The sequence below is a fragment of the Pseudoalteromonas sp. OFAV1 genome, from assembly GCF_021532595.1.
Taxonomy (GTDB): domain Bacteria; phylum Pseudomonadota; class Gammaproteobacteria; order Enterobacterales; family Alteromonadaceae; genus Pseudoalteromonas; species Pseudoalteromonas lipolytica_C.
This window is the reverse complement of the sequence record NZ_JAKGBG010000002.1, coordinates 57,672-115,342: the sequence shown is the minus strand read 5'-3', so window position 1 is coordinate 115,342 and position 57,671 is coordinate 57,672. Positions and strand designations below refer to the sequence as shown.

General features: G+C 40.2%; 46 protein-coding genes and 3 pseudogenes (2 of these 49 cut by a window edge). 23 read left to right on the top strand and 26 right to left on the bottom strand.

Annotated features, from left to right (window positions below; all coding sequences use genetic code 11):
- Positions 1-331, bottom strand: the 5' portion of a protein-coding gene (locus L1267_RS01655) for a hypothetical protein (RefSeq protein ID WP_138556555.1). 575 nt of this gene lie to the left of the window's left edge; 331 of the gene's 906 nt are visible here — the first part of the coding sequence; the start codon lies at positions 329-331; its stop codon lies off the left edge, out of view.
- A 219-nt stretch (positions 332-550) separates the two neighbouring features.
- On the opposite strand from L1267_RS01655, the gene L1267_RS01650 reads away from it, so the two are divergent.
- Both L1267_RS01650 and L1267_RS01645 read left to right on the top strand, forming a co-directional pair.
- Positions 551-1,414: a S1/P1 nuclease gene (locus tag L1267_RS01650; RefSeq protein WP_235381934.1), complete on the top strand. Its 864-nt coding sequence runs from the start codon at positions 551-553 to the stop codon at positions 1,412-1,414.
- A gap of 34 nt (positions 1,415-1,448) precedes the next feature.
- Positions 1,449-4,565 (top strand): TonB-dependent receptor, encoded by a 3,117-nt coding sequence (locus L1267_RS01645; protein ID WP_138556557.1) that lies wholly within the window; start codon positions 1,449-1,451, stop codon positions 4,563-4,565.
- 313 nt (positions 4,566-4,878) lie between these two features.
- On the opposite strand, the gene L1267_RS01640 is transcribed toward L1267_RS01645, so the two are convergent.
- The 5 genes from L1267_RS01640 to L1267_RS01620 all read right to left on the bottom strand — a co-directional run bounded on the left by L1267_RS01640 (position 4,879) and on the right by L1267_RS01620 (position 9,804).
- Positions 4,879-5,889: an ABC transporter ATP-binding protein gene (locus L1267_RS01640; protein WP_199526886.1), complete on the bottom strand. Its 1,011-nt coding sequence runs from the start codon at positions 5,887-5,889 to the stop codon at positions 4,879-4,881.
- Positions 5,890-5,900: 11 nt separating this feature from the next.
- The gene (locus L1267_RS01635; RefSeq protein WP_199526887.1) at positions 5,901-7,400 is read right to left on the bottom strand and encodes an ABC transporter permease; all 1,500 of its coding nucleotides are present in this window, start codon (positions 7,398-7,400) and stop codon (positions 5,901-5,903) included.
- Complete coding sequence (locus L1267_RS01630) at positions 7,400-8,440, bottom strand: extracellular solute-binding protein (protein ID WP_135926578.1); 1,041 nt, start codon at positions 8,438-8,440, stop codon at positions 7,400-7,402. The genes L1267_RS01635 and L1267_RS01630 overlap by 1 nt, the downstream gene beginning before the upstream one ends.
- The gene (locus tag L1267_RS01625; protein WP_235381932.1) at positions 8,440-9,252 is read right to left on the bottom strand and encodes a hypothetical protein; all 813 of its coding nucleotides are present in this window, start codon (positions 9,250-9,252) and stop codon (positions 8,440-8,442) included. Before L1267_RS01625 ends, L1267_RS01630 begins: the two co-directional genes overlap by 1 nt.
- A gap of 96 nt (positions 9,253-9,348) precedes the next feature.
- Positions 9,349-9,804, bottom strand: a complete 456-nt coding sequence (locus L1267_RS01620) for a MarR family winged helix-turn-helix transcriptional regulator (RefSeq protein ID WP_138556561.1) — start codon at positions 9,802-9,804, stop codon at positions 9,349-9,351.
- 103 nt (positions 9,805-9,907) lie between these two features.
- Here L1267_RS01620 and hmgA point away from each other — a divergent pair, with 103 nt between their 5' ends.
- Together hmgA and maiA are read left to right on the top strand one after the other, a co-directional pair.
- On the top strand, positions 9,908-11,212 hold the full coding sequence (gene hmgA / locus L1267_RS01615; RefSeq protein WP_105180292.1) for a homogentisate 1,2-dioxygenase: 1,305 nt from the start codon (positions 9,908-9,910) through the stop codon (positions 11,210-11,212).
- Positions 11,212-11,841, top strand: a complete 630-nt coding sequence (gene maiA, locus L1267_RS01610; RefSeq protein WP_235381930.1) for a maleylacetoacetate isomerase — start codon at positions 11,212-11,214, stop codon at positions 11,839-11,841. Before hmgA ends, maiA begins: the two co-directional genes overlap by 1 nt.
- Positions 11,842-11,898: 57 nt before the next feature.
- Here the strand turns inward: maiA and L1267_RS01605 are convergent, their stop codons facing one another.
- On the bottom strand, positions 11,899-12,129 hold the full coding sequence (locus tag L1267_RS01605) for a TIGR02647 family protein (RefSeq protein WP_105180290.1): 231 nt from the start codon (positions 12,127-12,129) through the stop codon (positions 11,899-11,901).
- A 95-nt stretch (positions 12,130-12,224) separates the two neighbouring features.
- Here L1267_RS01605 and L1267_RS01600 point away from each other — a divergent pair, with 95 nt between their 5' ends.
- Positions 12,225-12,524 carry a DUF1496 domain-containing protein gene (locus L1267_RS01600; RefSeq protein WP_135926573.1) on the top strand — a complete coding sequence of 100 codons (300 nt, stop codon included), beginning with the start codon at positions 12,225-12,227 and terminating at the stop codon, positions 12,522-12,524.
- 57 nt (positions 12,525-12,581) lie between these two features.
- Positions 12,582-12,848, top strand: coding sequence for a VF530 family DNA-binding protein (locus L1267_RS01595; RefSeq protein WP_235381928.1), 267 nt, complete (start codon positions 12,582-12,584; stop codon positions 12,846-12,848).
- A 3-nt stretch (positions 12,849-12,851) separates the two neighbouring features.
- On the opposite strand, the gene L1267_RS01590 is transcribed toward L1267_RS01595, so the two are convergent.
- Entirely contained in the window at positions 12,852-14,471 is a 1,620-nt protein-coding gene (locus L1267_RS01590) for a diacylglycerol kinase family protein (protein WP_138556566.1), read from the bottom strand.
- Between the two features lie 331 nt (positions 14,472-14,802).
- On the opposite strand from L1267_RS01590, the pseudogene L1267_RS01585 reads away from it, so the two are divergent.
- The 6 genes and pseudogenes from L1267_RS01585 (at position 14,803) to L1267_RS01560 (ending at position 20,399) form a co-directional block, all read left to right on the top strand.
- Positions 14,803-15,332: pseudogene (locus tag L1267_RS01585) on the top strand (sigma-70 family RNA polymerase sigma factor).
- Positions 15,329-16,015: an anti-sigma factor gene (locus tag L1267_RS01580; RefSeq protein ID WP_105180285.1), complete on the top strand. Its 687-nt coding sequence runs from the start codon at positions 15,329-15,331 to the stop codon at positions 16,013-16,015. The pseudogene L1267_RS01585 and the gene L1267_RS01580 overlap by 4 nt, the downstream one beginning before the upstream one ends.
- A 120-nt stretch (positions 16,016-16,135) precedes the next feature.
- On the top strand, positions 16,136-17,728 hold the full coding sequence (locus tag L1267_RS01575) for a DUF4331 domain-containing protein (protein ID WP_235381926.1): 1,593 nt from the start codon (positions 16,136-16,138) through the stop codon (positions 17,726-17,728).
- A gap of 14 nt (positions 17,729-17,742) precedes the next feature.
- On the top strand, positions 17,743-18,261 hold the full coding sequence (locus L1267_RS01570; RefSeq protein WP_235382013.1) for an Ig-like domain-containing protein: 519 nt from the start codon (positions 17,743-17,745) through the stop codon (positions 18,259-18,261).
- A 39-nt stretch (positions 18,262-18,300) separates the two neighbouring features.
- On the top strand, positions 18,301-19,293 hold the full coding sequence (locus L1267_RS01565) for a tetratricopeptide repeat protein (protein ID WP_135926569.1): 993 nt from the start codon (positions 18,301-18,303) through the stop codon (positions 19,291-19,293).
- Between the two features lie 8 nt (positions 19,294-19,301).
- The gene (locus tag L1267_RS01560; RefSeq protein WP_235381924.1) at positions 19,302-20,399 is read left to right on the top strand and encodes a HupE/UreJ family protein; all 1,098 of its coding nucleotides are present in this window, start codon (positions 19,302-19,304) and stop codon (positions 20,397-20,399) included.
- An 8-nt stretch (positions 20,400-20,407) separates the two neighbouring features.
- Here the strand turns inward: L1267_RS01560 and L1267_RS01555 are convergent, their stop codons facing one another.
- From L1267_RS01555 to L1267_RS01525, 7 genes are all read right to left on the bottom strand, one after another.
- Positions 20,408-21,025, bottom strand: coding sequence for a TetR/AcrR family transcriptional regulator (locus L1267_RS01555; protein WP_235381922.1), 618 nt, complete (start codon positions 21,023-21,025; stop codon positions 20,408-20,410).
- Positions 21,026-21,152: 127 nt separating this feature from the next.
- Positions 21,153-22,556, bottom strand: a complete 1,404-nt coding sequence (locus L1267_RS01550) for an efflux transporter outer membrane subunit (RefSeq protein WP_235381920.1) — start codon at positions 22,554-22,556, stop codon at positions 21,153-21,155.
- The gene (locus L1267_RS01545) at positions 22,556-25,687 is read right to left on the bottom strand and encodes an efflux RND transporter permease subunit (RefSeq protein WP_235381918.1); all 3,132 of its coding nucleotides are present in this window, start codon (positions 25,685-25,687) and stop codon (positions 22,556-22,558) included. Before L1267_RS01545 ends, L1267_RS01550 begins: the two co-directional genes overlap by 1 nt.
- A 12-nt stretch (positions 25,688-25,699) precedes the next feature.
- Positions 25,700-26,863 carry an efflux RND transporter periplasmic adaptor subunit gene (locus tag L1267_RS01540; protein ID WP_235381917.1) on the bottom strand — a complete coding sequence of 388 codons (1,164 nt, stop codon included), beginning with the start codon at positions 26,861-26,863 and terminating at the stop codon, positions 25,700-25,702.
- Between the two features lie 195 nt (positions 26,864-27,058).
- Positions 27,059-28,147 carry a 6-phosphofructokinase gene (locus tag L1267_RS01535; RefSeq protein ID WP_135926563.1) on the bottom strand — a complete coding sequence of 363 codons (1,089 nt, stop codon included), beginning with the start codon at positions 28,145-28,147 and terminating at the stop codon, positions 27,059-27,061.
- Positions 28,148-28,218: 71 nt separating this feature from the next.
- Positions 28,219-28,632, bottom strand: a complete 414-nt coding sequence (locus tag L1267_RS01530) for a hypothetical protein (protein ID WP_235381916.1) — start codon at positions 28,630-28,632, stop codon at positions 28,219-28,221.
- 87 nt (positions 28,633-28,719) lie between these two features.
- Positions 28,720-30,414, bottom strand: a complete 1,695-nt coding sequence (locus tag L1267_RS01525) for a cyanophycinase (RefSeq protein ID WP_235381915.1) — start codon at positions 30,412-30,414, stop codon at positions 28,720-28,722.
- Between the two features lie 342 nt (positions 30,415-30,756).
- On the opposite strand from L1267_RS01525, the gene L1267_RS01520 reads away from it, so the two are divergent.
- From L1267_RS01520 to iadA, 3 genes are all read left to right on the top strand, one after another.
- Positions 30,757-33,684, top strand: a complete 2,928-nt coding sequence (locus tag L1267_RS01520) for a TonB-dependent receptor domain-containing protein (protein WP_235381914.1) — start codon at positions 30,757-30,759, stop codon at positions 33,682-33,684.
- 148 nt (positions 33,685-33,832) lie between these two features.
- The gene (gene yfcC / locus L1267_RS01515) at positions 33,833-35,242 is read left to right on the top strand and encodes a putative basic amino acid antiporter YfcC (protein ID WP_235381913.1); all 1,410 of its coding nucleotides are present in this window, start codon (positions 33,833-33,835) and stop codon (positions 35,240-35,242) included.
- A gap of 11 nt (positions 35,243-35,253) precedes the next feature.
- Positions 35,254-36,420 carry a beta-aspartyl-peptidase gene (gene iadA, locus L1267_RS01510; protein ID WP_135926558.1) on the top strand — a complete coding sequence of 389 codons (1,167 nt, stop codon included), beginning with the start codon at positions 35,254-35,256 and terminating at the stop codon, positions 36,418-36,420.
- Positions 36,421-36,437: 17 nt separating this feature from the next.
- Here the strand turns inward: iadA and L1267_RS01505 are convergent, their stop codons facing one another.
- From L1267_RS01505 to L1267_RS01490, 4 genes are all read right to left on the bottom strand, one after another.
- A complete protein-coding gene (locus L1267_RS01505; protein ID WP_135926557.1) occupies positions 36,438-37,727 on the bottom strand; it encodes a hemolysin family protein in 1,290 nt (429 codons plus the stop codon).
- A 130-nt stretch (positions 37,728-37,857) separates the two neighbouring features.
- Complete coding sequence (locus L1267_RS01500) at positions 37,858-38,556, bottom strand: substrate-binding periplasmic protein (protein ID WP_235381912.1); 699 nt, start codon at positions 38,554-38,556, stop codon at positions 37,858-37,860.
- Between the two features lie 127 nt (positions 38,557-38,683).
- A complete protein-coding gene (locus tag L1267_RS01495) occupies positions 38,684-39,793 on the bottom strand; it encodes an arginase family protein (RefSeq protein WP_235381910.1) in 1,110 nt (369 codons plus the stop codon).
- 288 nt (positions 39,794-40,081) lie between these two features.
- On the bottom strand, positions 40,082-40,861 hold the full coding sequence (locus L1267_RS01490; protein WP_199526905.1) for a DUF2189 domain-containing protein: 780 nt from the start codon (positions 40,859-40,861) through the stop codon (positions 40,082-40,084).
- A 145-nt stretch (positions 40,862-41,006) separates the two neighbouring features.
- Between L1267_RS01490 and udp the strand changes: the two genes are divergently transcribed.
- Positions 41,007-41,762 carry a uridine phosphorylase gene (gene udp / locus L1267_RS01485; protein ID WP_235381909.1) on the top strand — a complete coding sequence of 252 codons (756 nt, stop codon included), beginning with the start codon at positions 41,007-41,009 and terminating at the stop codon, positions 41,760-41,762.
- Here udp and cdd read toward each other — a convergent pair.
- Both cdd and L1267_RS01475 read right to left on the bottom strand, forming a co-directional pair.
- Complete coding sequence (gene cdd / locus L1267_RS01480; protein WP_235381908.1) at positions 41,759-42,691, bottom strand: cytidine deaminase; 933 nt, start codon at positions 42,689-42,691, stop codon at positions 41,759-41,761. The genes udp and cdd overlap by 4 nt on opposite strands.
- A 165-nt stretch (positions 42,692-42,856) precedes the next feature.
- Complete coding sequence (locus L1267_RS01475; RefSeq protein WP_135926551.1) at positions 42,857-43,225, bottom strand: hypothetical protein; 369 nt, start codon at positions 43,223-43,225, stop codon at positions 42,857-42,859.
- Between the two features lie 339 nt (positions 43,226-43,564).
- Here L1267_RS01475 and L1267_RS01470 point away from each other — a divergent pair, with 339 nt between their 5' ends.
- A complete protein-coding gene (locus tag L1267_RS01470) occupies positions 43,565-45,601 on the top strand; it encodes a tetratricopeptide repeat-containing sensor histidine kinase (RefSeq protein ID WP_235381907.1) in 2,037 nt (678 codons plus the stop codon).
- Here L1267_RS01470 and ppc read toward each other — a convergent pair.
- Positions 45,598-48,243 carry a phosphoenolpyruvate carboxylase gene (gene ppc / locus L1267_RS01465; RefSeq protein WP_235381906.1) on the bottom strand — a complete coding sequence of 882 codons (2,646 nt, stop codon included), beginning with the start codon at positions 48,241-48,243 and terminating at the stop codon, positions 45,598-45,600. The two genes, L1267_RS01470 and ppc, sit on opposite strands and share 4 nt — an antisense overlap.
- A 423-nt stretch (positions 48,244-48,666) precedes the next feature.
- Here ppc and L1267_RS01460 point away from each other — a divergent pair, with 423 nt between their 5' ends.
- Positions 48,667-49,413, top strand: coding sequence for an SDR family NAD(P)-dependent oxidoreductase (locus L1267_RS01460; protein WP_235381904.1), 747 nt, complete (start codon positions 48,667-48,669; stop codon positions 49,411-49,413).
- A 10-nt stretch (positions 49,414-49,423) separates the two neighbouring features.
- Positions 49,424-50,032 carry a flavin reductase family protein gene (locus L1267_RS01455; RefSeq protein WP_235381902.1) on the top strand — a complete coding sequence of 203 codons (609 nt, stop codon included), beginning with the start codon at positions 49,424-49,426 and terminating at the stop codon, positions 50,030-50,032.
- 3 nt (positions 50,033-50,035) lie between these two features.
- Here L1267_RS01455 and L1267_RS01450 read toward each other — a convergent pair whose 3' ends face one another.
- The gene (locus tag L1267_RS01450) at positions 50,036-51,115 is read right to left on the bottom strand and encodes a M24 family metallopeptidase (protein WP_235381901.1); all 1,080 of its coding nucleotides are present in this window, start codon (positions 51,113-51,115) and stop codon (positions 50,036-50,038) included.
- Between the two features lie 129 nt (positions 51,116-51,244).
- Here L1267_RS01450 and L1267_RS01445 point away from each other — a divergent pair, with 129 nt between their 5' ends.
- Positions 51,245-52,465 carry a M24 family metallopeptidase gene (locus tag L1267_RS01445; protein WP_235381900.1) on the top strand — a complete coding sequence of 407 codons (1,221 nt, stop codon included), beginning with the start codon at positions 51,245-51,247 and terminating at the stop codon, positions 52,463-52,465.
- A 160-nt stretch (positions 52,466-52,625) separates the two neighbouring features.
- A complete protein-coding gene (locus L1267_RS01440) occupies positions 52,626-54,032 on the top strand; it encodes a YfcC family protein (protein ID WP_235381899.1) in 1,407 nt (468 codons plus the stop codon).
- A gap of 227 nt (positions 54,033-54,259) precedes the next feature.
- Here L1267_RS01440 and L1267_RS01435 read toward each other — a convergent pair whose 3' ends face one another.
- From L1267_RS01435 to L1267_RS01425, 3 genes and pseudogenes are all read right to left on the bottom strand, one after another.
- On the bottom strand, positions 54,260-54,589 hold the full coding sequence (locus tag L1267_RS01435) for a HigA family addiction module antitoxin (RefSeq protein ID WP_235381898.1): 330 nt from the start codon (positions 54,587-54,589) through the stop codon (positions 54,260-54,262).
- Positions 54,590-54,599: 10 nt separating this feature from the next.
- The gene (locus L1267_RS01430; RefSeq protein WP_235381897.1) at positions 54,600-54,887 is read right to left on the bottom strand and encodes a type II toxin-antitoxin system RelE/ParE family toxin; all 288 of its coding nucleotides are present in this window, start codon (positions 54,885-54,887) and stop codon (positions 54,600-54,602) included.
- Between the two features lie 308 nt (positions 54,888-55,195).
- Positions 55,196-55,946 (bottom strand): annotated as a pseudogene (locus L1267_RS01425) (integron integrase).
- 448 nt (positions 55,947-56,394) lie between these two features.
- Here L1267_RS01425 and L1267_RS01415 point away from each other — a divergent pair.
- A complete protein-coding gene (locus tag L1267_RS01415) occupies positions 56,395-57,228 on the top strand; it encodes a tyrosine-type recombinase/integrase (protein WP_235381891.1) in 834 nt (277 codons plus the stop codon).
- Positions 57,225-57,671, top strand: a pseudogene (locus tag L1267_RS01410) (IS91 family transposase); it runs 644 nt beyond the window's last position. Before L1267_RS01415 ends, L1267_RS01410 begins: the two are co-directional and overlap by 4 nt.

The window sequence follows — 57,671 nt, the reverse complement described above, 5'->3', positions numbered from 1 at the left end:
CTGCTAATCCTTTACCCAAAAACTCAACTGTATCAGATGTCTTGTAACCCCAATAAGAGGTAACCTTGCCATATTGCTTACTGATAGTGTCGTCTTGACATAATGAAAACGCGACATCTTCAGCTAGCCGTTTACCAGATGAATATACGACAAGTTCATTAAGATTAACCTCAGATTTAGTATCACATTGAAAAGAAGTTTCAATAAACGTATCGATATCAGATATAGGCTTATTTGCTTGTAAAATTCCCACAAAACAAAACAAGCCAAACGACAGAAACAAAAATGTAACAATCAAAGATTTTTTTATTAGTATTGTTCTTAAATTCAATTTTTATAGCCAACAACGCACCCTTGCCTCTATTTGAACAATTATTCTTACTTATTACAACAGGTAATTTTACCTGAAATAAATAACTCATTGTTTTTAAACATATATGAACAAGAAATTATGAATCTTATTGAGTCCTTTCTATTTGTTTTAAAATTCAGGAGAATTAGCACCAAGTAATCGTGCTTCAGGGCACATTCATTTTTGGACACTGAGTCAATGTTACAAAAAACAATAAAGATGTTGCTGTTATCGACACCTGTTATTTCAGCGGTGTTAAGTACTCCGGCTAATGCATGGGGACAAAATGGTCATCGTATTGTTGGTGAAATTGCATCTAAGCATATTACTGACACCACGAGGCAAGCATTAATTCCTTTACTTGATGGCGAGTCACTCCCTCAAATTGCCACTTGGGCCGATGAAATGCGCTCTGCCCCTGAGCAATTTTGGCAAAAAAAGTCATCTCGCTGGCATTACATCAATTTCAAAGAGGGTGATGCTGATCCCCATTTCGACTCTCATGCCCAACACAATAAAGACACAGTGTCTGACATCCTTGAAGGGATGGAATATTCAATTTCAGTTTTACAAAACCAAAAAGCATCACTTGCAGAAAAACAGTTTGCTTTACGCTTTTTAGTTCATCTTGTTGGTGATAGTCACCAACCATTCCATGCAGGTCGCAGTGAAGATCGTGGCGGCAACAATATTTCTGTCACATTCTTCGGGCAAGATACCAATTTACATAGCCTATGGGACTCAAAACTCATTGAAAATGAAAATTTGTCCTATACTGAATTTGCGCAATTTATAAATACAACAAATCAAGCGTTGATAATGGACTACCTTACCAGTTCACCAAGCGATTGGTTAATCGAATCACATAATATTGCAAATTCAATCTATAAAGAAAATGAAACAAACGTTAGTTATAGTTATATCTATAAAAACTTACCAATTGTTAAAACTCGCCTACAGCAAGGCGGGATAAGATTGGCCGGTTTATTAAATAGTTTATTTGATAAATCAGCAAAACCGTTAGTAAAGGCACTTAAGATGCCAACTGACAGCAAACTATAAATGAAACATAACCTCTAACACGGGAAATAACATAATGAAAATCCAACTCCGCAAAACAGCTCTATCACTTGCTATTGCAGCATGTGTTGGTGTGAGTGGTGCAGCGTTAGCAAATGAAACAACATCTGCTATCAAGGGTCAAATCAAAGGTCCTAGCGGCAACCCTGCTGCTGGCACTAAGATTACTATCGTTCACTTACCTTCAGGTTCAACTAAAGAAACTGAAACGAACGATGCGGGTTACTTCACAGCTAAAGGCCTACGCGTAGGTGGTCCTTACCGCGTTGTTGTAGATTCTGACGTATTTGCAGATCAAACTTTCAACAATATTAACCTACAAGTTGGTGCTGACTACCCTGTTAATGTTACGTTAGAGCCGCAATCAGACATCGAACAAATCGTTGTTACAGGTCGCCCTATCAGCCGTATGTCTGGTGGTACAGGTCCTGCTGCGACTTTCACACTTGAAGATTTAGAAAACCAACCAGCTATCAACCGTGACTTAAAAGATATCATTCGTATCGACCCACGTGTAACAATCGATGATAGCCGTGGTTCAATCAACTGTGGTGGTGGTAACCCACGTTTCAACAGCTTAACGCTAGACGGCGTTCGTATGAACGATAACTTCGGTCTAAGCTCAAACGGTTACCCAACAATCGGTGCTCCTTTCTCTTTCGATTCAATCGAGCAGGTTGCCGTTGAACTAGCGCCTTTTGATGTTCAATACGGTGGTTTCACATCGTGTAACATTAACGCAGTTACTAAATCTGGTGGTAACGAAGTACACGGTGGTGTTTTCTTCGATTACACAAATGATTCAATGAAAGGCGATAAAATTGAAGGCGAAGACTACGATAACGGTGATTACACTGAAAAACGTTACGGCTTCAACGTTGGTTTACCACTAATCAAAGATAACCTTTTCTTATTCACATCTTATGAGAAAGTTGAAGGTGTTAAACAGTACGAATACGGCGGTTTAAATACAGGTAGTGTTTCAGCTGCAGACGTAGCTCGTGTACAACAAATCGCTCAAGATGTTTACGGTTATGACGCAGGTGGCATGCCATCAAGCGCACCAGTTGAAGATGAAAAAATCTTAGTTAAGTTAGACTGGAACATCAACGACGATCACCGTGCAAACATAATCTATAACTATAATGATGCTTTCACGCTATCTCAATCAGATGCATACAGCGATACAGTAGCTTTAGAAAACCATTTCTTCAAGCAAGGTGCTGAGTTTACATCAATCATCGGTTCACTTTACTCAGATTGGTCAGACAACTTCTCTACTGAAGTTCGTATTGGTAAATCAGAGCTAGATGCAACAGTACAGTCTTTAGATGCGGCAAGTAGCTTTGGTGAAATGCAAATTGATGCTGCTGGTGGCGGTACTATCTACATCGGTCCAGATGACTCTCGTCAATCAAACGACCTAGACTATGAAACAACAACTGTAAAAGTTGCTGGTACATATTACCTTGATCAACATACGATTACTGGTGGTTATGAGTACGAAAAGCTAGACGTATTTAACCAATTCGTACAGCACACTCAAGGTGAGTGGCGTTTTGATTCTGTAGATGATTTTGAAGCAGGCCAAGCTTCAGCTATCTACTACAACAACGCTGCAGGTACTAACAACCCTACTGATGCGGCAGCAAGCTTCTCATACGCTCAACACACTTTCTATGTGCAAGATGAATACAGCTTCACAGATTTAGACGCAACATTAACATTTGGTCTTCGTTACGACAAATACACAAGTGACGACAAACCTAACTACAATGAAAACTTTACTAACCGTTATGGTTTTAGTAACCAAGCAACATTCGATGGCATCGACTTAATTCAACCACGTGTAGGTTTTGAATGGTACGCAACGGATGCATTAGAAGTACGCGCTGGTGTTGGCTTATTCTCTGGTGGTAACCCGAACGTATGGTTATCTAACTCATACTCTAACGATGGTATTACAAACATTGGTACTTACCGTGAAGATGTTGACTTATTCAATACACCGACAGTGAATGGTGGTACACCAGGTTACGAAGTGCCACAAGAAATGTATGACCAAGTTGCTAATACAACAATTGGTGCGGGTGACTCTTCAGTAAATGCTGTTGACCCAGACTTTGAAATGCCATCAGAGTGGAAATACTCAGTAGGTGCAACATACACAACTGAAGATGAGTATGTATTCTCACTAGATTACTTATTCACTAAACGTAAAGATGCTGCAATTATCCAAGACATCGCGTTGCAAGATTCTGGTGAAACAACGTTTGATGGTCGTCCAATTCTTAAGTCTAAAGAAGGGCGTAGCGGTGACTTATTACTTACTAATGTGAGTGGCGACAGTGGTGAGTCTCATATCATTTCTGCTGCAATGAGCAAGCGTTTTGATAACGGTATTAGCGTACAACTAGCTTACGCTTACACAGATTCAACAGATGTTAACCCAATGACAAGCTCTGTAGCGAGCTCTAACTACGGTAACATGGCGACATACGATCCAACAAACCCAGGTGCACGCACATCTGATTACGAGATCCCACATCGCTTTACTATGACATTAGGTTACACAACTGAGTTGTTTGATGGTTACAGCACACGTTTCAACCTATTCAGCGAAACATACAAAGGTCTACCTTACAGCTATACATATAACGGTAGTGACAAAGTTTGGGGTGATAGCAACTCAAACCGTAGCCGTCAGCTAATGTATATCCCTGAAGTAAATGACCCTAACGTTGTTTATGATATGACTGCTGATGAAATTAATGAGTTTAACGAGTGGATTTCTGCTCAAGGCCTTGAGCGCGGTGAAATCGTTGGCCGTAACAGCCAAAACGCTGATTGGTTCACGAAAGTTAACTTCAAGATGACTCAAGAGTTACCTGGTTTCATGCCTGGTCACAAAGGTGAAGTATTCTTCGTTATCGATAACTTAACTAACATGTTAAACGATGACTGGGGTGTACTTAAGAAAGGTAACTTCGTTGGTAACCGTATGATTAAAACATCAATCGATGACCAAGGTCGTTACGTTTACTCAAACTTTAGCCCTAACAATGGTAAAACTGCAACACAAAGCAACGCATCAGTGTGGGAAATGCGTGTAGGTGTACGTTACACATTCTAATAACGAGTTAACCTTGTTATAAAGCAAAAGCCCGCCCCTACTGGCGGGCTTTTTACGTTTGGAAGAAAGTGAGCGAGTTACAGGTTACTAGGGGAAAGTTAGCAAGGGACAAGAGTAAAATTAGCAAGTTGCCAGTAGCAGCGATTTAATATCGCGTTTGATGGCTGAGGGCTGATGTTTAACGCGATCCAGCGTTGTTATGTAAGTCGTCATTTATGGCGACAAATCTTTAAACTTGAATGATCACGGACTAAAGCCCGAACTACCCTGATATGAAAATGCAGGCCAATTTGACCTGCACACAAAGTTTTATTTAAGCTGCGTAAACCGCAAGTGGGTGGGTTGTATTGATTGAAACATGCACAGCATCACCCGGGCGCACTATCACCTCATGGCTCACACGGCTTGTCACCACAGTATCGCATGCCAGTTTAACAGCGCATAATCGGCTGCCACCCTCATAACGTACCCAGGTCACTTCACCGTTATTTGTATTAGCATTATTAATTAGATGCACATCATCAGGGCGCAACAATACATCAACCTTTGCTGCATCATGATCTATTTTGATTGCTGGTGCATTGCCTATATCTGTTGTGGCTGTATCACCTACACAATTACCGGCAATGAAACTTGCCTCACCTAAAAAGCGTGCCACAAAACGATTACTTGGCAAGCTAAAGCAACGCTCAGGAGTATCAATTTGCTGAATTATCCCCTCTTTAAGCACCCCTACACGGTCACCGACAGATAAGGCTTCCTCTTGGTCATGGGTCACCCAAATAGCGGGAACACCTGCAGCCTTTAATGCATTTCTAATATCCCATCGAAGAGTATCTTTTAGAGCTGCATCTAGGTTAGATAATGGTTCATCAAGTAAAACAAAGTCTGGTTCATGAGCAAGAGTTCGAGCGAGTGCGACACGCTGCTTTTGACCACCAGATAAGGTTGCCGGCTTTTTATTTCGAAATGCTTCAAGACCTAGTAGCTTTATCCAATGATCGGCTTTAGAAGTATCGTTAAGTCTAAAGCAAATATTCTGTTCAACAGTTAAGTGTGGAAAAAGGGCAAAATCTTGAAACACCATTCCTACTTTACGTTTTTCCGGGGGAACTTTTAGTTTTGGCGTAGCTCGCCATGAACCTAAATTTATTTCGCCTTCGCTAATAGGAATAAGCCCAGCTAACGCTTGTAAAATTGTACTTTTACCACAGCCAGTTGGACCAACTAGCATGAGGATCTCACTTTCCCCAAGTGATAAGTTAAGTTCACTTACCACACGATTGCTACCATAATCGATAGACAGCTTACTAACTGATAGCATTAAACTGATCCTTAATGTTCTAATTGACTGCGCTTTTCACCAGAGAGCATTATAGCCAAGCCGCATGCTGATATCACTACCAACAATAAACCAGGAATAGCAGCACGGCCAAAGTAACCGGCTTCATAAACACGCCACAAATATGTTGAAAGGGTTTCAAAACCCGTTGGGCCAAGTAAAAGTGTTGCTTCAAGTTCACGCATTGATTCTAAAAATACCAAAGCAGCACCAGCGATAATACCACGCATAGTTAGGGGTAAAGTAATTCGCATAAATGCTTCACGAGGGCTGGCACCCAGTACTCGTGCTGACTTTATTAAACTTGAATCTAGATGCTCAGTACTGGTTCTTACAGAGCCAACTGCAAGCGGCAAAAAGCGCAGCACATAAGCAATTACTAAGAGAGCTAAGGTTTGATAAAAGAGTGGCAACTGAAGACCGCCATATACCAATGCCGTTCCCATCACAATACCCGGAATACCAAATCCAAAATAAGTTACACGCTCCATAATACGCCCAGCTTTTCCACTCAACGCTGCATGAGCAACAGGTACAGCAACAACAACAGCAACGATAGCAGCAATACCCGATGCATAGGCTGAATGCCAAGCAATACTGAAGTCAAAATCTGCAACTCCATCACGGGCAAGCCAAAGTGAAAAAATTGCCAAAGGTAAACAAATCGCAAGTAGCAATACTGGTAAAAATGTCAGTAACATCGCAACTTTTTGACCATTCGATGGAAATAACATCAATGAACGTCCATGGCGTTCTGAAGCTGTTTTAATTTGTGACTCGATAAACAATAAAAATCCGACGATAACCATCAGTTGTAGCGATAACATTGCCGCACGACTTAAACCAAAGGCGTTGTATTCTACATAAATAACCCGAGTGAACGTATCTAAACGCATCATCGCCGGTGTACCAAAGTCTGATAAGGTATAAAGCGCAACCAGTAAAGAGCCTGCAGCTATACCATTGATAACCCGAGGTAAAATAACTTTAAATACACTCATTGTCATCGACATACCTAAAGTACGTGCAGCATTAACCATGCTGGCATCTAAGCTAAGTAAAGATGATCGAGTTGTTAGCATTACAAAAGGAAACGTGTATAGGGTCATTACAATGGCAGCGCCTGTTAGCCCATACATAGGCGGCGTTTCGAAGCCGAGCAACTGATTTATCTCACCACCAGGGCCAAATGCAGCATACAAGGTAAACGCACCAATATAACTTGGGATTGCCAGAGGAGCAGCAAACAGAACAAGCCACAGCTTTTTAAATGGAAGTTGAACATAGGCACTAATAAACGCCAGAGGTACACCAATTAAAATAGAGCCTATTACCGTTAACACCATAAGTGATAAGGTGTTACCAAGAATTTTTAAGTTATGACTATCAAATACAGCAGTCGCATCACTTGCTAAAGTGATCAGAATATAAACTGGCACTAACGCCAAAAGCGCTGCAAGTAGCGCCATGGGATAAGAAGCAGGTATGCGCATTATAAAACACCGCTACTGCGCATAAGGTCGAGTGTTGGCCTTAAATCTGCCAATTGAGTTAAATCAATTTTCGGCGGTGATACATCCGTTAATGCTGGTAACCCAGCCGGTTGTTCAATGCCTTGGATCAGTGGAATTTCATAGGCTTCACGGGCTAAGTAACTTTGTACTTCTGAACTTAGTAAGTAACGCATAAAATTCATCGCATTAGGGTTATCTGTTAACGATAAAACACCTGATGCATTAACTAAACAACCGGCATCTTGATTGGTGAAAGCAAGATCAAGATTAGCATCTGGTTTACCTGACTTAAGTCGTAATGTGTAATAGTGGTTTGCAAAGCCAATATCGACTTCACCACGTTCAACTGCCATTACTACACCAAGCTCACCAGCATAGGTTTTCGAACGTTTTTGAACCTTTTTAAGCCACTTAGCGGTTTTATCTTCACCTTCAAGAATACGCATAGCCGTTACGAATGATTGAAAAGATGCGTAAGCAGGTGCCCAACCTATTGATAAATCGCTGTCAGCAATTGCCATGATACTGTCGGGGATATCATCTTTGCTCAGACGCTTGGTGTTATAAGGTAGAGTTCGAATACGCCCGGTAACCGGTGCCCAACCAGGGTAACGGAATTGTGGCTGTAACTGTGCTGCTAAATCACTTGGTAATGGTTTAGCCAAACCCGCGTCGGTAATTAAACCAATCGCACCTGAGTCAACAGCCCAAAATAAATCAGCACGTTTAACTCCTGCTTTCGCTTCAGCGACAATCATATTGCCAAGCGCAGCCGTTGGGCCTCTACGAATTGATAAATTCAATTTTGGATTATTCTTTTCGATCGACTGCAGTACGTTTTCGTACAAACCGCCTTCGCCGCGGCCTAAATATAATGTTAAGTCACCCTCAAGGGCGGGTAAGTCTTTTACAGAAACGGGGCTTGCAGCACTGGCTGCGAAGGCACGAGAAAGAGGTAGTGGCATTGCGCCTACTACCCCGAACGCAGCAAGTCCTTGAATAAAGGTTCTACGCTTCACTAAAATACATCCTTACGAGCTTTTTCGGCTTCTTCTAATAACACCTTAGCGCGATCTAGCTTTTCTTGCATATCAACAACCACTGCACGTACTTGGTCAACAGACCCTTTATCAGAAATCGCTTTTGGCAGGGTTACATTAAAATCTTTTTCGAGCACTTCGACTAACTTCGCATCTTTTTCGATAAGTGTACCTTCAACACCCTCGAATAAATGCAAGTAAGTATCATGTACGATTTGTGTTGCTTCATCGCTTAAACGCTCTGCGTACTTTGCAACAACACGGTCTAATTTGTGTTTGATTTCATCGATGGTAGCACTTTGCGTCATTTCTTCTGAAGCAGTCGCTTTTACAGCTTTTAACAAGCCTTTTTGCTGGAAATCCGCGGCAAGTTTAACAGCTCCTAAACCTTGCCACAAGGCGGCATTCAACGCCTTTTGATGAGTGCGAACCTCAGCTGCAGGTTTTTTATCATCAATAGCCATTTTGATGCCATAAATACTTTGCCAAATTGATGCATAAACCGGTACATAGTTTGTTTCAATTGCACTATGGAACTTTACTGATTCCCAGTATTCGATTAGGTCATCACTTTTTACAGCTTTAGCACCTTTGCTTTCGTAATCACTCACCATGATATCGACTTTGTTGATCATCCATTCAACGTCATCAGAGTAATCTTTTAAATTTTCTTTTAGATGATTAACGTGCTCACCAATTGGGCCATTTGCCAATACAGGTTGGGCAATAAAAGTAGATGCTAATACTAGGCTTAAACCTAGTGTTTTCACGGTGTTTAACGCTAATTTCATAACAGGAGACATCCAAATTGCTAATTGTAAATGATAGCCATTATCATATACGTATCGATTCCCTAAATCAATTGCTATAATGCATTGATTACAGATTTACACATTTTTATTTAAGTAATTGGAAAGCTTACTAAGAGTGTTCATAAATTGTTTAATTTCTTGGCTATCTAATTCACTCACTAAACTTGCTTGCCATTCGTTTGCTAACGGAACAATTTGTTTATGCAAACCTACTCCTGCCTCTGATAACGATAACAAGTTTGCGCGTTTATCAGTTGGGTTCGCTTTTGCTGCGATAAGGTTTCTTGTTAATAATGACTTTACTGCACGGGACACCGTTGACTTATCCATTTGTGCCATATCACACAACTGTTTAGCAGTGCATTCACCATATTGAGCCAGGTTCGCGATTACTCGCCATTGTGGCACGGTTAAATCAAACTGCTTTTGATATAGCTCACTAAATTGCTCACTCATCTGCATTGCAATATTGGTTAATGAGTAAGGTAAGAACTGCTGTAAATCGAGCGTTGGGTGTTTGTTTGTTGTCATTGCTTCACTACTGTCAAAAATTATTTACACAAGTAAATTCAGTGCAGTTTGAATTTAGTCTCACATGAGAGTATCTTACCTAAAACCTTTCAGGAGTCTAGTGATGAATAACGAATTACAATATATGACAGGCTTTGGTAATGAGTTCGAAACCGAAGCATTACCCGGTGCATTACCTATCGGTCAATTCAGCCCTCAAAAAGTAAAATACGATTTATATGCTGAACAGTTCAGCACAACAGCATTTACAGCGCCGCGTGCTGATAACCGCCGTACTTGGTTTTATCGTATTCGCCCGTCAGTAGTACAAGGTGATTATACACCTATAGACAATGGCCTTATTCGTACCGCTCCTATCACAGAAGTCCCAACGCCGCCGACAATGCTACGTTGGGATCCAATTGAAATTCCTGAGCAGCCAACAGATTTTATTGATGGTTTAATCACCATGGCAGCTAATGGCAGTGCTAATGCACAAACAGGTATAGGTATTCATATCTATGTAGCCAATAAATCAATGCAACACCGTTACTTTTATAATGCTGATGGTGAAATGCTGTTCGTACCACAACAAGGTGAACTATTACTAAGAACCGAGTGTGGAAAACTAACAGTCCGAGCTGGTGAAATTGCCGTAATTCCTCGTGGGATTAAATTTGCTGTTGATTTATTAACAGACACAGCCCGCGGCTATATTTGTGAAAACTATGGCCATGCCTATATTTTACCAGAGCGCGGCCCGGTAGGAGCTAATGGTTACGCCAATGACCGTGACTTCCACTACCCTGTTGCGGCTTATGAGGATGTAGAGGGAGACTTTGAACTAGTTGCAAAGTTTAATGGCAATATGTTCCGCTGCGATATTGGTCATTCTCCATTAGATGTCGTTGCATGGACAGGTAATAGTGCACCATACAAGTATGACCTTGCTCGATTCAATGTTATGAATACCGTGAGTTATGATCACCCAGATCCTTCAATCTTCACCGTACTAACGTCACCATCGGGTACAGAAGGTGTCGCAAATATCGACTTTGCTATCTTCCCTCCTCGTTGGATGGTGGCTGAAAACACATTCCGTCCACCTTATTACCACCGTAATATTATGAGTGAATTCATGGGGCTTATCGAAGGCGTATACGATGCAAAAGAGCATGGCTTTGTACCTGGGGGTTCAAGTTTACATAATTGTATGTCGCCACATGGTCCAGAAGCAGATGTATTTGAAAAAGCTTCAAATGCCGAACTTAAACCACAACGCTACGAAAACACCTTGGCATTTATGTTCGAATCGCGTTACGTTATTTCACCAACTAAATATGCTCTTGAAGGTAAAGAGCGTCAGCCTAACTATACTGACTGTTGGCGCACTATTAAAAAACATTTCACAGGTAAACAGGACGCATAATGAAACTTTATAGCTATTTTCGTTCATCAGCCGCTTACAGAGTTCGCATTGCTCTTAATTTAAAGAACATTGATCACGAGTTGGTCACCGTTAATTTATTAAAATCAGAGCAGCAAAGCGACCAGTACCTAGCAAAAAACCCACAAGGGTTATTACCGGCACTAGAAACTGATCAAGGTGTGCTTGCACAATCGCTGGCTATTTTAGAGTGGCTTGAAGAAACGCACCCAGAAACACCGCTTTTAACAGGTGATGCATGGCAAAAAGCCCAGATCCGCAATTTATGTTATGCCGTAGCGTGCGATATCCACCCTATCGATAATTTGCGAGTATTAAAGTACTTAGCTAATGATCTTGGTGTTGATGAAGAAGCAAAAACGACCTGGTATAAGCATTGGGTAGAAGTTGGCTTTGAGAGTATCGAAAAGTTACTTGATGAAGCGAACACTTTTTGTGTTGGCGACAAACCAACACTTGCTGATGTCTGTTTAGTGCCGCAAGTATTTAATGCCTTACGCTTTAACGTTGATATGAGTAAGTACCCAAAAATCGCCGCAGTTTATGAGCATTGTAATAAGCTAGATGCCTTTATTGATGCGGCTCCTCAGAACCAACCTGACGCAATCTAATTCGTTGTTATTAAAACTAAAGGCCCAATCATTTTGGGCCTTTTTATTATCTAATTTTTATCTCAGTGCTGAATTAATAACACTCACGTGATTGATCAAATCTAGCCCTAAATCCGTTAAATAGCCGCCATCAGGGCTATCAGTAATGCCTTTGTCATAAAGACGTTTTGCAGCATTTTTTACTGTTTCTTCTGCATCAGAGTGGATTTTAATGCCTTGCATTTGTGAGTCGCGGGGAAACTTAGCAAGCAGGGTTAATTCGTCAATCATATTTTTATTAAATTGCATGTGTTCACCTTTTTATTATCACGTCATTGTGCTTTTATAGAATACAGTCATAAGCTTAGTGTAGATACAAAAAACTGCACAATGAGAGGTGTATTTTGTTTAGAAAGATTTTAATCTTAACTACCTTGTTTATTTTATTGTTTTCACAGTTCGTTTTAGCAAAGGATAAAGCATTAGTTGTGCTAGATGGCCAAGAAGCACTTAACAACCACAAAGTGTGTTGGTATGAAAATAAGCGTTACACCGAAGGCGCTTATATTGCTGTTGGCGATATAACGTTAATTTGTGCAGCCAAACAGCCAAATTTTTCAAACAGCGACTTAGCGTGGTTAAGACTGGATAAAAACGGCGATATTGTCTATCCAAAACGAGGCAAGAGTATAAACGTCAATTAGCTTAAAGACGCTAGATACGTTACTATTACTCAGTTTAGAAATAACCAAAGATTAAGCATGGACAATCAACCAAATAACCCTTTGCACGGTATCAAGCTTGCCGACATCGTAACCCAACTTGAAGAAAAACTTGGCTGGGAAGGACTAGCTGAGCATGTTGATGTGCGCTGTTTTCAAAATGACCCAAGTGTTAAATCAAGCTTAAAATTTTTACGTAAAACACCTTGGGCCCGTGAAAAAGTTGAACAACTATACATTGATACTTTCTCCTCTCAAAAGGCCGATGATGACGCACTTTTTGAGTGGAAAAGTATTAAAAAATAACTGTTAGGTTTCGGCCATTATCACCGAAAGTGACTTCGGTGATACCTCTACCACCAGCTTTTCTGCTGTTTTAACCTCACCATCAATCACATAACTAATGTCTTTTTCTGCACTTACAGAAACTCGTTTAGCATTTGTATGATGGCTATTAATGGCAAAGCTTGTTTGCGTTATGCTTGAAAATACTAATTCAGCAATACTTAACGTACTGGCTTTAGCCTCTGAGTTAGGCGTTAACCAATTAACATCAAGTAAACCATCATTATGATCTGGCTGACCTGCTGATTGAGCCAACAATGTAGTAAACGGCGCTGCATTTGCAATGATTAAACTATTGGTATTTATAGACTGAGGTTCATTGTCGTCTAATGTAACTGTATAATCTTGCGCTTCATGTTCGCTTAGTGCCTGCCAAAATCCTTGTAAATAAGCTAGTTGGCCGGACTCATTTTTAGCATCTCGATGCGCCTTTTCAATCATTTTCTGTTCAAACCCAATTCCTGCTAATAACAGCATTCGCTCGCCATTACACAAAGCGGTATCGATCCGACTTGCCTGTCCCTCAATAATAAGTTCACAAGCTTGTTCGACTGGGATTAACTTAGATTGGATCCCCATTAATACATGAGCTAATGCATTAGCAGTGCCTAAAGGAATAATGCCTAACTTACAGTCGGTATTGACTAACACACTGGCTACTTCTGTCACTGTACCGTCACCACCACATGCGATAACAACATCAGGATTTGTTTCTATAGCCTCTTTAGCTAATTGAATACCGTCCACTTCTTCTGTTGTAGTGTGTACAGTTAAATCATAATATTCACTTAACCTTGCGGTTATCTGCTTTTTCTTTTCTTGCCACAGCTTTGTACCAGAGACTGGATTAGCAATTAATACAGCTTTGTTTTTAATTAGTAAATCGCCTCGACGATGACGTTTTATTAAGTGACGAAGTTGGCGCTTGTTTAAATTAGCAGTTTCTCGAGTTTCTTTGATTTGCTCCAAAACAGTATGAACATCTGCATCTTTATCTTGGCTTAGTAAGTATGCAGCCATAACAAACACTGAACGTCCGCGACCTAATGCGCAATGTACAACAACACGTCTATCAGCCTTTACTTGATGGTGGATCCAGTTAATTGCTTGATGTAATTGCGCACGAGTTGGCACACTGTGGTCTAAAACGGGGATATTCAAATAGCGAATATTTTCTTGGGTCGATGACCATTCAAGGCCATCAAACTCACAGGTAACATCTAAGATTGCTGTAATCCCTAACTCTTTCATGGTGTCAATATCTGATGGAAAGAGCCTGCAAGCTAAAAACAGATGTTCATTTATTTGTTGTAAGGGAGGCACTTTATCATGCTTACGAGACCAAGCATTGTATATTTGAGCCCCTAGTAAAAAGGGAATAAATGCCCAACGAATGTAAATTGGTATTACACCGTTTTCACGCTTTCTGAAAATTCGCGCAATGTTAAAAAAATAAGCACCACTAACTAGTAGTAGCGACAATGCAGCCCAATAAAAAAATAGCGCAAAATAAACGAGCTCAACTCGAATTGCCACGATTATAAAAATAATTGCCAGCGCAAGATAGCTAAATGCTGCCCACATAATCACTCCTTGTTATTCTAATTACATAGTACGTTGCAAATTTCACTCCAGTAAAACCGCCTTATTTAAACTTGGTGGCTATTTAAAATCAGTAACTTAGCGTTCACTTAAAAACCTACACTTTAAGTTTAGGACATTTTTTCACAATTTTATGAATAACTTACACTAACTTACAAATAATTTACATGTAGGTTGCTAACCTAAACAAGACTGCTAGGATAACCAGTAGAAAAATGCTTTGAGCTTTAAATTCACTGGTTATTTTTTATTAAAAATTCTTTTGCATCTAAAACCACTTTTAAAGCGTTACTAATAACATAACAGGAACTATATGGACAACGATGAACTTTTAGCGCTTTTGAGTGCAACAGCAAAAGGTAATAAAAATGCCTTTGCAAATTTGTACCAAAATACGAGTGCCAAACTATTTGCAATCAGCCTCAAGATGCTCGGTAATCGAGCACAAGCGGAAGAGGTTTTGCAGATTCATTTGTTAAGATTTGGCACAATGCTAGTGAATATCAAGTATCCAAAGGGGCTGTTATGTCCTGGATGATCAGCATAGTGAGATATCGAAGCCTTGACCTTATTCGTCACAACAAAGTACGTAAAGAGCAAAGCCTCACAGATGAACATGACTTAGGGGATGGTTCATCACTTCAAATCAGCTATGAAGATGACTCTAAATTAGTAGATTGCTTAGAACAACTTGATCCACAACAAAAGCAAGCTATTCACTTAGCTTATTATAAAGGACTGACTCATCATGAGCTTGTAGATCATATTGCTTCTCCTCTTGGTACAGTTAAAAGCTGGATCAGACGTGGTTTACAGCAATTACAGAGGTGCTTAACGTTATGAATTATGAAAACCAAAAGCTTATAGACATGTTAGCCGCCGAATACGTACTAGGTACATTGCGAGGTCCTGCACGCGACCGTTTTGCTCGCTTGATGCTGACCTCTACACGTGCCAGAGAAGCAACTTGGGTGTGGGAGCAACATTTAAATAATCTTGCAAGTTCAATTGAATCTGTTCCACCAGATGATCATGTGTGGGAAAAAATTATCAATCGCATTGACCCTAATGTTATCCCTATAAATAAACCAAAGAAAACAAATAGGTCATTACTCCAAGCATGGTCATTAATTGCCTCAGCTGCATGTATAGTCTTAGCATTGATTATTTGGCAGCCACAGCAAGAGCTTGCTACTGGATCACAACAAATTGCATTATTTAAAAATGAAACTGAGCAGCCACTGTGGTTTATTGATGTGAAAGATAAAACCTTATCTGTCAAAGCATCAAATGTTCTTAGCCCAAGATCTGATAAAGACTATGAGCTTTGGATGATTTTAAAAGGACAAGAAGCACCAATTTCATTAGGTTTACTACCTAAAAGTGGCAACATAGAACTGATAAAAAATAGTCAATTTAATGCGGACGACATTTCTATTCTAGCAGTCAGCTTAGAGCCATTAGGTGGTTCCCCTAATGGCTCACCAACTGAAGTACTCTACACTACAAATTTAGTAATCCTTTAATATAAAAGCCGTGTTTAACACGGCTTTTAAACTTTTTAAAATATAATTCAATTTTTTTGCATCCAATCTTATTAGGTAAACGTTTTCATTATGACTTAAATTAAAACTAAGGAAAAAGTCATGAAGAAAGTAATACCATCCCTAATTACGATTGCAGTTTGTAGTACCTTATTTACTTCTATATCTGAAGCATCTAGCCATCGTGAAGCGCCAAATATTTCGCGCTTTCCAACGTTAGATTCGACAGACTTTTATGCCTTTAACAGTTACGAAGAAGGCCGAGGTGACTATGTAACATTTATTGCTAACTACATCCCATTGCAAGATGCTTATGGTGGTCCTAACTACTTTGCTATGGACCCAGACGCAACTTATAGCATCCATATTGATAACGATGGTGATGCTATTGAAGACATGACATTTGCATTTAATTTCAAAAGTATGTTGCCAAACAATAATATGGGTGTAGCACTTACTGTTGGACCTGAAGGTAATCAAAGAACAGTTGCAGTTCCTCTAAAAAATGTCGGTGGTGTTTCTGCAGGTAATAATTCTGCCGTTAATTTCAGTGAGTCATATACTGTGAGTGTTATTTCTGGCACACAACGTTCTGGCACAAAAAGCATGCTGACTAACACCTCCAATAGCAGCAATGATTTTTATAAACCACTAGATTACATTGGTAATAAGACATTCTCATCAATGGCTTCATACCAAGAATACGCTGATCAATTTATTTATAATGTCGCACTTCCAGGTTGTGATGGCATGGGTAAAGTGTTTGTAGGTCAAAGAAAAGACCCATTTGTTGTGAATCTAGGCAAAACATTTGACCTTGTTAATTATGTTCCAGTCGAAGGTGACAGTTCGCCTGGCGCAGGCGATGGTGAAGGTTTCCCTGGAGGTATCACTCAATCAGCCGATAATGATGATTTAGCAATGAAAAATGTCACTTCAATTGCTGTCGAAGTACCAAAAGCCTGTGTAACAGGTGAAGGTAATGGCACAATTGGTAGTTGGACAACTGCAAGCTTGCCACAAGCACGTATATTAAACCCAAATGCATCATTTGCTAAACCAGCAGTAAATGGCGGTGCGTTAACACAGGTTTCTCGCCTTGGTAGCCCATTGGTCAATGAGTTAGTTATTGGCTTGAAAGACAAAGATACATTTTCAACATCAGCGCCATCTGATGATACGCAATTTGCTGATTATGTAACCCACCCTTCACTACCTGAGCTTTTAAATATCTTATTTAAAGATGCTGTGAATTCAACGTTGGGTACCAATATTGAAACATTGGCACCTACTAACTTCCCAAGAAATGATTTAGTTACAGCATTTTTAACGGGTTTCCCTGGTGTTAATCAACTTTCAACTGTTACGCCATCTGAAATGCTGCGTTTAAATACAGCGATCGCTGCAACTCCACAAAATGAGCAATCAGCTTTTGGTGTAGCTGGTGATGATTTAGCAGGTTTCCCAAATGGTCGTCGACCTGGAGATGACGTAGTCGACATTGCATTACGTGTAGTAATGGGTCGTTTATGTTACCCAATCCCAGTGAATGGCACAGATACTGATCTTGGCTTGTGTACAGCAGAGGATGCAAGTGTAGGTAATGTTCCATTTACAGATGGTGCACCACTTGATGCAAGTATGATGGATAGCAGTTTTCCTTATCTTGCTACCCCGATTGCTGGCTCTAAGTAATGAGGAAATTAATGATGCGTAATTTAAAACTCTCAAGCATCACACTCATTATTATCACAGGATTATTAACAGCTTGTAGTGATAATGACAAAGATGACAAAAATATGATGAAGCCTGAACCTGTCAATAATGCACCAAGCGCTGTTGATGCAATGGTTACAACCCAAACTGAAATCGTTATTAACGATATGCTTGAAGGCTCAGACCCCGATGGCGATGAATTAACGTACAGTTTAGTCAGTGAACCAAATTTAGGCACCGTAAATGTAAATTCTGATGGCAGCTATAGCTACACACCTAACCCTGAGACCGTAGGTTCGGATAGTTTTCAATTTGCAGTTAGTGATGGCGTTAATAGTCAGGCTACAGCGACTGTTAGTATCACCATAGAAACATTGCAAGTTGATTTTTCAACCATAGGACGGGCCGCATTTAATCAAGACCCAAGCGCACAGCCCTTAAGACTCAATGGCCGTGAATTTATAAATACGGGTGATGAAGCAAATTTTGATGATTTAGTGAACGGGAATTAGTTAAATCTTGGCCACGGATGGCTTTTCTTTGGAGAAATCATGAAATATTTATTTTACATTGCGATGGTTATTAGTGTCTTTGTTCATGCTGAACCTTATACTCCAAAAGATTCAGATGTCATAGCCGTTTCCAGCAAGAAGATCAAAACCGACTTTACTAAAGCACAGCTGAGCAAGCTTTTTTCAGAAAGCCAACATGTTGGTAACACCGAAAGCAATCAAGGTATTTTAAAGCGTTACTTAGAGCATAAAGTTTCACAGTCCGATGATCCTGATATACATTACTTTTATGCACGACTATTACAACGTGAACATCAATTTGACGAGGCAATTCGGATCCTAAGTGATGTGACCGATCAAGCTCCTCAGCACGTTAATGCTATTTTACTTAAAGCTAATTTATTGATGGTAAAGGGTAAATTTGATGAAGCGCTAGGTCAGTGTTTATCATTGTTTGGCTTGGCAAGCATTGAAACAATATCAACATGTTCTTTAGATGTTAAAAGTCAAAATGGAGAACTGAAACAAAGCTATGAAGGGCTTCAAAAAATAGCGAGCTCTTCATCTATGAGTATTAATACTCGTCATGTACTCGCTGAAATGGCATATCGATTAGGCTACACAGAACAAACTTTATCATATCTTAGTAACGTTGATTTAAAAACGGCACCTGTAAGTCTAGTGGTTCTTTGGGCTGATGCACAATTAGCTCAAAAAAATGGCTCGGCAGTGCTTTCTACTTTAGCCGTTTTAACATCTGAAAATGCCAACCTTGAAGATGCTATTTTACTGCGTTTAGCACAAGCTGAAAAAGTTAAAAGCCAATCGACTAAATGGCAAGAGCAGATGGCAAAGCGAGTAACACTCAGAGAATTGAGACAAGACACCTATCACGCAAGTGATTTAGCTTGGTATTATTTAACTATAAATAGGAATATGACCAAGGCCAAATATTGGGCTCGAATAAATTGGCAACAAGCGAAACTACAAAGCGATAAACGTCTGCTTGAACTCACAGGGCTCATTAATTGAGGAAATTTATGAAAATATTATCATCTGTCTTTTTAATTCTTTTGGTCTTTAGTTTTAAACTAAACGCTCATCAACTTAGTACGGCATACTTAGAATTAACGAAGTCCGAAAATGAACAATTAACTTTAAATGGTCAATGGAAAGTGGCTGTGATGGACTTAGAACACGTTGTCGAATTTGATAAAAATGCAGATGACGTGATCACTTGGCAAGAAATTAAAAATCAAAAAAGAGCTATTCATCAATACCTAGTTGAAAAGATTAGCGCGCAGCAAAATAATGAATTATGTGCAATAAACAGTGAGGGTGATTTAAAGATTGACTCACATTTTAATGAATCATATATCGTTACCCCTATACACATTAGCTGCCCAAATAGCCAAAGCTTTTCTATAAATTACAGTGCATTGTTCGAAGTCGATGCGAATCACAAAGCCATCTCTGCAATTGGAAATATAAGCCGGGTTTTTACTTTAAATGAACAAACTCAAATTTTTAGTTTTGATGAAACGAGCTATTCAGAAACGTTTGTTGAATATGTAGAGCAAGGCATATTACATATTTGGATGGGCACAGATCATATCTTATTTTTAATCGCTTTATTGCTGGGCTGTGTGTTAGTTCGTAAGCAAGGACAGTGGCAACGTGTCGAGTCTAAAAAACAAATCCTTGTTGATACTGCGTGGCTCATCACCGCTTTTACACTTGCTCACTCAATGACCCTAACAGCAACGGCTATGAATATCATATCGCCAAACACCCGATGGGTAGAATTAGGTATCGCGCTTTCTGTATTATTTGCTGCAATAAATAATATTTGGCCAATGATTGTGCGTTTAGGTTGGATCACCTTCTGCTTTGGTCTCTTGCACGGGATGGGGTTTGCGAGTGTGTTAGGTGAGCTTGGCTTATCAAATCAATACCAGCTAATGAGCATATTAGCGTTTAATTTAGGGGTTGAGATTGGTCAACTAGTTATTTTAGCAATCTGTTTACCACTGCTAATGCTACTTAGAAATAACTCCTGGTACAAAAAAACCATTATGCCAGCAGGCTCAGTGCTAATTGCCATTATGGCAATCCAATGGTCTATAGAGCGCTTTTAATAAGCGCTTTATTCAAAGGGTAACAATAAGGTTTTCATCGCTGGACGCAACGCTTTATGTAACTCATTGATATTAAGATCTGGGTTTAACATCTTACGCAACAAGAGCCCCCCCATCACAGAAAACATCACTTCAATACGGGCATTCACTTCTTCAAGTGCGGTACCTTGTAACGGCCCTCTTTCACCAACTAACAATTCGCGCATAGAATCACGGGCGTGGCTATCTGACTCACGCAGTAAGTTAGCTATTTTTTCATTGCGCGCAGCTTCTGCGAGCATTTCTAAATCAAGCGCACCTTGATTTAAATCGGTATGGCGCTCAACACCTCTATCGAGTCCATCTAGCAACACGGTGACACGATCGCCCGGCTTATCTGCAAACTCTTTAAAGATTGAGAACATTTCTTCCATATCACGCTCAACAATCGATTCTATAATCGCTTCTTTACTAGCGAAATAATTATAGATATGGCCTGCACTCATGCCTGCTGTTTTAGAAATTTCAGCCATTCCCGCGCCATGATAGCCCTTACGTCGAAAACAATCCGCTGCAGCACAAAGCACTTGATTACGTCTTGCCTCAGCAAGCGCAGGGTCATTGTGTCTTTTCGTTTTTTGCGTCATGGTTTCTCCAAGCTCTTTTGAAATGGTTAACTTTTACTTAAACAAGGTTTACAGGATCTTAATATCACAGGAGAGTCAAAACAACTAAGATCCTGCAAAACCTTAAATAAATTATGCTTTTGCTGTTTTAATGCACATTTTTTTGCGCATTCCAGCCACCACCAAGTGCTTTATACAAATTAATTTGGCTAGCAAGATACGCTTGTTTACCCAAAATTAACTGTTGCCCAGCACTGTACCAATTTCGTTGCGCATCCAACACTTGCAAGTAACTGTCTGCTCCTTTTTGAAAACGCGCATCTGATAAAGTAAAAGATAACTCATTACTTTGGTACAAATCGTTGAGTGCATCTAGCTGATGCATATAACCTTCTCGATCAGCAAGGGCATCAGATACTTCTTTAAATGCTTGTTGTATGGTTTGCTCATAGCTAGTAAGCGCCATTTCTTGTTGTGCCTTTGCAACATCGAGATTGGCTTGATTACGACCCATATTAAAGATAGGTAAGTTAATCGATGGTACAAAACTCCATGTACCTGAGCCCGAATCAAAAAGATTACTCAAATCAGCAGAGGCCGTCCCGGCATTGGCGGTTAAACTTATACTCGGATAGAATGCCGCTTTTGCCACACCAATATTTGCATTAGCTGCCAATAGATCATGCTCAGCGGCCTTAATGTCTGGTCGTTGCGTCAGTAACTCTGACGGCAACCCCACTGGCACATCCGGCAAGTTCAGTACATCATCTATATTTTGATTAGGTAGTAAATCAGCAGTGACGGTTTTACCCACTAGAAAATCGAGAGCATTTTTATCACGCTTTAGTAAGCGCTGATAGTTTGCAATATCGACCTTAGCGGTTGCTACTGTACTTTCCAGTTGCGATAGCGTTAACTGAGACGCAGCACCAAGAGCAAATGTTTTACGGGTTAGTTCTAAAGACTCCTGCTGAGACTTTAAAGTCTCGTTTGCAAGCGCCAATAGCTCTTTATCCGTCGCATAGTTAAGCCACGCATTCACTAATTCCGAAATCAAGCTAATGCGCACACTGGTTAAACTGTATTCAGCGGCATAGAGGTTTTGTAAAGCTTGCTCTGATTGGTTGCGCACTTTGCCCCAAAGATCAATTTCGTAAGCAGTTAAGCCAACAGTCGCTGAATAGTTTTCAGAAATAGTCGCTTGACCAGTACCAGATAAATCTGCCGGAAGACGCTGACGGGTTCCCGATGCATTTAAATCAATGCTTGGGTAAAGCGCAGAATCTTCAATCTGATACATCGCTCTTACCTGCTGCACATTAAGTGCAGCAGTTTTAATGTCTTTGTTGTTTTCAAGCGTTAGCGCAATCAGCTGTTGCAGCTGAGCATTAGTGAAAAATGACTGCCAATTAAGTGCATTGATATCACCTGCAGTACCTTGAACATCATAGTTTTGAGCAACGGGTAATTCACGTTGCTCCATATCTGGCGCCATATTACAGGCAGATAACATAAGTGCAGCAACAGACACTGAGATAAGTTTAGCTTTCATTATGCCTGCTCCTCTTTGGTTGACTTTGTTTTACCAGGGAATACACGGCGCACCAATACAAAGAACAATGGCACAAACAACACCACAATGGTCGATGACGCAAGAGTACCGCCAATAACAGCAATACCTAGTGCGTTTTGTGCACCCGAACCAGCACTTGATGCAATTGCAAGTGGTAGTACACCACACACAAATGCCATTGATGTCATAAAGATTGGACGTAAACGAAGGCGAATAGCAGCAACAGCAGCATCGACAAGTTTCATACCCTCGTCCATTTTATGAATCGCAAACTCTACAATTAAGATGGCATTTTTTGATGCCAGACCTATAGTGGTTAATAGACCCACTTGTAGATAAATATCGTTTGATAAATTAAATATAAATGAGGCAATCGATGCACCAAATACCCCAAGCGGTACAATTAGCATAACCGCCGCAGGCACGGACCAACTCTCGTATAACGCCGCTAAACAAAGGAATACAACTAACAATGAAAGTGCATAAAGTAATGGTGCTTGACCACCGCTTAAACGCTCTTCATATGAAATACCTGTCCATTCGAACGCCACACCTGGCGGTAACTTCTTAACCATTTTCTCAACTTCGGCCATCGCTTGACCTGTACTATAACCAGGTGCAGCGGCACCTTGGATTTCCATCGCTGAAAAACCGTTATAACGCTCAAGACGCGGCGAGCCATAAGTCCAATAAGATTGAGCAAACGCAGTGAATGGCACCATATCGCCATTGGCATTGCGCACGTACCATTTGTCTAAATCTTCTGGCACCATGCGTGATTCAGGCGTACCTTGTAAATACACTTTTTTCACACGACCACGGTCAATAAAGTCATTTACATAGCGACTACCCCAAGCCGTTGATAACGTATTATTGATATCTGCTTGAGTCAGACCTAATGCTTCAGCTTTGGCTAAGTCAATATCAAGCTCCAGCTCTGGTTTATCTTCTTGACCATTTGGGCGCACACCCGATAACACAGGGTTTTGTGCCGCCATACCTAAAAACATGTTGCGTGCTTCAAGTAGTTTTTCGTGACCTAGACCAACCCTATCTTGTAAGAACAAGGTGAAACCGTTTGCAGTACCAAGCTCAACAACCGCAGGCGGTGGGAAAGCAAACACAAAGGCTTCTTTAATGGTTGAGAAGTATCCCATGGCTTTACCAGCAACAGCGCCTACTGATAAATCAGGGCGTTGACGTTCATCCCAGTGTTTCAAGCCAACAAAGCCGATTGCTGCGTTTTGCCCAGAACCTGCAAAGCTGAAACCTGTTACCGTAAAGATAGATTTAACCGCTTCTGATTGTTCTTCTAAGAAGTGGTGTTCCATCTTTTCAACAACTTTTAAGGTTTGTTCTGTTGTTGCTCCAGCAGGTAGGCTTACTTGGTTAAACAAAATCCCTTGGTCTTCATCTGGTAAGAATGCCGATGGTAATTGTGAGAAAATAAACACCATGCCACCCACGATTAAACCGTAAATAAGTAAATAGCGCTTACTGTGTTTGATCATACGAGACACAAAACCTTGTGTACCCGAGTTTGTTTTATCAAAACCACGGTTAAAACCAAGGAAGAAACGACCAAATAAAGACTTATCATTATGAACATGACTTGGTTTTAGCATTGTTGCACAAAGGGCCGGCGTTAGAATTAACGCAACCAGCACTGATAAACTCATTGCCGTTACCAAGGTGATTGAGAACTGACGATAAATAACACCTGTAGAGCCCGGGAAGAACGCCATAGGCACAAATACCGCCGATAGAACCATGGCAATACCCACAAGCGCGCCTTTGATTTCATCCATTGATTTACGTGTAGCTTCAAGAGGAGACAAGTTCTCTTCGGTCATTACACGTTCAACGTTTTCAACAACAACGATCGCATCATCAACCAGTAGGCCAATGGCAAGGACCATAGCAAACATGGTGAGAGTATTAATTGAGAAGCCAAACACTTGTAAGATGGCAAACGTACCTAGCAATACAACAGGTACTGCAATAGTTGGAATAAGTGTTGCTCTGAAGTTCTGTAAGAATAAGTACATGACCAAGAATACCAGCACAACAGCTTCAATTAGAGTGCTAACTACTTTCTCAATTGAAAGTGATACGAACGGCGTTGTATCGTAAGGTACAACCGTAGTTAAACCTTCAGGGAAGAAAGGCTCAAGTTCAGCAAGTGCCGCTTTTACGCCATCAGCTGTATCAAGTGCATTAGCACCACTGGCAAGCTTAACACCTAAACCTGATGCCGGTTTGCCGTTAAAACGAGCGACAACACCATAGTTTTCACCGCCTAATTCAACATCGGCAACGTCACTTAAACGAACAACAGAGCCATCAGCATTGGTTTTTACAAAGATATTTCTAAATTGCTCAGGTGTTTGTAAGCGGCTTTGCGCAGTCACTGTTGCATTCAGTTGTTGGCCACTCACTGCTGGCAAGGCACCAAGTTGACCTGCCGACACTTGCGCATTTTGGGCACTGATTGCAGCGCTAATATCAGCAGGAGTTAATGAGTACTTAAGTAATTTAGCTGGATCTAACCAAATACGCATTGCATATTGAGAGCCAAAAAGTTGTACTTCACCCACCCCGTTAACACGAGAAATAATATCAAGTACGTTAGATGAAACATAATCACCGATATCGATGTTGTTCATGCTACCGTCTTCAGATACAAAACCTACAACCATTAAGAAGTTACGAGCCGATTTTGCAACCGAGACACCTTGACGTTGTACTTCTTCTGGTAATAAAGGTGTTGCAAGCGACAATTTGTTTTGCACTTGAACCTGTGCGATATCAGGGTCGGTATCTGCACTAAAAGTTAACGTTAAAGTCGCAGAGCCGTTCGATTCAGAGGTTGACGACATGTAGAGTAAGCCATCTAGCCCTTTCATTTTTTGTTCAATAACCTGTGTAACCGTATCTTCTAAAGTACGGGCCGACGCACCAGGGTATGAGGCTTGAATACTAATTGCAGGCGGTGCAATTGATGGATACTGCGCAACCGGCAAACTTCTAATTGCTAAGATACCTGCCAGCATAACAACGATAGCAAGTACCCATGCAAATATGGGCCGATCAATAAAAAATCGTGACATTAAGTTTCTCCGTTACTGGCTGTTAGCTACTGATTCTGCTGGCATTGCGTTTACTGGGGCTCCTGGGCGGATTTTCTGTAAACCTTCAACAATCAGCTTATCGCCATTATTTAGGCCATCTGTCACTAACCAGTTTGAGCCTACAGTACGGTCAGTTTTCAGCACACGTGCTTCAACTGTGTTATCTTTACTTACGACCATGGCAGTAGGTTCACCTTTGGTGTTTCTACTCACACCACGTTGTGGTGCTAAAATCGCATCACTTTTCACACCTTCAACAATCACTGCGCGAACATACATACCCGGTAGAAGTAATTTTTCAGGGTTAGGAAATTCAGCACGTAAAGTCACAGAGCCTGTACTTGGATCAACGGTTACTTCAGAAAATTGTAATGTGCCTTTGTGTTGATAAGTGCTGCCATCTTCCATTTTTAATTCAACTTTTGAATGTAAAGCGGCATCTTTATCAAGCTCACCTGCGGCGATAGCTTTTTTCAAACGTGTTAGTTCACTGCTTGACTGTGTTAAATCAACATAGATTGGGTCAAGCTGAGTGATAGTAGCTAATGCTGTTGCTTGATTAGCGCTAACAAGGGCACCGGCAGTGACATCCGATTTACCAATTTGACCACTAATTGGTGCTAACACTTTGCTGTAGTTTAAATTAATTTCAGCGGTTTTAAGCTGTGCTTGAGCAGTCAATAAGTCGGCTTTTGCACTTTTGTATGCCGCATCCGCTTCATCATAATCTTGCTGACTGACAGCTTTGATATTCAATAGCTCTTTATAGCGTTCAGCTTTTGCTTTGGCATTAGCAATACTTGCTTGAGCTTTAGTAATAGCGGCTTTGCTGGTAGCGACCTCTGCTTCAAATGTAGATGGGTCAATTTGATATAAGGCTTGGCCCTTCTCCACTTCAGCACCTTCAACGAACATACGAGACTGAATAATACCGTTAACCTGTGGACGAATTTGCGCGATACGTGAAGCAGCCACACGACCTGGCAATTCTTTAGTTAGCGTAAGTGGTTTGCTTTGCATCTCAATAACACCAACAGGTACAGCTTGAGCTGCCTGCGATTGCCCTTGAGCCGATTCTGATTGGCCGCAGCCTGATAATAAAACAGCACCAGCTAAAGCTGACACTGCAAAAAATGGAATGCGAGAGCGCTGCATGTGTAGTTCCTTAATTTAGAGTTAACGATCATTCTAAACTAAAAAAGGCACAGATCAACCACCTTTAAGTATCTTTACATTAAATATTTTGCTTGCTTTGCAGTGTGTTTTTTGTGCAAAAAATAAGTTGCTAATTGAGTAATTTAGCAGCTAGTTAAGAAAATCATTTTAAAACTATCAGTTAGAACTGCTTGATTAGTCACCTAAGCACATACCCATTGCGCGGGCACTGCTTATTAATGAATGCTCTAAAGGGATAACACGATATTCAGAAGTTGCGGCTTTTAAACTGATTGGTTTAATTTCACCCTCTTTACTTACGGGGATAAAACCAAACTGGCCTTTCTTAACAAGTTCGAATGCTTGCACCCCAAACTCTGCTGCAAGCACCCTATCAAACGCATTGGGTGTGCCACCACGTTGAATATGCCCTAACACAGTGACTCTTACATCAAGGTCAAGTGCAATACGGATCTGTGAGGCTAGTTGCTCAGCAATTCCACCTAGCACTGGGTTTTCGTAGCCAAACTCACTTGATTGTTTACTTACAACACTTCCAGCAACAGGTTTAGCTCCCTCTGAAATAACGATATTTGCAAATCCATGGCCATTATCAAAACGTGATTTAAGTTTTGCTTTAATCGCTTCAATATCGTAGGGAATTTCAGGAATAAGTGCTACTTCAGCGCCTGCTGCAATTGCTGAATGTAAACAAATCCAACCCGCATCACGACCCATAACTTCCGTCACAATCACGCGATTATGACTTTGCGCAGTTGGTATTAATCGATCAATGGCTTCTGTTGCAGTGTCAACGGCAGTTTGAAAACCAATTGTGTAATCAGTGCCATATAAATCATTATCAATGGTTTTTGGCACGCCTACGATATTTAAGCCATGCTCAAATAAATGCTGAGAAATTCTGTGAGAACCATCGCCCCCGATATTAATGACTGCATCAAAACCCAATTGTTTAACAATACTTATTAACTCATCTGAACGGTCAATAAATACTTGCTCGCCTGCTATCTCTGCAGGAAATGCGGTAGGATTCCCCTTATTAACTGTTTCTAGAATTGTGCCGCCACGAACATGAATACCGGCCACTACTTCACTAGTTAAGTGAATAATATCATTTGGCTTTTCAAGAACACCACAGTAAGCTCTTCGGCTTCCATATACCTGCCAATTGCCATCATGTTCGGCTGCTTTAACCACAGCTCTGATCACCCCATTTAGCCCAGGGCAATCACCCCCACTTGTTAATAGCAGTAATTTTTTCATTCTATGACCAACTTCGTTCACTGATTAATTAGAGATTAGCTTATATGTTGAACTTTCGCGTATGACTTACATCAACTAAAGTTCGGTTTTTTATGATTAGAAAACAGAGCCACAAAAATTATTAATAATAGATACTTAGGCAAACTTGCAAGCAAAGTCGTATTATCAAAATTTGCAGAAAAGGTGTTAACAGCAAAATATAAATGCAGTGCTAAAAAAGGTGTCAGTAATATAAAATATGAATACGCTTTGTCTTTTAGGTAGAGCCATTTACTTAATAATAAGAACACAAAAAGTAATGCTATTAGTGGGATACCTAACGTAACAATATCAATCACTGTTAAAGCAAATTTAGGTGACAAATCATAAAGAGGTGTAAGAATTTCGCTAGGGATCGCTAAAGCTGAGCCAACCCCTACTACTGGAATAGATAAATAAGCAAACAAACAGCCAAAAATAAATAAAAGTAGTAGATTATATTTCATTAACTCATTCCATGATTTGTTCGTTATTAGTGTTACGCTAACTAATAACGAACAAATAATCTACTACATTTTCAGTGCTTTATAGTGTTAAAAGGATTTAACACTAAAGGCTATATTCTCTACAGCACAGCCCGTACTACTTTTATTAACACGGTAGTAATGAGTATCTTCAGTTGCATTTAAATCGAGTAGAAACTCATCATGCTGGGCTACAGCTTGTTGTTCTTGAGTTAAACACATAGCTTGCACAAGCGAGCGCAATTTAGCATCAGAGAAAATAGTGCCAAAACGCTGCATCGGTAATCGCGGAATTTTAATACTAGGCAGTGCATTATCAACAGTTCGCTTCGCAAGACTAAAACCATCCTTTGTTACATCAATAACCGCCCCTGCAGGCCAATAACTGATTGCTCCTTTGTTTTTAGCGTCTGATTGAACATGTACTACACCACTTTTACCAATTACCGTCATTAATGCGGTTTCACCTGCTCGAATTGATACAAGCGCCGTAGTTTCATCAATGCCAAAACCATGTTTTTGCCCTGAATCTGCCAGTAATCTAGCCAAACGCATGGTTCTGTTGCGCTCGCTAAAATGAGTATCTAGAACCCCGTAAGTAAAGCTACCTAGACCGCCTTGTTTTTCATAGGTTAATGAATCTGCTGAAAGACTATTATCACATTCATTTTTACAGCGCTCACTCGGTGGTGAAACAGCAAATGCTCCAGCTCTTAATGCTGCTAAACTAGTCCCATTAGAAATCATAGGCACCGAACCATAAGCATTCTTACCACCACTTTGCACTGCTGTTCCTGCACTTGTGCCAACAAGTAATGGCCTTTGTAAGATTGCGTGAGTCCAAGGGTATTGCTTGCCGTTATCATCAAAAAGCACCTGTCTAGTTAAACTCTGATCACCACCGTTAAACATAATGCCCGTTGCGTTTTCAATCAGTTTAACTAAATGCTCTACCCCTTGATCACAAAGCGCTTTTTCGGCCTTAATTCGGTCAGGGTAAATAGTCTCACGGTTAAAAACAGCCATTGTCTCAGTACGTAATGCATCTAAATTCTCACATTGCTTACTGGTAATCGCTCTTGCTAAAGCGGGTGTTAAAGGTAACCACTTTGATTCGACACCATTAAAGCTTAATAATCCTTCATAAAAATCTGCTGATTCATAAGGGTCTCTGCTTGAAGCTGTAACCGCTAAAATGGTTGGTGATTCATCCGTTGTTTTTAACGAAGCAGACACAAAGTCTAAAATATCACTTGCTGCACTTTCATTGTTATCCGGTACACTAACTTGCTCTTTTTGTCTTGTAGAATCGGCTGTTAACACAGGAACTTCGAGAGTATCTAGCACGAAGTTATACTCTTTATCTGTTAACGCGTTCAATAACGTATTATCTAAATCACGCCATGCCCATAAAATATCACTTTTAGTGTTCACATCAGACTGTTGACGTGCAATCTGTGCTAATACCTTAAGCGTTTGCTGGCGATTTTTTTCATTATTTGTTGGCCAGTTTGTCTTTATTGCAGATAAAGCATCATTATTTAATCGAAATTGATTAGTTTGTTTACCACTGATCTGTTTATTGGAAAGGCAGTTTTTAGGGCTCATACTTGAGCAGGTTGTCAATGCCCCACCAATTAAAACTAACGTTTGCTGTTGCTCACTTGCATTAACTTTACTGCCAAATGACGCGAAAACAACACTAAATACCCCCAAAATAAACCCAATGTGGTATTTAGCACTTTGCTCCTTAAGGATGTTCATATTGTTACACTCTTGTAAAAAAATATTAGAAAATTACTTGCACAGCTTTTTGTTGCTTGCTATAAAAAAAAGGAACATTTAAAACGCGAGTAAGCTAGCACTGTATTACTAGCTTTGTCAAAAGACCTTACGGATTGGAATTATGTTGAAAAACGCATTATCGCTTTGCACATATTTCTACTCTCCACACTACCTTTCGGAGTGGTTTGACGAGTAGCCACACCTCACTTCCTGTGAGGGGCTAGTTGTGTCTATAACCCACTGCCCTGTCTAAAAAATTATAACAATTATTCAAAACGACACGGTTTTGCCGTGTGTTTTTTAAGACAAAGGTAAATCAATATGTTTCGTCAGTTATCAATTGCTGTAGCAATCAGTGCTGCGCTGTGCCCAGTACAAGCTGTGTATGCTCAAAACGACCAACAATCAGAAAAAATTGAACGAGTAGAAGTAACAGGATCACGAATTAAAGGGGTTGATTTAGAAGGAACCATCCCGCTTACAGTGCTTGACCAAGATGCAATCAAGCGCTCAGGAGCGAACACTATTCATGAATTATTAAAAGATTTATCCGTTTTTAAAGGCGGATCCGGTACCTTTTCAACATCTGAAAGTGGTGGTACATCAACCTCAACGCCAGCGGGTCAATCCGCTGCGAGCCTTAGAGGTATGGGGCCCTCAGCTACATTAACACTGATTAATGGCCGCCGTGTTGCACCAAGCTCGTTCGCAGCAGGCACTGAAAACTTTGTCGATGTGAACTCAATTCCACTTGCTGCAATCGAGCGCATTGATATTTTAGCCACTGGCGCATCAGCAATTTATGGTGCTGATGCTGTCGCTGGTGTTATTAATTATATTCTCAAAGATGACTATCAAGGAGCTGAAGTAAACACTTCTTACACCAATAGTTTTGACAGTCATGACGAAGGTAAGAAGCAACTTAACTTAGTCTACGGAACCAATATCGGTGAAAGTAACTTAACGGTATTTGCCGATATTTACGACCGCAATGCCTTTAAAGCGACCGACAGAAGCTATACTGCAACCCCAAATTTAGTGAATGGTTACTCATACTTACCCAAACTTGAGAACTCGCCGAACATTTATTACTACAGTAGTCGAGATGGTAATGAGCTACCTGCGCCAAACTGTAAAACAGAACTTGTTACGACTGAGTATGGGGAGCAAATTTGTGCTTACTATGCTAACCAAGATGATTACCTAGAAACCCCATTTGAAAGCCTATCAACTGGCTTTATGTTTAACAGCACCTTAGGTAATTTAGATTGGCATACCGATTTCTTCTATAGCCAAACTAAATCAAAAGCGTATTCATCACCAGCCCCTATCAATCAAATAAACGACGAAGACGGCCCTTATATTATTGAAGATGCGTTATTTATTTATGATAACGCTGACGGCAGTAACGAGCTGATGGACCAGCTTTATATTGATCCATTTACCACTCAAGCGGGTCGAGATGTGTATGGCTTTGCATTTGATGCGCGTTTTAATTCACCACGAACGGTTGAAGTCGAAACCAAAAACTTTCGCTTAGTCAGTAGCCTTGCCGGTTATATTGGTGATTGGAGTTGGGAGTCGGGAGTAACCTTCTCTCGCTCTAAGTCAGAGCAACAAGCAATTGATGGTATTTATAACCGCTATCAATTTCATGCAGCTATCACTGGTGAATTATGCTCTGACGGATCATTAGCTACATACGATGGAACACAGCTCAATTGTGCACAAGGTCAGTTAATGCCGTTCTACAACCCGTTTTTACAGGGGGATAGTAATAACGATGCAGTGCTTGATCTTGCAAAGGCAAACCCAAGTAGAAGCGGTGAAAGTACAGTATACGGTTGGGATTTAAACTTTAATGGCGATTTATTTACGTTTAATGAGTTACCCATTTATGCTGCATTTGGTATTGAAGCTCGACGAGAAGAATTAAAAGATATTCCATCGTTAGACTCACAAGCCCGTCCTGAAAATGGTTATTTGGTAGATGTATTTGGTTTCGGCTCTAGCTTGTCTGAGGCCGATCGTACTCAGTACGCTGCATTTTTAGAGTTGAATGTGCCACTCACTGAGCAGCTAGAACTGCAAGTCGCTGGTCGCTACGATCATTACGATGATTTTGGAGGAACGTTTAACCCTAAAGTTGGTTTAAGCTATCGTCCTTCAGATTCTCTTATCATTAGAAGTTCTTGGTCAACGTCGTTTAGGGCACCTTCATTAACTCAAGCAGGCGTAAAATTACGTACCACACAATCACGCTTCGATTGCGGTGCTAATCAGGCTGTTGCAGATTTATGTTGTATGGGTGATGGCACCGAGGTCAGTGTTAACAGCCTAGAACTCGGTAATCAAGCACTCAAAGCCGAAGAGTCTGAAGCGCTCAGCATTGGCTTTTCATGGAGCCCATCTGTAAATACTAACTTAACGGTTGATTATTGGCATTTTGATCACGAACAAGTTATCGATACCAATATGACTGCCGTGCTAGATAGAGCTATTACAGATGCTTCTCTTCGTCACTGTGGGCTAGTACCACAAGGTCAACAAGGTATTTCGTACGAGGAGCAGCTGTGTGAAGTAACCGATAATGCTGGACTCAATATCGAAAGTGATAGCGCTAACCTTTCAGAGATCCTCACAAACTATATTAGTGAGTTTAACCCGCGAGAAGATGAGCTATTCCTGCCATTATTTAGAGACCATGTTATTCCTCTTGAAAATACCGGCACCCAGACATTAGCAGGTATCGATTTTAAATTTGATCATCGATTTAATTTTGCAAAAGGCAATTTAACACTCGCTTTCGATGGTACACGCTATTTAGAGTTTGAGCGAAATAAACCTGGCTCAGATGCAATCGAAAAATTAATCGGTACTTATCGCTACCCTGAAAATGTAGGCAGATTTTCTATTGATTGGGAAGCTGAGAGTTATTACTTAAATCTCGGTGCCAATTATACCAGTAGTTATGAGGATGATATCGAAGGGCTGCGTGGTCGTGAAATAGACGAACTAGAAGAGCTTGGAGAGCTTAACGAGGAGTTAAAACGTGACGTTGATGACTGGTTAGTATGGGATTTATCAGCTGGCTATTTTGTCAATGATGCATTATCAATCCGCGCTCGTATTGATAATATCTTCGATAAAGAACCCCCTAAGCTATATGGCTCAAGCCGCGGGTTTGATTCAATCAATCATAATGCATATGGCACTCGCTATACGTTGAGTCTGAGCTATCGCTTTTAACATTAATGTGGGCGGCTCTATGTCGCCCACATTGCTAAGTTTGTGTTATCAATAACTCAAACTCGCGGCTCTCAGTGTTAATCTTTCTCAGCAAGGGCTACAATACCTTGCTTTTCTCACATTCTTCGAACAATCGTTAAGTGACTTTATGAAAAACAAACAGTTTGCGATGCCTGATGCGAGCATCATTTTGTTATGCGTCGCAGTCATCGCCTATTTAGCCAGTTTATTTATAACACCCGGTGTGTTTAATGCCGAACAAGATAGTCACAGTGTTGAATTATCACAGTATCAAAAAGCAACAGAACATACACCACCTGCCCTTTTTGCAGAAGAAGGAGGCATTGGTCTAGCCAATGTATTGTTTGAAGGCTTAGTCTCTGGTGACAAATATGGTGCAGCCATCGGGGTAATGGCATTTATTTTAATCACAGGTGGCGCCTTTGGCGTTATTTTAAAAACGGGTGCGATTAATAACGGCATTATGGCGCTGATTAATAAAACACAACACGTAGAGTGGATATTCATTCCTTTGCTATTTGTGCTTTTTTCATTAGGAGGCGCAGTATTTGGTATGGGTGAAGAAGCCATCGCCTTTTGTATTGTGTTATTCCCCATTATGAAACAACTCGGTTATGATGCAAAAGTAACTGTATTAACAACTTATGTTGCGACACAGATTGGCTTTGCTACCTCTTGGATGAACCCATTTAGTATCGCAATTGCTCAATCAATTGCAGAGATCCCGGTGTTTTCTGGTGCCGGATTCAGAATGGTTGCGTGGCTGGTTTTTACCTCATTTGGCCTTCTATTTACTATCCGATATGCTAATTCAATCAGATCGGCAAAGAACCTAAGTGCTCAAGAAAATAACAAGTCAATTAGCTTAGACAGCGCAGATAAGCTTATCTTAATAACCTTTATTGCAGGTATTATTTGGGTTATTTGGGGTGTTATGGCAAGGCAGTATTATATTCCTGAATTAGCTGCGCAGTTCTTCTGCTTAGGTGTAGCCTCTGCTGTGATTGCTAGTCTATTTAAAAAACAAACAGCAAATGAAAGCGCAAATGCATTTAAAGAGGGTGCACAAGAACTCCTGCCCGCAGCGCTTTTGGTTGCTTTAGCAAAAGGCGTTATTTTAATACTTGGCGGTAGCGATTTAACATCGCCTTCAACTCTAAATACTTTGCTTTACTATAGCGCCACCAGCATCTCAGTTGTACCAGACTATATCGCCGCTTGGGGTATGCTATTATTTCAAAGTGTGTTTAACTTTTTTGTATCTTCAGGTTCAGGACAAGCAGCAATCACAATGCCGCTAATGTCACCACTGGGTGATCTATTAAATATTTCACGGCAGATTGTAGTGCTGGCGTTTCAATTAGGTGATGGACTAACCAATATATTTATTCCCACCTCAGCAAGCCTCATCGGCTGTTTAGGCATTGTTAAACTTGATTGGAGTGAGTGGGCAAGCTTTATTTGGCGTTTTACCTTAGCGCTCTTTGGCCTTGCTAGTTGCTTTATTTTTCTCGCACATTTTATTAACTATCAGTAAAAGATTTAATTATGTTAACACTTATAAAAGGCGCCGATATTTTCGCTCCTTCGCCGCTTGGAAACCAAGATGTTTTAATCGCGGGCGGAAAAATCGTGGATATACAGCCTGAAATTAATATCGAAAATTATCATGGTGTTACCATCGTTGATGGATCTAATTGCATTTTAACTCCGGGGTTTGTTGACTCTTTAGTCCATATAACAGGTGGTGGCGGTGAGGCTGGTTTTGCTAGCAGAACACCTGAAATGAACCTAACAGATGCAACATTGCATGGTACAACAACGGTTATCGCCGCGCTTGGTACTGACTCAAGTAGTCGAACCCATAGTAATTTAATTGCAAAAGCAAAAGCACTTAAAGAACGAGGATTGAATGTTTTTTGCCATACAGGTTCATATCACTTACCTGCTAAAACACTGACTGGTTCAATAACGAATGACATTATGTATATTGAGGAGTTTATTGGTGTCGGTGAAGTCGCCATTTCTGATCATCGCAGTAGTCAGCCAACGGCTCAGCAACTTGCTGAACTAGCCGCTGAAGCAAAAGTGGCTGGCATGTTAAGTGGCAAAAAAGGCACGGTTAGTATTCATGTAGGTCCAGTAGATAGTCACTTATCTTTATTACATGAGATAGATAGCTTAACTGATATTTCGCTTAGCCAGTTTTATCCTACGCATATGAATCGTAATCTAGCTTTACTCAATGCGGGCGTGGCGTTTTGCAAAGCGGGTGGCACTATCGACTTTACCACAAGCACGACAGAGTATGATCTTGCCCATGGTGAATATTCAGCCGCGCAGGCACTGGCTTACTGCCTTAAAAATAATGTACAACCGACTAAGCTCACTATGAGCTCTGATGGTCATGCAAGCTTACCTATTTTTGATGATAACTTTAATCTATTAGGTCTTGAAGTTGGTAAAGAATCAACATTGCATAGCTCGTTTGTTGAAGCCGTCCAAGAATATGGTGTATCGGTTGAACACGCATTAATGGCTATTACCTCAAATCCAGCTGATGTGCTTGGTATTAATAAAGGTAGAGTGACTATCAATGCAGATGCAGATCTGGTGTTACTTGATAATGCATCACTGCAGCCCATTGAGTGTTGGTCAAATGGCGTACACATGGTGCATCAAGCTAAGGCAATAGTGAAAGATACTTTTGAATAAAGGCTGCATGAGCAGCCTTAATTGCTTTCTTCTGAAATTCGAGTAACTAAGAGTTGCTCGACCTTCACTCCTTCAACATCAACCACTTCAAATTTAAACCCGCCAAAGTGTATAAACTCGGCGCGCTTCGGAAGTCGCTTCATCGTATAAATAAGGAATCCGGCAACAGTTTCATAATGTGATTGATCAGGAAACTCTTCTATCTCTAGCACTTTAGCAAGCTCAACCACAGGTGTCAGGCCATCCACTAACCAAGAAGTGTTATCACGTTGAATAATTAACTCTTCGCCCTGATGACTGATCAAATCACCCATAAAGCCTTTCATTAAATCTTTAACAGTGACAATGCCAACCATTAGTGCATATTCATTAACAACAACAGCAAATGGCTCAGCTGCTTTTTTAAAGGTATTTAATGCTTCAGAAAGACTGAGTGTTTCTGGTAAGTAAAAAATATCACGGCTGATTAACTCACTATCTATCTCAGCAGTTTGCCCTTTAAGTACTTTACGAAGGATATCTTTTGATTCAACTGAACCAATTAATTTGTCTAAACTACCATCACACACTAAAAAGTGATTATGCGGGTGCTCAATAATTTTGGTAGCGACTTCTTGGGCATCAGCTTTTACATCAAAAAATACAATTTGATCACGTGGAGTCATCACACTCGATAAAAACCGGGCCTCCAAATCAAACACATTGCCTATTAACTCATATTCCTGTTGTTGTAGGCTGCCATATTCAGCCCCAGCATCCATCATAGCAACGATGTCTTCTGTGGTAACAATATCTTCTCGTTCAGCCGGAACTTTAAAGGCGCGTAAAATAAAGTTTGTAGTGCCATTAAAGAACACAACAAATGGCGTTAATGCAAAGGTAACCCAACGCATTATAGACACCACATTGACAGCAACAGCCTCTGGCATAATCATCGCTAGGCGTTTGGGCAGTAAATCTGCAAATAAAATGAATAATGAGGTTATGCTAAAAAACGAAATCAAAAAGCTAATTTGACTTAGTAAAGGGCCTTGATAAATCATCCCTAAAATTTGTTCAATATAAGGTGATAAGGCTTGCTCACCGACAATACCACCTAAAATAGCAATCGCATTCAAGGCAATTTGTATCATCGCAAAAAATGCCCCCGGCTGCTCTTGCAACGTTAATACTGCCTGGGCTTTTTTATTGCCTTCGTCGACCATGACCCTTAATTTTATCTTACGTGATGCAGCAATAGCTATTTCGCTCATTGCAAACAACGCACTGATCAAAATTAATATCATAATAACGAGTAAGTCACTCATTGTGGCTCCTAGTAAAAAGCATTCAGACTGTTGAATGCAAACAACTTTTTGCTCACTTATGCTGTTTAGAGTTTGGCGAGAATGGTCAAAAAGCAGCTGATTATAACTGCTTTATAGCAATCAACAAGTGCTATTTTAAATCACTGGAAACAAAGGCTTTATTGAGCTTATCTAAAGTCACTGGGTCGATATTTCCGTTACAAGCAAAGTATAAATCAGCGCGTGCAACAGGTAGCTGATAAACAGGCTCTAGAAAAGAAAGGCTTTGATCATTTTTACTTTCAAATTGATACTGTTGGTCACTTAATACCACTAAATCAACAGTTGTACGACGACTCTTAAGAATGTCGTAAATATTTTCAAAGCTATCAAGCAGGATTAACTGTTTATTTTCATTAAAACCCTGCTCTTTTAAATAAACATGGGAGTAGTTATTTTTTAGAACTGCAGTACGATATTTTTTCGCATCATCGAGGTTATTGATACTCAGCCGATTTGATTTAAATGCATAAAAAGATGCTGAAAAGCCTTCAAGTTTATGTATCCACTTAAATTTTTTCTCTCTGGAAGGAATACGTGCTAATGAAAAAATACACGTGTTTGCGTCACGTAAAGCAGCATTGTATGTAATTGACCAAGTATTAATTGATATGTCGTACTGCATCCCTGTTTTTTCGAGGGCAGCTTTAACTTTGCCCACGACAGAGCCAACTAACTCACCTTGTTCGTTCTGATATTGGAAGTTTGGAAAGTTTTCAGTTACCACTGTTATTGCTGCAAAACTAGGTTTAGTAATAATAAGCAATAACAAGGCTAGAGATTTCCACATCGCAGACAAACCAAATTTATAATTATTTTTTATAATAATATAGCGTGTAGTTAGGAATAATGGAATGTTTTTAAGACTAAGGAATGAGTAAGGGGAGTAACACACTCCCCTGTTGTATCAAGGCAAATTACTTGTTCATCGCAGCGATTAAAAAGGCAGAAATTTTTGCACCTTCTTTAAGCGTTGTTTCAGAACTCGTTTGACCAATCAAAGAACTGTCTGTAAATGGTGCAATTTCCATCATATCAGCCCCGGTAATTGGAAACTCATCAGCTAAAGCAACTAAAATGTCTAACGCATGTTGTGGTGTTAAGCCACCTGCTTCAGGTGTGCCTGTCGCAGAAGCAAATGCTTCGTCTAGTGCATCAATATCAAAGCTCACATAAAGCTCATCAACTTTATCTGCTTTAAGCTGAGCAATTACTTCTTCAGCAACAGCTTTAGCACCACGCTCAATAATTTCATGTGCCCAGTGCTGCTTAACACCAAAAGTCTCTTCCCAGTGTTGTTTCGGTTTACCACTTGAACGAATACCAAATTGAATAAGGTTACGCGGTGCAGGTAGGTACTCAAGAATATGTGTACACCATGAACCAAAACATAAATCGATACCTAAGCGCTCTACAAGTAAATCAGTGTGGGCGTCAAAATGGATAATTGCAGTGCGTTTACCTGCATCACGCTTTGCTTTCAAATACGCTTTAGTTAGCGGATAACTGATTGAATGGTCACCGCCAATCCCAAAAATACCTTTATCTGGGTAGTTGGCATAAAACCCATCACAGACATCTTCAGTGATAGACAATGGTGATACATGGTATTCGCTGTTTTCATCAGCATAGAGTGCTTTTTGACAGTTTGTGATTGTAGTTTCGTTTAGGTATTTATCATGCAATAAATGAGGAATAACACGAACGTCACCTAAGTCGAACGCGCGAGCCTGTGGTTGTTGATCAATTAAGGTAGAACGTAAAAATAACGGGCCCCAGTTAGCACCCCGTAAAATACCCCCACCACAATCAGAGCTGATCCCAAGAATCACAGCTTTATGTTCTGAGTCGGCTAGTGTCTCTAATGACTCTTTCCAAAGAACGTCTACGTTCTCTGTCTGACCGTATAATTTTGTTCGTAAAGCATCTTTACGTTCTTTCGCTGTATTTACCGTAAAAACACCATCGCCTGGTGGGCAAAGACATTGACTTAGTTTTTCGTGAAATGCTTTTTGTGTGTTACTCATTTCTACTCCGCTGCTAAATAACTGCATATTCATTCGTAATCGTTAAAATTACGCTTTCTCATAATCTAGAAACTGCGATGCAAGCATCACATTTTTCATGAGAAGAAGGAAAAATTAACCTCTTGAAATTTATAGTTTATTATTTCTAAAGAGACTCATTATGGGTGCTCAATAACTCAATGAGCGTGGTATTTTGGCAGGTATAACATGCACGGAGGGAAAGTCAAATTTTGCAGCAACCCATTAGATTGCTGCAATAGATTTATATTCAAGCAAGGTGAATACTCATTATTCGTAGCCCCTTGGCTTCTTAGTTTTTATCACCGCAATGTAAGCATGCCAACTCGCGTAGCTTAATAATGGCATAATAACAATGAAACCTGCCGTTCCAGTGACAAATCCCAGAAATACCATGAATATTATTAAAGCAGCCCAAACAACCATTGCGCCTACATTGGTTTTTACTGCATTCATCGATGAGATAACCGCCGTCATTATATCTACGCGTCTTTCCATCATTATCTGCGGGGTAAATGCTGAAATAGCAAAGACTGTTACCAGCAAAATGCCGCCAACTATCGAGCCAAGCGTAAGAAACGCAGATAGCTGTTCAAAGCTAGGATCTACAACATTCGGATACAGTGCGTGGATCAATGCAGCAAGTCTCATCCACACAATCATAATCACCATTAATAATACTGCAAACCCCCATTCACCAGCGGGGTTTCTAAACATTGATTTTAAACTGTGCATTAAGGTCGGTTTATGCCCTTTTTCTAGCTCCCAAGCAACATCGTAAAGCCCAGCCGCAAATGCAGGGCCAATAAGAGCAAAGCCAACAACCGCTGGCAAAATGACAAGATGTGTATCAAATTGATACACAAAGTACATTATTGCTGCTGGTATTAGTGTAAAAACTAAACCGTACACTAAGCTTAGGATTGGCGCATTGGCAATATCTTTAAACGCTAAAGCAAGCCAATGAAACGGAGCAGCCATAGAAACATGAGCACTCTCTAAACAGCGAGCAAATTCATGATGTTTACTCATAGATGATGAAGCAGGCATAATAGGTCCTCTTTTATCGTTACATCTTTAGGTTTAGGTTATCTGTGCAAATCTTGCAACATTCGTAATCTAATAGGACATCTGTCCTGTACTTTAAACACATATGATTAAAGTATTACGCTTTAGACAAAAATAAGGTTTAATAATGGAAAAGGTATTTCATTTAGGGCTCACTCGTGAGGACTTAAACGGTGCAACACTGGCAATCGTCCCTGGTGATCCTGATCGCTCTGCCCGCATTTCAACACTTCTCGATAACCCAAAGTGCTTAGCGAAGACCCGTGAATTTCATGTATATCGTGGTGAGTTAAACGGCCACAGCGTGGTAGTTTGTTCAACCGGTATTGGTGGGCCATCTACATCAATTGCTGTTGAAGAGCTTGCACAGCTAGGTATTGATACCTTTTTACGCATTGGTACAACAGGTGCTATTCAACCACACATTAATGAAGGCGACATTTTAATTAGCCAAGCATCTGTTCGTTTAGATGGTGCAAGTCAGCACTTCGCGCCATTGAGCTACCCTGCGGTATCTGACTTTTTTGCAACACAAGCTATGGTCAATGCTTGTGATAATTTAGGCATTAATTTCCATATTGGCATTACAGCTTCAAGTGACACCTTCTATCCAGGCCAAGAACGTTACGATACCTATTCAGGTTATGTTCCTCGTTCATTACAAGGCAGCTGTGAAGAGTGGCAAAAGCTTGGTGTGATGAACTATGAAATGGAATCAGCAACACTTTTCACTATGTGTGCAGCACTTGGCTTACGCGCAGCGTGTGTTGCAGGTGTATTAGTAAACCGTACTAAGCAAGAAATTCCTAATGTTGACCACGGCGAGATTGAGAAAAAGTCAGTCGCCGTAGTCATTGAATCTGCAAAACTATTGCTAAACTAATCTTTAACTAGCTTAGCAATACAGTGCTCAAATGCTGGTGGGTTATCAAAACTTGCCAGCACACTTTTAGCCACCTCATACTGATTTTCGGCCCCTTGTGTTTCTAACAAGGTGATCGACTTAACCGTCTTATCATCAAACTTTAACCCAGCAAGATAAAACTGACTTAAAGCACTTTGAAGCGGTGATAAACTTGGGCTGTAAGCCGCATTTTCAGCATAGCTTCCGTAAAAATTACCGTTTTCAAAAGTCGTGATTTTAACGCTACAGTAGTTCGCGGTATAAGGTACGTAAGCTTTTAGCGCTGTTTCAGCTAATTTCTGATCGAGCTCATTAACACTATCGAAATGACCGTCGTTTTTTTCCTGTGAGAATAAGCTTTCGTTATTCCCTAAGTCTGTTGGCCCAAACGAATACGGTAAAAGATCATGTAAAGTAAAGTGTCTTTCAGGAAGTAATATTTCAAGTGATTGCGCTGTGCTGAGCTCATTCATAAACTGGCGACAGTATCCACAAGGGGCATCACTGATCGCAATTTTATCTATTGATTGAGCACCGTTTAACCATGCATTATTTATCGCAGATTGTTCTGCGTGAACAACTAAACTTAGCGCTTGATGAGAAAACTCCACATTAGCACCAAAATAGAATGTCGTTTCACCTTGCTGATTTTTACCTTGTGCAATAGCACCGACATAGAATTTTGAAATTGGTGCGACTGAAAACAAACTCGCAACAGGTACACACGCTTTTAAGAGTTGTGACTCTGTTAACTGATGTTGCTCACAAAGTAATAAAATATCAGCTTGAGATAAGATGCCACGTTGGCTTTTCAACTGACTAAAAAGAGATTGCTTTTGCTCATCACTGAAGTCAAAAGGTGTTGTTCTTGACACAGAATTAGATACGTCTTTCCTAGTTACTGTCATAACAAATTATAATTATTAATTGGCTAAACAGTTTAAAAGGTTATGCATTTAAATACTAGGTTTCAACGCGCTATGTCTCGAAATTTACAACAAAAAAAGTGTTAAATAGGCATTTTTTGTAAGCGCAAATATACACAGAAAATGAATTTCAGCTAGTTTCTCTGTTTATTGATGAACTAGCCAATTTTTAGCTTTACTAAAACACTCAAAATTCTCGGCTTGAAGGTTGTAACGTTTAGCTTTTTGCACAAATAAGTCATGCATAAAGCCATCGAAACTCACCACAATAGCTAATACAGCTCGCTTTAACGAGTTAGCAATCACTGGCATTATAGTAAACAAGTCTGCTGGTGCGAAGTCATGGGTTAACTCAGATACATCAACAAGAATTTTTTCTGACCCATATAATACTGAATATTGATGGGCTATTTGGTAAAAATTAATCACATCCTGTGCACTTGCAGTCCCTCTTAACGTCATCATCACTAAAGACGTCGATGCATCATAAGTGATGCACGTTGACACGTTCGACATAGGTTACTCTAAAATGCGTGGGTAAAGGTAAAATTAATGGTTGCTGAATAAAAGCCGGACTATTTTATGGATCTGCCTTGCTTAGTCAATACCTAGCAATAAAATAGGTATGACCAGTTGTAAAGTTCACACTTAAGGATTGGATTTACACCCGCAAATGTTACCTACTTTCATAATCTATTTACCTTTTGAACATGTATGAGTTTTCTAATCCATTATTAAGCTTTTTCGTATAACTCTATTTCTAATTAAAATCCATAATAAATAACCTCACATATGTAGACGAAAGGATTATGCACTTTCCATCCTTACTCTGGTTTGTATAAAGGATTATTTGTAATGAAAATTCGTTTTCTGTTTTATCTATGCTTGATGCTGTTTACAAGTACTGCTCTGTCACAAGCAATCACAGAAACTGAATTTAAAGAAATAGAAACCTCAATTACTGAAACCTATGCCAGCTCTCCTACCAATGCCCTACAGCTAGTCAATTCATTATTATCCTCTGACACAGTAATATTTTCATTAGAACAACGAGCAATAATCACAAATTATAAGGCTTGGTTCTTACTTGAAAACGATGAATTAGAGCAAGCCATGAAAACACTAGTTCATTTCATGGATATAGCATTACAGTCGAGTAATAAGGATTTAATGTATGGCTACTTAAACATATCTGGCGGTATTTATGCCCGATTAGGCATGTATCAAGATGCATTACACTATTATAGCGATGCATTACCTGTAGCAAAAACAATCGGAAAGCACCTTTTACAACAAACCGAAATCAATATTGCTCTGATTAACCTCAATTTAAAACGTTACCGTGACGCTACCATCGCTTTTGAACAATACAGAGATACCGCAAAAATAGAGAATCAGCCCCTAGATGAGTCGTTTGCAAGTACCCACCTTGCAATGGCGCTAATTGGTTTAGGTGATTTTGATCATGCATTAGATGTATTAAATGACGCGATAATATTACAACAACGCCACGGCTTTACTGCTCATCTAAGTAAAAGTTTTGTATTGAAGGGAAAGGTATTACGTTTAAAAGGTATGTTAAATGAATCAGAAGAATTTCTAACTGATGCTGTAGAGCTTATAAAAACTCAAGCCTACAGCGGTGATTACTTAAGTGTGGTTTTATGTTTAGCGCAAACATACGATGCACAAGATTCAGCGAACAAAGCTCTAAATTTACTCGCTTCGATTGAAACAGATACTTTTAAGCTCTCTGATATCACGACTCGCCTTGAAGTAACCAAGTTGACTGCACAACTACTTGAAAAGCAAGAACAGTATGCTGAAGCACTGATTGCATACAAACACTATGCACAGATCAATGCGGAAATTTTAAAACGCCAAGCAAATGTTAATTTAGCTAAAGCGTTAGCGCAGGCTGATGCAAAAGCCAAAGAGCTCAAAATTGCAGAACTTACACGCGCAGAGCAAGTAAAAGCAACAAAAGCGCAGGCGTTTAAAGATCTGACTATCGTCATATCAATATGCTTGGTAATCATCTTGTTTGGTTCTTTTATCGCGATAAATAATATTGATAAGCGAAAACAAGAACTTGAAAAGATACTAATACAATTAAATGAAACGCAAGATCATTTAATTGAAATCGAAAAAATAGCCTCTTTAACCTCATTAGTCTCTGGCATGGCTCATCAATTAAACACACCGATAGGTACAATTGTCACAGCAAGCTCACTCATCGACGAATATTTAGAGTCTTTGTCAGATAAATTTAAACAACAAAACTTATCAAGCAAATACTTTCATGAATTTATTACCAACACCGACAAGGCCAAGGATCTTGTTATTTCTGCTATTAACCGTTTAGCAGGTATTGTTGAGGAATTTAAAGCACTTAATGTATCTATTAACTTAGACAAACCCTTATCGAGTATTCCATTAAAAAACTTTATTCATCATAAACTAGAGCCTATGAGTAAATATTTAGGTAAGAAAATTACTTATCATGTTGATGGAGACAGTGTAGCCATTACTTCCTGCCCCTCAATTTTAGAGGATATTCTAAAAACTCTGGTTATTAATTCCTATGAACATGGTTTTACACATACAGCAGAAGGAAAGGTAGACATTACCATCCGCGCAGGTAATGACTATGTCAAAATTATCTATCAAGACAACGGCGTAGGTATTAAGGAATCAATCCTGCAAGAAATTTTTACCCCATTCTATACCACTAATTTAGGTGGCCATCACTTAGGGCTTGGTTTGAACGTGGTTTTTAATGCTGTGAAATATAACTTGAAAGGCAATATATGCGCCGTACCATCAAAGCACGGCGCACGGTTTGTGATTACATTACCAATCGATGCACGATTAGTTGACGACATCAATTAACCTGTATTACGCATACCTGCAGCAATACCAGTCATTGTAATCATTAGGGCATTATCGATATCACCTTCAGAGTTTTCATCTGCTGCACGTGAACGACGTAATAACTCCACTTGTAGTAAGTTAAGTGGATCAGTGTACGGGTTACGCAGTGCAATCGACTCTTTGATCCAAGGTTGGTCAGCAAGTAAGCTTTTTTGTGGGCTTAATGACTGCACCAGCTCAATTGCCTCACTCAATTCTTGGCGAAGCTTAACACCAAGTGGTTTATATTGCTCAGTTACCAATGCATCATCGTAATGAGCACTTAACCAACTATCGGCTTTACTAAATACCATTTCTAGCATCTCTAATCGAGCACGGAAGAAAGGCCATTTTAAACTCATTTCGTGAAGTGTCTCGATGCCATATTTATCTAAAGCAGCTTTAAGACCTGTTAACGCACCTAACCAAGCAGGCAGCATTAAACGGTTTTGGCTCCAAGCAAAAATCCATGGAATTGCACGAAGGCTTTCTACACCCCCATTTGGGTTACGCTTCGCAGGGCGAGAACCCAGTGGTAGTTTAGAGAGCTCTTGCTCTGGCGTTGCCATTCTAAAGTAAGGTACAAAGTTTTCATCATGACGCACAACTTGGCGGTAATGCTCACACGAGTCAGCACTGATAAGTTCCATCACTTCACGCCACTCGCTTTTCGGCTCTGGCGGTGGTAGCAGGTTACTTTCAAGTACTGCACCGGCATAAATATTTAAGCTTTGTAGAGCAACAGCTGGTAAACCAAACTTAAAGCGGATCATTTCACCTTGCTCTGTTACACGCAGACCACCTTTAAGTGAACCAGGAGGTTGTGAGCGAAGTGCTTGCGCAGCTGGCGCGCCACCGCGACCAACCGTACCACCACGGCCGTGGAATAAAATAAGCTCAATACCGCGATTCTCGGCTAATTGAACCAGCTTATCCATTGCTTCATATTGTGCCCAGCCTGCAGCCATCATACCTGCATCTTTTGCAGAATCTGAGTAGCCAATCATCACATTTTGTTGGTTTTGAATATGACCACGGTACCAGGTGTTATCAAGTAAACATTCAATAACATCTTTACCATTATTTAAGTCGTCTAACGTTTCAAATAATGGTGCAACCGGTAAGTTAAACTTACAGCCGCTTTCTTTAAGCAATAACTGCACTGCCAGTACATCAGATGCAGTACGAGCCATCGAAATAATATACAGGCCGAATGTTTGTGCATCTTGCGCTGCTATTACATCAAATGTATCAAGCACTTCTTGTACTTCAGGGCTCGGTTGCCAATGTTTTGGAATAAGCGGACGACGAGAGTTTAGCTCAGCAAGTAAGAATGCTTGTTTGTCTTCTTCTTGCCATTGATGATAATCACCTAAGCCTAAATAACGTGTTAACTCAGAGAAAACATCACCATGACGCGACGAATCCTGACGAACATCTAATTTAGCAAGGCGTAGGCCAAAGCTGTTAATACGACGCAGTACATCAAGCAGCAAGCCATCGGCAACTACCTTCATATTGGTTTTAATCAGCGAGCGATAACACACTTCGATTGGGTGTTTAATTTGCGCTATATCTGTAATTAAATCTTCAGAATCAGTACGCTTTTCCTTAATTTTAGCGCCTAAATGCGTCACCGTTTCGGCAATTTGATTCTTAAGTTTTTTAAGTACCGCACGATATGGTTCAAAGTCTTGGCCTGCAAGTTCAATAAGCTCATCACTTGCATCTGACATTGATAGCTCATTGCTTAGCGTTTCGATATCACGCGAATACAAATCAAGTGCCATCCAGCGGCCATGATCAAGTACTTGCTGTGTCACTTCAGCAGTTACAAACGGGTTACCATCACGGTCTCCGCCCATCCAAGAAGTGAACTCAATTGGGCTGTAATCAATCGGCAACTCTAAATCGAGCTCAGTTTTTACATCTTCGCTAAATTCACGTAAGAAACGCGGTACGGCATGCCATAAGCTATTTTCGATAACAGCAAAGCCCCATTTTGCTTCGTCAATTGGCGTTGGTCGTGAACGGCGAATATCGTCAGTATGCCATGCTTGGCTAATTAGCTGAGCAATACGGTTTAATAGGTCAGCACGTTCGCTTGGCAAATTGTCTTTACGCTCTAAAGATGCAAGACAATCACTAAGTTCAACGTGTTTATTAATCATAGTTCGACGCGTCACCTCTGTTGGGTGTGCGGTTAGTACAAGGTTTATGTGGAGTTTTGAGAGTGTTTGTGCCAAGTGATTTGGATCTACTTGACCTTGTTTTGCCGCTGTTGCTAACGCTTTTAATGTTTGAGTGAGAGGGTTTAGTTGGCAAAAGCCAACATCATTAAAACGCGATACGGTATGAAATTGTTCAGCAACATTAGCAAGATTCAAAAAATGATTAAATGAGCGTGCAACCGGTAATAGTTCTTCATCTGTGAGAGCGTGTAGTACATCGATAAGCGCTTGTCTGTCGGCTTCGTTACCACTACGTGACGATTTAGATAAAGCGCGAATTTCTTCTACCTTATCTAAAATGGCTTGTCCTTGTGCATCTTTAATGGTTTGACCCAGCATTTGTCCAAGCATACTAACATTACCGCGAAGTGCAGCATATTGTTCACTCATTCTCATACTCCTTTCTTTAGCTAAGTTGAAAGTACTTACTGCGCAGTATTTAACCAAGCACGAACGCAGCTAAATACTGATCCTTTCTATTAATATCATTGTCGGCGTTAATTTAATAGATCGAATTTTCTAACAAACTCGTAAAAAAGAATAACCAATCTATCAACATAAAAGTGTAATAAATACGCAGTTTGTTTTGATAGAAGGGTTAGCGACACACACAATTGGTAAAATGGACTTACCAATTAAATTGTCAAAATACGCGTAAATTAAGGCATTCTTAATATCAGTTTGGTCAAATTTTTACCGAGCCTTTTTATCTACTTTAGTTTAGGTAAATTTGATTCTAAACCGCTATCGCAATACTTATTGATGATAGATTGAGCTAAAAAAGTTTTTTAAATATTTTATAACAGGTCAAAAATGCAACTCTTTATTCTGTGCGGTGCAAGCAGTGAAATCGCTAAAGCCTATTTCACAACATTAAAAAAACAAATCAGTCGTGGTCATATCGTCACCATCAGCCGTAATAAATTTAATGCTAATTTTGATGAGACATCGAACAATGAAATCAGCCACCAGCATTTTACAACTGATTACTCAGAGCAAAGCTTAGGTGAAATTGCCAAAGAGCTTGCCAGTAGCCAATATGACTTAGCTCAACTAATGATATTTAATGGCCTATTACATGATCCAGCTAATGCGCCTGAACGTAAACTTGAACAAATATCTGAGCAGCACTTTATCAATAGTATGCATACAAACGCCCTACTGCCAATTCGCTGTGTGACTTTATTGTCAACGCTTTTAAAGCCGCAAGTAGCAACAGTGATTTGTGCTCTTAGTGCGCGGGTTGGCAGCATTAGTGATAATAATCTAGGCGGTTGGTATAGCTACCGTGCCTCGAAGGCAGCTTTAAATATGTTATTTAAATCTGCTGCGATCGAACTTAGTAGGCGCTATAAACAATGCCACTGCGTGTTATTTCACCCAGGTACCACTGATACACCACTATCAAAACCGTTTCAGGCAAATGTACCCGAAGGAAAGTTATTTACCCCTGAGTTTGTAGCCGAGCAGCTGTATTCATTGATAAGTGATGCTGATTATTTACAACAATCACCCAGCCCAGCCTACTTTGACTGGCAAGGAAAACCCATAGACTGGTAACAGGACAATTATGCATTTAACAAAGCAAGCCATTGCAGATTTAGAAAGCCGCTACCGCGCCCATTTAATTAATAGTTTGTCGGGATTTAAAAGTGCTAACCTAGTCGGCACACAAGATAGTAACGGCCAAACAAATTTATCCATTGTTAGTTCAGTATTTCATCTTGGCGCACATCCCCCTTTAGTGGGTATGATAATTCGCCCTCATTCAGTGCCTCGCCACACCCTAGAGAACTTACTAGCGACTAAGCAATATACGATTAACCATGTCAACAAAGACATTTATAGCAAAGCGCACCAAACATCGGCACGCTACGATAAAGACGAGTCTGAATTTGATGCAACAGGGCTTACTACTGAATACCTAAATGACTTTACAGCGCCTTTTGTTAAAGAAAGTAAGCTTAAATATGCCCTTGAACTCAAAGAACACCACCACCTTGCCATCAATGGCACGGAGCTTATCATAGGTGAAATAACTGATATCTACTTAGATGAGCCGTGTCTGCAAGAAGATGGCTTTGTCGATATTGAAGCCATTGGTACAGTCGCAGTGAGCGGGCTTGATAGTTACCATGTAACTGATCGTTTAGCCCGCTTAGCCTATGCTAAAAAATGAATCTTAGATTATGAATGGCTTAGGCGCTTGGGTTAACACCTCAAAGCCAGATTCAGTGACAACTATGTCATCTTCAAGGCGCACACCACCGTAGCCTGGTATATAAATGCCAGGCTCAATGGTGATCACATTTCCTACTTCAAGCTTGTAGTCTGTCAGTGTGTTGATAAATGGCACTTCATGTAAAAATAACCCTAAACCATGGCCAAGACCTTTACCTGCGTACTCGCCAAAGCCCGCATCAGCAATTACCTTGTTTGATATGGCATTTAAATCTAAACAATTAACGCCCGGTTTAACCATTTCTAGTGCTGCATTTTGTGCATCTAGAACAGTATTATAAATACGGGTTTGTTTTTCTGACGCTTGGCCAATAATGTAACTGCGAGTCATATCTGAGCGATAACCATTTACAACGGCACCAAAATCAAGCGTTACAAAATCACCTTGCTTTAACACCTGATCTGAGGGATTACCATGCGGCAAGGCAGAACGCTCTGCAAACAGCATAATGGTTGCAAACGACATACCCTCTGATCCTAGTTTTTGCATTCTAAATTCAAGCTCTAAGGCAAGGTCACGCTCGGTTACACCCGGTTTAAAATAAGGCAGCGTTTGTGCTAATGCTTCATCAGCGATGGCTGCGGCAGCCTTTATTTGCGCCACTTCCCAGCTATCTTTAACGCGTCTGAGCTTTTCTATTAAGCCGTTTACTGCTGTTAAAGTATGGCCGCTAAGATCATCTGCCACACCTTGCCAAATTGCTACTGTGACATAACTTGCATCAAATGCGACATGGCTGTTTGGGCTAAGGTGCCTGTTAATACAATGACCAAGAGTTTCGTTGTCTCTGTCTCGGCAAACAACTTCAAATCCTGTTGTTTCTGCAATTGCACGTTGGTGGTATCTGTAATCAGCGATCAACACACAATCATTTTGAGTAATTAATGCATAAGCGGCATTACCACTAAAACCACTTAAGTAACGAATATTTTCATGACCTAGTACTAACATGGCGATATAACCTTGTTGTTCTAGCAAGGCTTTAAATTCAGCTTGTCTTTTTAAGTAATTAACTTGCATTGTCGCTCCTTATTTTTTGCGCATGCTAACAATAATCGCCACAAATACGAATATTATGCGATTAGTCGCAGTGAGTTTGCATCAGCTGTTTACTCAAGCCACAATGCACAAAAAACCAAGGAGTACACAATGACAACATATGGTATTGGCACACAAACGCCAGAGCAGGCGCTTGACTCTTTGTCAGATATGACAACAGATTTAACCCCTATTCAAAACGACGAATTTCATGCGCGTATCGCAAAAGCACAAGCGTATATGCAAGCAAACAATATTGACGCAATTTACTTAAATGCAGGTACTAACCTTGCCTATTTTACGGGTATGCGTTGGTACGCAAGTGAGCGTTTAGTTGGCGCGATTTTACCTGCTAAAGGTGATGTGCAATACATAGCACCATTTTTTGAAATCGGCAGCTTAAATGATTTTATGGTGATTGATGGCCCAATTCGAGGTTGGCAAGAGCACGAAAATCCTTACCAACTGTGTGTAGATGTACTTTCAGAAATGGGCATTAGCAAAAACGGCACCCTTGGTATTGATGAAAGCGCACAGTTTTTCATCTACGACGGCATTAATAAAGCTAATAGCAATTACAAGATTGTTAACGCACAGTGCGTAACGGCTCACTGCCGCATGCATAAATCAGCCAATGAACTTGCCTTAATGCAACGTGCTATGGACATGACTTTAGAAGTACACAAAGCAACGGCAAGTATGCTTTATGAAGGCATCACCACCACTGAAGTGGAAGCATTTATTAAAAAAGCCCACCAAAAGGTCGGTGCACCGGGTAACTATTTTTGTATTGTGCTATTTGGTGTTGCGTCGTCTTTCCCGCATGGCGTTAAAAACCCGCAAACCCTTAAAAAAGGTGACGTGGTACTGATTGATACTGGCTGTAAAGTGCATGATTACCTCTCAGACATAACCCGTACTTATGTATTTGGTGAAGCAAACGAACGTCAACGTATGTTTTGGCAGCACGAGAAAAATGCCCAACTTGCTGCTTTTGCTGCTGCAAAAAATGGTGAGCCATGTGGCAAAGTAGACGATGCTGCAAGACAGTACCTAGCCGAAAATGGCATGGGGCCAGAATATCAAACACCGGGCTGCCCACACAGAACAGGTCATGGCATTGGGTTAGATATTCATGAATGGCCATACTTAGTTGGTGGAAACCCTACCCCACTCGCAACAGGTATGTGTTTTAGTAATGAACCTATGATTGTTGTACCTGATGAGTTTGGTATTCGCTTAGAAGATCACTTTTATATGACAGACAAAGGCCCGCGCTGGTTCACCGAGCCGGCTCATAGCATTGATGACCCATTTGGTTTAGCTAAATAAAATTTCAATCATTATCAAAAGGCCAGATTTCTGGCCTTTTTTGTATCTAAATTATTACAATCTTTAACAGTGTGTTTAGTTAAGAGACAACCTATCAGCTTTTATCATGTTATGATTTTAAGAATTTAACTTAAATACCTAACATAATTACGGAGAATAAATGGGTTTACGTTTTAAAGTTCCACATACCTTGATACTTCTGCTTAGCATGATGGTCGTTGCACTTATTGCTACATGGTTAGTACCACAAGGTTTTTTCACTACCACATTAAGTGAATCTGGCCGCGAAATGGTCGTTGCAGGCACCTACCAAACGGTTGCTGAGCGGCATTACTTAACCCCATGGGATTTATTACAAGCCATACCTCGTGCTTTTGCTGCTGCTCAAGATGTTATTTTCTTTGTGTTAATTGTTGGCGGCGTATTAGCTGTTGCACGTGCGACAGGCACTGTCGACGCACTCATTGGTAGGCTTTTAGAGCGCCACGGTAAAAAGCCGCAGCGGTTAATTTTTATGGTGGTGTTTTGCTTTGCCTTAGCATCAAGCAGTATTGGTACCGCCGGTGAATATATTCCTTTTGTTATTATTCTCGTCGCGCTTTGTAAAGCAATGCGCTTAGACGCAATGACCGCCGTAGGTATGATAGTCGCAGGTTATGGTATTGGTTATGGTGTTTCGGCATTTAACCCATTTACCGTATTAATCGCACAACAAATTGCAGGTATTCCTGTTTACTCTGGCCTGTGGTTACGTTTAGCCATTTTTATTCCATTCGTGCTCATTGGTTTTCATCATGTTTGGCAATACACCAAAAAGGTAGCGAACGACCCATCTAAGTCAATGATGATTGGCGTGCCTTGCCCACTCGAAAATCAAACAGCAACAAGTTACCCAGCACTTGCCCTGCGCCATAAACTCATTTTAGGCAGCTTTATTATTACCCTTGCAATTGCAGTATGGGGCATCGCTACAAAGGGCTGGTACTTATACGAACTAGGCGGTGTTTTTATTGCTTGGGGTGTAATTGTAGCCATTTTAGGTAAACTTTCTGCTGATGAAGCTGCAAACAAATTTATAGAAGGCGTATCTGATCTTGTTACCACCGCAGTGTTAATTGGTGTTGCACGGGGTATTGCCCTTATTTTAGAAGACGGTCAAATCCTGCATAGCCTTGTACATGGCATGTCGTTACCGCTTTCTTATGTATCAGCTGAAATATCTGCAATTGGCATGTTGGTTATTCAAACCCTACTCAATACCTTTATCCCTTCAGGTTCTGGGCAGGCTTATGTCACCATGCCACTGATGGCGCCACTAGGTGATTTAGTCGGTGTACCAAGACAAGTTGCCGTGCTTGCTTATCAATTTGGTGATGGCTTTTCAAATATGATCATTCCTACTAATGCCGTACTTATGGGTATTTTAGGCATGGCAGGTGTGCCTTACGGCCATTGGTTTAGATTCTGTTTACCACTGTTGATTAAACTAATGGTCGCAGCATCGGTTGTATTAGTTTTAGCAGTAATGTTTGGCTATGGCTTAGATGTGCAGCCCACACTTAATTAAGTTAGTTGAGTGAGCTAATTGGCTCCTACATTAAATGAATAATGCCCGCTAACACCTATGTGTTAGCGTGGCTCTGCGCATTACTTGCCACGAAATATTGTCAGATGAAATGCTAATTATAAAAACTTCTGTACGAAAGCTTTTAACTCGTCTTTCTCAGCTTCACTAGCAAATGAATTTTCCGTAATGATCAAGATTGTGGATTAACAATATACGTTATGGGTTTTTTAAATAGTTTGTGATGTACGTAGTGAAGATTCTTGAGCAGAAAGTAAGGGTTTTACAGATTTAGCTTCTTCTTGATAACGATTTCTCGTATCCCATAAATCTACAGAGTGCTGGATATTAAGCCAAAACTCTGGGGTATTCCCTAACGCTGCAGCAAGTTTAATTGCAAGGGGCGCTGTTAAGCTACCGCCATTAATCAAATTACTAACTGTATTTCTATGTACACCCATTGCTTCAGCTAAAATTTTTGATGTAATGCCCATAGGCTCCAAAAACTCTAGCTTGAGCATTTCACCTACACTCACAGGACGACGCTTTGTTATACGCATAACTCTTACCTCAATACTTATGAGGGTCTAAATAGGTGTTTTCTGCTACACCATCAACCCACTTAAAAATCAATCGATACTGTTTGTTCACTCGTATTGAACACCAATCTTTCAAGTTACCTTCAAGATGCTCAAACCGATTACCTGGTGGTACTCTTAAGTCAGCTTCAGCCTTTGCTGCATCTAATATTTCTAGCTTACGATATAAAGCATTCTCTATAACCTTAGGGATTAATCGATGTCGTTCATCCTCTTCATAGAATGCTTCGAGCCACTCATCCTTAAAATTTACAGCCATATCCCTGCACTGTCCTATTGTGCATCAGTACAGAAATAATAGCGCACAGTAGCAATGTGCACAATATATACGTTTAAAAATCACTCTGGGCACTTTTGTCGTGTATAAACTTATTCGTAGAAAACCATTTTTGGATATAAATGGGTTGGTGCTGAAGGACAGTTCTGTGCCAAAATCAGAAAATAAGCCATACCTTGATTATGCCCCAAAATAAGTTAGGTTAAATGCTCTAACTGCTGCTTTGAGCAATCAAGAAACGGTCCAAGCCCTACACATTGAATGATAAGTTAACGCATCTTTAATAATAGCTAGAAAATTTTGCTTAATGGGCTTACAACACAGTTTGCTCCTTGTTGTAAAACATGCGTGTAAATCTGTGTGGTTTTGACATCGGAATGGCCCAATTGTGCTTGAACGGTGCGAATATCGGCGCCACTTTGCAATAGGTGCGTTGCAAATGAATGGCGCAAGGTATGAGGCGTAATAACCTTTGTAATATTGGTTTGCTTTAATGCTTTTTTAATCGCTTTTCTAACACATGTAGGGTGGAAATGGTGGCGACGTATCTCGCCAGTTTCTGGGTCATCACTTAATTTGTAGGAAGGAAATAAGTATTGCCACGCTAGTGATTTATTAGCTGAGGGATATTTACGAGTTAAAGCGTTAGGCATCCACACACCTGCGTATCGCTCGTTTTGTAAATCTAATCTTAAATATTCTTCAACTTGCAAAATTTGATTTCTAAGTAGTGGGATCAACTCCGTTGCAAGAGTAACTATACGATGCTTGTTGCCTTTTCCGTTCCAAATTTGAATGCATTTGTAATCAAAATCAATGTCCTTTACTCGCAATTGCACCGCTTTCATCAGGCGTCATCACTACAGGCAGCTTGGGTTGTCGATTACTTCGTGCAAAATTCAAGTTTAAAGAAAGCTCATTTTTGACAATATGTTTATATAAAAAAGCGAGCGCATTTAAAGCTGCACTTTGTGTTCTAGGTGACATATTACGTTTTAATACAATATGGTCTAAAAACGCTTTGACTTCTGCATCTCCCATTGAGCTTGGGTGACGTTTGTTGTGAAAGTGAATAAATTTTGCGATTCAACCTAAATAAGCGTTAATTGTTCTTAATGAATACTGACGAGTGAGCATATAGTCTGCAATGTAGTTTAAATAAGGAGAGCGAGTTTTCATTTTCATTCCTTTGAAATGAAGCTGTATATATATACAGTTTTAGCTCAGTCGCTCGTATAGTCAAGAAAACGACCCAATCGCTCGTTTTTATCCTGAGGTAAAAGCGAGAACTCCTAAATTTTAATAACACTGGTAATTAGTTAACAAGTTTGTTAGAAATAATCTAATAAGAAAACGAGCTACGCTGTGGTAGAAAAACGCGCGATTAGCTCGCTATAAACATGTTGAACTAAGCCGCTACGCGGAGATCCTATTCTTATCATTTGAGCCACACTTACCTTGGGGTTATCCCATAACTTGGAGGTAAGTCATGAATACACTCATTGAACAAGTCAAAACTGAAATAGCCTATCGAGGTTATTCGCAAAGTACATGTAAAAACTACAGTGAACATTTACTAAAACTCAGTCATTACTTTAATAAACCGCTCGACTTAGTCACAGATGATGAGTTGAATATCTTTTTTAACGATCCTGCCATTCGCAAACTTTCTAGATCAAGCCAAAAAGTACAGATAAACAGCATTTGGTTCTTGTTTAAACATATTTTACACCGGCCATTGAACTTAGATATTGCACTGCCAAAAGCAAAGTCGCACGCACCCACCTATTTGTCGCGTGATGATATGCGAAGACTGATAGAAAGCTGTACGGATATGCGATTAAAAACGTTAATAGTAGTTTGCTATGGCTGTGGCTTACGCATTGGTGAGCTGCTACATATTAAAGTGCAAAACATTGATGGACAGCGAAAAACCATATTGATTGAACAAGGTAAAGGGGATAAATCACGTTATGTTGTAGTTTCAGATAGCGTACTAAATCAATTACGTTGTTACTGGAAAATGTATCACCCAACGGGTTGGATGTTTTACTCGCGATTGTTAATGGATAAACCGATGTCAGCATCGACCTTTAGGAAGCCATTGAGAAAACACGCACAAGCGTGTGGTTTAAAACACTGTAATCCACATGCACTACGCCATGCTTATGCAACACACCAACTTGAATCAGGTATGCCACTTCATCAACTGCAACATCAGCTTGGGCATAGTGATATTAAAACCACACAAAGTTACTTACATTGGTTACCAGAGTTAGGTCATGGCGGCATTGATCTGCTTGCAGGTTGGGCTAAACAATGAGCGCTTTGCATCTCGCTGATATTTTAAATTCAAATCTTGAGCATTATCGGCAGCATCATACGATGAGCTATCAACAACTGCGAGTCTGTCAGCACCGCAATCATGTAGAACAGGTCAGCTCGGTTATCAAGCATGGCAATGTGATAACTGTGGGGAGTCGCAAAAAATTGGGTGTAGTTGTCGAGACCGCCATTGCCCGCGTTGCCAAGGCATGGCCACGGCTAAATGGGTGCAAAAACAACAGGAAGATTTATTACCGTGTCGGTATTTTCATCTTGTTTTTACGCTCCCTCATGAGTTGAATATCATTGCTCACTATAACCCAAATGCGTTGTATCAGTGTTTATTTAAAGCGACATGGCAAACGCTAAGTAAATTTGCGAAACGGAAAAAGCATGGTCAGTTAGGCATGACAAGCGTACTGCATACGTGGGGGCAGAACT

Bases quoted from the DNA above. Each gene is read 5' to 3' on its own strand.
- L1267_RS01650 (WP_235381934.1), top strand. From the start codon at position 551: ATGTTACAAAAAACAATAAAGATGTTGCTGTTATCGACACCTGTTATT.
- L1267_RS01645 (WP_138556557.1), top strand. From the start codon at position 1,449: ATGAAAATCCAACTCCGCAAAACAGCTCTATCACTTGCTATTGCAGCA.
- L1267_RS01640 (WP_199526886.1), bottom strand. From the start codon at position 5,889: ATGCTATCAGTTAGTAAGCTGTCTATCGATTATGGTAGCAATCGTGTG.
- L1267_RS01635 (WP_199526887.1), bottom strand. From the start codon at position 7,400: ATGCGCATACCTGCTTCTTATCCCATGGCGCTACTTGCAGCGCTTTTG.
- L1267_RS01625 (WP_235381932.1), bottom strand. From the start codon at position 9,252: ATGAAATTAGCGTTAAACACCGTGAAAACACTAGGTTTAAGCCTAGTA.
- L1267_RS01620 (WP_138556561.1), bottom strand. From the start codon at position 9,804: ATGACAACAAACAAACACCCAACGCTCGATTTACAGCAGTTCTTACCT.
- hmgA (WP_105180292.1), top strand. From the start codon at position 9,908: ATGAATAACGAATTACAATATATGACAGGCTTTGGTAATGAGTTCGAA.
- maiA (WP_235381930.1), top strand. From the start codon at position 11,212: ATGAAACTTTATAGCTATTTTCGTTCATCAGCCGCTTACAGAGTTCGC.
- L1267_RS01605 (WP_105180290.1), bottom strand. From the start codon at position 12,129: ATGCAATTTAATAAAAATATGATTGACGAATTAACCCTGCTTGCTAAG.
- L1267_RS01595 (WP_235381928.1), top strand. From the start codon at position 12,582: ATGGACAATCAACCAAATAACCCTTTGCACGGTATCAAGCTTGCCGAC.
- L1267_RS01590 (WP_138556566.1), bottom strand. From the start codon at position 14,471: ATGTGGGCAGCATTTAGCTATCTTGCGCTGGCAATTATTTTTATAATC.
- L1267_RS01580 (WP_105180285.1), top strand. From the start codon at position 15,329: ATGAATTATGAAAACCAAAAGCTTATAGACATGTTAGCCGCCGAATAC.
- L1267_RS01575 (WP_235381926.1), top strand. From the start codon at position 16,136: ATGAAGAAAGTAATACCATCCCTAATTACGATTGCAGTTTGTAGTACC.
- L1267_RS01570 (WP_235382013.1), top strand. From the start codon at position 17,743: ATGCGTAATTTAAAACTCTCAAGCATCACACTCATTATTATCACAGGA.
- L1267_RS01565 (WP_135926569.1), top strand. From the start codon at position 18,301: ATGAAATATTTATTTTACATTGCGATGGTTATTAGTGTCTTTGTTCAT.
- L1267_RS01560 (WP_235381924.1), top strand. From the start codon at position 19,302: ATGAAAATATTATCATCTGTCTTTTTAATTCTTTTGGTCTTTAGTTTT.
- L1267_RS01555 (WP_235381922.1), bottom strand. From the start codon at position 21,025: ATGACGCAAAAAACGAAAAGACACAATGACCCTGCGCTTGCTGAGGCA.
- L1267_RS01550 (WP_235381920.1), bottom strand. From the start codon at position 22,556: ATGAAAGCTAAACTTATCTCAGTGTCTGTTGCTGCACTTATGTTATCT.
- L1267_RS01545 (WP_235381918.1), bottom strand. From the start codon at position 25,687: ATGTCACGATTTTTTATTGATCGGCCCATATTTGCATGGGTACTTGCT.
- L1267_RS01540 (WP_235381917.1), bottom strand. From the start codon at position 26,863: ATGCAGCGCTCTCGCATTCCATTTTTTGCAGTGTCAGCTTTAGCTGGT.
- L1267_RS01535 (WP_135926563.1), bottom strand. From the start codon at position 28,147: ATGAAAAAATTACTGCTATTAACAAGTGGGGGTGATTGCCCTGGGCTA.
- L1267_RS01530 (WP_235381916.1), bottom strand. From the start codon at position 28,632: ATGAAATATAATCTACTACTTTTATTTATTTTTGGCTGTTTGTTTGCT.
- L1267_RS01525 (WP_235381915.1), bottom strand. From the start codon at position 30,414: ATGAACATCCTTAAGGAGCAAAGTGCTAAATACCACATTGGGTTTATT.
- L1267_RS01520 (WP_235381914.1), top strand. From the start codon at position 30,757: ATGTTTCGTCAGTTATCAATTGCTGTAGCAATCAGTGCTGCGCTGTGC.
- yfcC (WP_235381913.1), top strand. From the start codon at position 33,833: ATGAAAAACAAACAGTTTGCGATGCCTGATGCGAGCATCATTTTGTTA.
- iadA (WP_135926558.1), top strand. From the start codon at position 35,254: ATGTTAACACTTATAAAAGGCGCCGATATTTTCGCTCCTTCGCCGCTT.
- L1267_RS01505 (WP_135926557.1), bottom strand. From the start codon at position 37,727: ATGAGTGACTTACTCGTTATTATGATATTAATTTTGATCAGTGCGTTG.
- L1267_RS01500 (WP_235381912.1), bottom strand. From the start codon at position 38,556: ATGTGGAAATCTCTAGCCTTGTTATTGCTTATTATTACTAAACCTAGT.
- L1267_RS01495 (WP_235381910.1), bottom strand. From the start codon at position 39,793: ATGAGTAACACACAAAAAGCATTTCACGAAAAACTAAGTCAATGTCTT.
- L1267_RS01490 (WP_199526905.1), bottom strand. From the start codon at position 40,861: ATGCCTGCTTCATCATCTATGAGTAAACATCATGAATTTGCTCGCTGT.
- udp (WP_235381909.1), top strand. From the start codon at position 41,007: ATGGAAAAGGTATTTCATTTAGGGCTCACTCGTGAGGACTTAAACGGT.
- cdd (WP_235381908.1), bottom strand. From the start codon at position 42,691: ATGACAGTAACTAGGAAAGACGTATCTAATTCTGTGTCAAGAACAACA.
- L1267_RS01475 (WP_135926551.1), bottom strand. From the start codon at position 43,225: ATGTCGAACGTGTCAACGTGCATCACTTATGATGCATCGACGTCTTTA.
- L1267_RS01470 (WP_235381907.1), top strand. From the start codon at position 43,565: ATGAAAATTCGTTTTCTGTTTTATCTATGCTTGATGCTGTTTACAAGT.
- ppc (WP_235381906.1), bottom strand. From the start codon at position 48,243: ATGAGTGAACAATATGCTGCACTTCGCGGTAATGTTAGTATGCTTGGA.
- L1267_RS01460 (WP_235381904.1), top strand. From the start codon at position 48,667: ATGCAACTCTTTATTCTGTGCGGTGCAAGCAGTGAAATCGCTAAAGCC.
- L1267_RS01455 (WP_235381902.1), top strand. From the start codon at position 49,424: ATGCATTTAACAAAGCAAGCCATTGCAGATTTAGAAAGCCGCTACCGC.
- L1267_RS01450 (WP_235381901.1), bottom strand. From the start codon at position 51,115: ATGCAAGTTAATTACTTAAAAAGACAAGCTGAATTTAAAGCCTTGCTA.
- L1267_RS01445 (WP_235381900.1), top strand. From the start codon at position 51,245: ATGACAACATATGGTATTGGCACACAAACGCCAGAGCAGGCGCTTGAC.
- L1267_RS01440 (WP_235381899.1), top strand. From the start codon at position 52,626: ATGGGTTTACGTTTTAAAGTTCCACATACCTTGATACTTCTGCTTAGC.
- L1267_RS01435 (WP_235381898.1), bottom strand. From the start codon at position 54,589: ATGCGTATAACAAAGCGTCGTCCTGTGAGTGTAGGTGAAATGCTCAAG.
- L1267_RS01430 (WP_235381897.1), bottom strand. From the start codon at position 54,887: ATGGCTGTAAATTTTAAGGATGAGTGGCTCGAAGCATTCTATGAAGAG.
- L1267_RS01415 (WP_235381891.1), top strand. From the start codon at position 56,395: ATGAATACACTCATTGAACAAGTCAAAACTGAAATAGCCTATCGAGGT.